This window comes from Lysinibacillus sp. NPDC056185 (assembly GCF_047737915.1).
GTDB lineage: Bacteria > Bacillota > Bacilli > Bacillales_A > Planococcaceae > Lysinibacillus.
Map to the genome: position 1 here is coordinate 1 of NZ_JBLLLQ010000036.1, position 41,370 is coordinate 41,370.

Below are 41,370 nucleotides of genomic sequence, written 5' to 3' on the forward strand. Positions count from 1 at the left end.
TGATGTCCAAAATTTTGTTTCGTTCACCAACTCAAGGTTAGCTACTAAAAACTTTATTGATTACGTTTTGCTTGTTCAGTTTTCAAGGTTCATTTGTTTGTCACATTTAAGTGACTTTCTATACTTTAACATGTCGTTAACTCTATGTCAACTATTTGTGTTAGTATTTTTTAGTTGTTGTTGTTTCTTTCGTAACAACGTTTATAAATATATCACCTTAATATTAAGTTTGCAAGTGAATTATTAAAGTAAAACTATTTTAAATAAATCAATTACACCTCGGCATAATTGCGTCCGGAATCGGTCGGAGGCTTTAGGCCAACGTGATGTTGGTTACTCAGTCGCGTGTTGTTGTTGTTGTCGCTTCGCTTTCGCACAGTTAAATTGCCTCAGTACGCGGCATTCTTAGACCGAGTTCCTCTATTTCAGCGGGTGTACAAACACCCACTGAAAGGAGCTAAAGGGAGTTTCTTCTATAGTATATAAATCTACTACACATGAATGTTATAAGTTCTAAATTAACACTATAAACGCTTATTTAAATTCCTCCTGATTTCTCATATTAGCGACTTCCCTTTTCTACTGCAGAAATTGATGAAGATTTTTTATCAATAAAATTGTTTTATATTTTTATAGTTTTTATAAGAAAAGCACCTACAATTGTTAGTTTCATTTCTAACAATTGTAGGTGCTTTTTATATTTCTATTGTGTATTTATACTTAGCGTACCCATATAAAGTATGCAAGGAAGACAAAGAATAATCCGTACATCATAGGGTGAATTTCTTTTTTGCGACCCGCTAAAAGCATTGTTATTGGATAGAAGACAAAGCCTATTGCGATACCTGTAGCAATTGAGTAACCAAGAGGCATCATGATTACTGTAAAGAAAGCTGGTACAGCAATCTCGAATTTATCCCAATCAATTAAACGTAATGAAGATACCATCAGAACACCTACAATAACTAGAGCTGGTGCTGTTACTGCTGGAGTTACCACAGCAAGTAACGGTGAGAAGAATAATGCTACTAGGAATAGTATTGCCGTTACTACAGCAGAGAAACCTGAACGAGCACCTGCTGCTACACCTGAAGTTGACTCTACATACGCTGTAGTTGTTGATGTACCAAATAGAGAACCAATTGTTGTCGCAAGAGCATCAGCCATCAATGCACGACTTGCACGTGGTAATTTATTATCTTTTACTAATCCTGCTTGTGTTGCAACTGCCATTAAAGTACCTGCTGTATCAAAGAAATCTACAAACAAGAATGTTAAGACAACTACTAAAAATTTAACGTTTAATAAAGAACTAAAGTCATGACGAATTGGATCTAGAGCTACCATAAATGTAGAATCTACACTCGGAATTGCTGAAACAAATGCTGTAGGAGGCTCAATGACACCTGTAATCATACCAACAATTGCTGTTATAACCATCCCTAAGAAAATACCAATACTACGTAGTTTAATAATAAGAATAATTGAAAGAACAATCCCGAATACAGCTAGTAAAGTTGGACCAGTGAATGTTCCTAAAGTCACCAATGTAGCTTTGCTATCTGTTATAATGCCCGCTCCTTGTAAGCCAACAAATGTTATAAATAAACCAATACCTGCTGAAACTGCATATTTAAGTTGTACTGGAATTGCATTAATTACTGTTTCACGAATACCTGTTAACGAAAGAATGATAAAGATAACACCTGAGAAGAAAACACCTGTTAAACCAGTCTGCCATGGAATACCATACGCTCCAACTACAGTGAAAGCGAAGAATGCGTTTAAGCCCATACCAGGAGCAAGTGAAATTGGGAATTTAGCAAAAATACCCATAATTAGAGAACCGACTGCAGCTGCTAATGCTGTAGCTACGAATACAGCACCTTTATCCATTCCTGCATTTTCTAACATACCAGGGTTAACGGCTAAAATGTAAGCCATAGCAAGGAATGTAGTAATACCACCTATTATTTCGCGGCGATAATTAGTTCCTAATTCATCGAACATGAAATACTTTTTCATTTTAAAGAAATCCTCCGTATGGTCGTCTTCAATATCGAAAACAAAAAAAACACGCTGACTACTCTACTAGTCGCATGTCTACGATACATTTCATCACCATTACTATAGCGTGAAATCAATTAGTGTCTATACATTGGTATATATAACTAAAATCGTAGTCAAGTTATTTACGGTAACTTGGTAGAAACTCACGGGCCTTATCCCCGACATTATACGACGACATATTTAATTTACAATCGTAATATATCATTTCACTTTTCAGATTTCAACCCTATTTCCGAACATTTTTTATAAAAAATACACGAAAGTTCGTGTAAAATCCTTATTTAATGTTCACATTTTAAAAAATCGTTGCATAAACAGGTCAGTACTGAACGTTTTAAATAAAAAAATCCCCTAGGATCCATTCAAATTCTAGAGGATTTTAACTTCTTTCAGCAATTATTTTCTGTAGCGAAAGCGAAGCGTCAGCTACAAATGTTTTTTGTAGCGAAAGCGAAGCGTCAGCTACAATTACTTTCTGTAGCGTCAGTAACAACACACGACTGAGTGACCAACTTCGTGTTGCTGTCGCTACGTTAACACTGCGCTTTCGCACAAAAAACATATGCAGGCCTAAACACAAAGCTGATTCCGCACGCAATTATGCCGAGGCATAATTGATTACATCAATTACAAGAAAGCTCCCTTGATCTACATATATTTAATTCATCACTTTACTTTGCAAAAGCTGAATTCTTTTTGCTAATTTTTGTTTCCAATCTTCCGCTAATGCATCAACTGCTTGTATACGTTTCATCGCAAGTGCATCTTTGTTTTTAAAATACACTTCGTTGCAATGTAAAATTGAAATTCGTTCAGGGTGCTTTTCCACTAATTCAATTTTTGAATCTGCACAGATTGTCCCTTCTTTCAGTACACGAGCAAGGAAGCCTGTATAACCTGTTTCAATTAAACGTTTGAGTAATATGTTCGCCTCAGTATATTTATCAATCGTACTACAAGGTACACGTCCTTGGGTAACTTGGATGACAGCATCACCTATTTTATAAATATCACCAATGCAAATTTCTGCTTCCAACATATTCGTTACTGTTAAGTTTTCACCGAATGCTGCTGTCGGCAACGGTTTACCAAGTTCCTGTTCCCATTGTATGTAATGCTCCGCAGGATATAAACAAACGGCACGGTCAGGACCGCCATGATGTTTTTTATCTGCTACATCGTCCCCCTCAAATCCACGAACGGACAAATATACTTCTTGTACTTTTCGTTTTTCAATCCCTGTAATCATTGAGCGCCCATTACTATAATGCAACTCTTTCGGCATACCAATAGCAAGTGTGTGAATCATCGCTATATTTTTTTCCATTTCTGTCCCCCCTAAACTAAACAACGACATAGAGTCCTATTTATATTCATTAGTTTACTATACCTAACGCTTCGAAAGTATTATCCTTAAAGAAAGAATTTCAAGGTCTGTAATATATTGCAGCTTAACATCCTCTACTTTCCCAATCCCTAATTCCATAAAAACATACACTCATATACAAAAAAGAGTGGAATTTTCGGATACTTGAAGCACCACAAACCTTTCGGCACTCCATATCCGACCTCACACTCATCCCACACCTGAAGGATTGGGCTTTCCTGTTTGGAAAATCTGTAACAAAGCCTATTTTTTTTGCAACAAAACGAAAAATCATCGTAAGTTCTGAGAAGTGTTGCTACGATTAAAACAGAAAGGAGATCCACATGAAATTCAACTACATTTGGAAAAACAATCAATCATCTTCTGAAATTGAGATTATCAGTAATCCATCGAATAAAGAATTACTTTCTACAATCGAACAGCATTTTTTTCAATCTATAACATTAAGCGCAACAGATTTCAAAACAAATCGGCAGGTTATGATTGAACTCAATGACATCGAAGCAATTGAAGCATCTGGTCATTTTACCAAAGTCTTTTTAATAGATGGTACAGAGCTATTGCTGAATAAGATTTTAAAAGAATTATCTTACTTGGAATCTTTCGGATTGGTTAGAATCAATAATTCAATGATTTTGAATTTGAAGCAAATACGCTCATTTGCTTCGGGAAGTCACGCTAGATTGGAAGTTATTACAAAACAGCAAAATAAATATATTGTCAGTAGACATTATGCAAAATCTATTAAGGAGAAATTGATATGATAAAAGACTTAAAAAATAGCTTTTTATACGTTTCATTTTTGGGATTAATTTGGATTGTTTTCTTAATTACTGTTTTTAATCTTCACGAAGAAACAGTCAACTTTCTTTACATTTGGAATTTAATTGGTATTAGTGTTCTGATGGGGATTGTTTTTGGTATAGCTTATCCATATTTGTGGAATTACTCAACATTAAAAGTAACATCTAAAATTACTATTAGTACTTTTTTGAATTTCTTCTGTTGCTTAGGAAGTGTATATCTTTTTTCACTGAAAGCATTTGCAATTATCAAACCTTATTTATTGCTAATTTTAGTGATAACGTTGATTGGTCATATCATCGGATTTTATTTTTTCTCAAAATATGAAAATAAAAAAATAGCGGATAGTTTGAATAGATCGCTTGAAAATTAAGGAGACTGAAATGAACCTCAATACTAGCTTACAAGTACTATTAAACGATATTGCACAGAAACAAAAGAAGGGGCTGCCTTTTATAATGGCCTCAATATTTATTTGGGGAGTTATCACAATAATCGCGTTGCTGCCTTTAGATTTAATGATAAAAAATATTGGTATTTTATCTTGTGGTGCATTGCTGTTTCCTGTTTCAATTCTTTGTGCCAAAATATTAAATGTTGATTTATTTTATAAAGAAAATCCATTGATTAATGGACTATTGATTGCAACAAACAATCAAATTTTATATTTAATTATTTGTATTCTTCTATTACTTAAAGCACCTATCTGGGTCTTACCTGTATATGCAATTATTTACGGTGCACATTTATTACCGTATTCATTCTTTTATCAATCAAAAAATTATCGATATAGTTCAATATTTATTTGTATAGCTATTTTGATAAGTATAATTTTCTTCCATTTAAATGTTATTTTTGTCTCGTTAATCGTAGAAATTGGTGTGCTTTTCTTATTTTTAATGCTAAAAAAAGAAATTAAAAGCTAGTCTGAAAAAATCAGACTAGCTTTTTATTCGAAATCAAATAAGGGGATTATTCCCACTCGATAGTTGCAGGTGGCTTAGATGTAATATCGTACAGCACGCGGTTAACGTGTTTTACTTCGTTTACTAGGCGAACAGAGATTTTCTCTAATACATCCCAAGGAATGCGTGCCCAATCAGAAGTCATACCGTCGATAGATGTTACCGCACGGATACCGATTGCGTAGTCATACGTACGCGCATCGCCCATTACGCCAACTGAACGGATGTCAGGTAATACCGTGAAGTATTGCCAGATGTCGCGATCAAGACCAGCTTTTGCGATTTCTTCACGTAAGATGAAATCAGATTCACGTACGATTTCTAGTTTTTCTTCTGTTACTTCACCAAGTACACGGATACCTAGACCTGGACCTGGGAATGGTTGACGCCAAACGATTTTTTCGTCAAGGCCAAGCTCTAATCCTAGTGCGCGCACTTCGTCTTTAAATAATGTGTTAAGTGGCTCAATTAATTTGAATTGCATGTCTTCTGGAAGACCACCAACATTATGGTGAGATTTAATAGTTTGTGCAGTTGATGTTCCAGATTCAATGATATCTGTGTAAAGCGTACCTTGTGCTAGGAAGTCCATTCCTTCAAGTTTAGCTGCTTCTTCATCGAATACGTAAATAAATTCGTTACCGATAATTTTACGTTTTTGTTCTGGGTCAGAAACGCCTGCAAGTTTATCCATGAAACGTTGACGTGCATCAATTTTAATAAGATTCATGTCGAAGTCTTCTGTGAATGTTTTCATAACTTGCTCAACTTCACCTTTACGGTTTAAGTTGTGGTCAACGAACATACAAGTTAGTTGGTCGCCAATTGCTTTATGAATTAGAACAGCAACAACTGATGAGTCTACACCGCCAGAAAGTGCACATAATACTTTTTTGTCGCCTACTATTTCGCGGATTTTTGCGATTTCAAGTTCAATGAAGTTTGCCATTGACCAATCGCCTTTTGCTCCACAAATGTCGAAGACGAACTGACGTAATAAGTCGTTACCGTATACAGAGTGACGTACTTCCGGGTGGAATTGTACTGCATATAGTTTACGTTCAACATTTGCCATTGCAGAGATCGGGCAAGCAGCACTTGTTGCGATTACTTCAAAACCAGCAGGAACTTCAGTTACATGGTCACCGTGGCTCATCCAAACGATTTGTTCAGTTGGTAAGTTACCGAATAACTTGTTTGAAGCTGTTACTTTAATTTCCGCTTTACCATATTCACGTGTTTCAGCACCTTCAACTTTACCACCTTGCGTATGTGCCATTAATTGCATACCATAGCAAATACCTAGGATTGGTAAGCCTAATTCGAAAATAGCTGGGTCTACATGGAAGGCATTTTCGTCATAAACTGAGTTTGGACCACCTGAAAAAATAATACCTGTTGCGTTCATACCTTTAATTTCTTCTGCTGTAATCGTATGAGGATGTAACTCACTGAAAACACCAAACTCACGGATACGACGCGTAATCAATTGGTTAAATTGGCTACCGAAATCAAGAACGACGATTTTTTCTTGCTCTAATAAAGGGTTTGCTGACAATATTTCCACCTCTTCTACTATTTTTAAAGGACTTTTCATATGTTCAAAGAAAAACGCGTATGAAAGTAAAAACTTCCTACGCGTTCATAAGCTCTAATTTATAAAGGCGAATGCGTAGCAAAGAAAAGTGATTTACTAACCTTCTCACCTAACCAAAACATTCACCTTCATAGAGAAATCATTTACGGTGATTTCGTAGAAACATCCGAACCTTATTATCGAACTTATATGAAAGCAATCCTCATCATATATAATTTTTTTCATTTTACTCTTTGTACCCATCAAAATCAACTGATAGTGCGATTGATTAAATTTTCCCAACTTTCTTTCAGTTTCATAAAATCAACCTCTTGTTTATCTTTGCCATAAATATGTTGTTCATATACAGCAGTCAGTTTTTGCATCTCTTCCGTCTCTAGCGACTCATCTACTCTTGTAGCAAATGCACGTAATGTTTCGCCATCTTTTCGGCGTAATCCAATACGAGATAATTGCTTCGTTAAAACATGATATGAAGCATCAAAATTTGTCCAGTCCGCTTCTTTATTACGAAATGCTCGTACTTGCATTTTAGGTATCCACGTTTTACGTTGCATAAACAAAGCAATGCCACCGATGATCATCAAAATGCCTAGAGCAATCCATACATAAGTAAGCTTTTTCATCCATGTCCAAACAGAATCAAAACTAAACGACGTTGAGCTAGCTTTTTCTTTCTTCGGCTCTTGCTCTTCCTTCTTTGGTTGCTCTTGTTTTTTTTCTGGTTGCAGTACTTGCTCCTGCTGAGGAGTGTCTTGCTCAATATCATAATTGATATTGATATTTCTAGAAAATCCAATTGTCGGTTCAAACTCCATCCAGCCTATTCCAGGTACATATGCTTCGACCCATGAGTGTGCATTATCATTTGTAATTTGATACTCCTGTAAACCATCTGTTATTCGACCAGGCTTGCCTGGTGCAAAGCCTTTCACCCAACGTGCGGGTATCCCCGCCGAACGTAGGAGGACAACCATTGATGTTGAGAAATTATCACAGTAGCCAATTTTAGTATCAAATAAAAACTGATCAACATAATCTTGACCTTCAGCCGGAATTGCTACTTCTTTTTTATCGTATCTAAAGCCATGAGATGAAAAATAACTTTCAACTGCTTTTATTTGATCATATACTGAAGCCTTATCGTGTGTGATTTCTTTCGCTAAATTCACGACACGTGGCGGAAGTGTATTTGGCAATTGTAAAAAACGGTTAAAGGAAGGATCTAATGTTTCTACCGTGGATGCTTTAGACATTTGAAGCTGCTTCATGCTATATTCTGGCTCACTATAAGAAATCGTATAGTTAGATAACAATTTCGATTCACCATTCTGTTGTTCTATTGCTATTTTTTCAGTGTGTTCATCCTGAATAAACAGCGGTGAATCTTGGGCAGAAACAGATATCATGCCATACGTTTGCAATAAAAATGGCATTGGAGTAGCAATGTCTATTTGAATTTGACGTTCTTTTTCTCGAGATCCAACTTGTAACGAAGTTTGGATAGGGCTATTGGTTTGGTAAACATTTTTGCCAAAGTTCCCCTCCGAAAGAATCCAGCCCTTCGAAGTATAAGTATCCTTTGTATCTATACGCCAATAATGGCGATCACGAGAAGTTGCAGTAAAAATTAGTGTATTATCACCTTGAAACGGTCCTCCTAATCGGCTATCATCCTCGCTGTAACCAACTGTTTTTGCACCTGTTCCATAGCCCCCTTGCCCTGCAACCCCTTTAATAAAAGGCACTGGATCAGCCCAGGTCGGTCCTGTCTTAGGTAAAAAGAATGCCACTGAACTAACAAGCATTACCGAAACGATCATCGGAATAACCAGTTTCCACTTTCCTATTACATTGCTCGGTGCATCTGTTTGAAGCCATAAGCTTTTAACAAAAAGCAAGCCTGTCATTATTAATCCAAGTACAAGTACTTTAACAATTGCTACCTTTCCATCATAGTCACTAAACGTATCTAGTGTGGCAATAAAGAATACCGTTAACGCGAAGAAATAGAATATATTTTTCCGCACAGTTATCCAGTGATGAATTAGGTATATTAACATCCAAATAAGCGCAAGGAATAGCACCGTTCTAAATGTATCCGATACTTGTCCAAAATCGCCCGAAAGAATGGTCGTCATATTCCATTTCCATTCATGCATTAGAAATGGTATTGTCTGTCCTGAAAAAAAGGGACTTTCACTATAAACAAACACTATAAACCAAGTAATATAACTAAATTTCACTAATCCCGATAATAATGGATGTATTTGAAATAAGCTGAGTATCAATGCTAGACCGATAAACACTAAAAACAAATGAACCAAGCCTGTATTTGTCAGCTGCATTACAGGAATAAGCCATTCACGTAAAATCAGAAAAATTATTACGTATGCTATTGCTAATTCTATAAAATTTCCTAGTGATTTTTTCACGGCTTCATCACCTCCGTGAACAGATGGTAATAATCTGTTGGATTTACATGTACAACTTTAATTTGCCTATAACGCTTCGCCAACTCTGATTGCATAGGTGGCTGCTCTGCTACTACAAAACAAATACAGCTTTTCACCATATTGGCTAGAGAATAAAGTAATTCATCTGATACTTCACTCGTAACATATAGTAATGTTGCAACATGCTTAAACACTTGCTGCTCTCGTAATTGAAATTTGACCGTTTCAGCAGGTTTTATAGCAGCTAAATGATGCATTACTTGATCTAGCTGCTTATTACCTTGGATAATCGGAAACACCTTCGTTTTCGAACCAGCTGAAACAAATGAAATATCTCCACGTTCTCCGACAATTGTTTGTAGCATCGAAGCTACAAGCTCAATTTTTTCTTCAAATAACGGAGATTTTCCAGCATGAAGTACCAACATTAACTCCTGCGATTGACGATCTTCAAATTCCTTAGATTGCAATGTTTGTGTTTTCGCAAATGATTTCCAGTGAATCCACGAAAAACGGTCACCTGGAACATACTCACGTAAGCCAACAGCCATGGATGTATCCTTAACAATTGAATAAGGTGACATCATTGTACCAACATCAAATTTTGTTTGAAGCGCGGCATACTTCATCTCACGTACTCTCGGGTAAACTAAAATGACTTGTTCCTTTTCTGCCGCAACTTTCTTTTTTGCCCAGCCAAAAAAATCACAGAAAACAATATTAACACCTAAGTAACGATGCTCGCCACGGGACATATTTTCCAACACGTAATCCCAGCTAAATTTTTTCCCGAAGCCAACGAACTTAATGCTATTCGTTCCTTGCACCCTTGATTGAACAAGGGCTTCACTGTTCACAAGTTCCTCCATCATCATATAAGCAAACGGAAAGCGTGTTTTTCGTTCCACCGTAATGGTAACCTTAGCAGATTGTCCACTCTCTACATGGGATGGCTCAATTTTGCGTTCCACTAGTAAAATATCTTCTTTCACCAGTAAGAAAATAAATGCGTATAACAAAAACGGACTAACTGTAAAAAACACAAACCAGCTGACAAACCCACCTTGGAACATGGCATAACAAAACGTTATGATCATTAACAAAGATACTAATAAGAAATGTTTACTTTTTTCTATTAAAGCTCGCCATTTCTTCATTGCTCAGCAAACCTCTTTGTCGGCACAGGTGTTTTCGCAATAATTCGCTCAATAATTTCCTCTGCCGTAACGTTATCGTAACGGGCATCTGGTTTTAATACTAGACGATGGCTAAAAACAAATGGTACTAAATATTGAACATCATCAGGTGTAACATAGCTTCGCCCTTTTATAAATGCATAAGCTTGTGAAGCTTTCATTAAAGCAATCGTTGCGCGAGGACTTACGCCTAAATATATATAGCTATTTTCCCTTGTTTGAGTCGCTAGTTCGACCATATAGTTTTTGACCGAATCTTCAACATACACACCCTGTACAAGCTCCTGCAATTCATTTAATTGCGCAGCTGTTAGCACCGCTTCAATTTTTTCAATTGGTTTACCATGTTCAGCACGACGAAGTATTTCTACTTCTTGTCCTCTTGAAGGATAGCCCATTTTTATTTTCAGTAAGAAACGATCCAGCTGTGCTTCTGGTAACGGATATGTTCCTTCATGCTCAATTGGGTTTTGAGTGGCCATAACGAAAAATGGTTGATTGATTGTTAAGGTTTTACCATCAATCGTGACAGATGCTTCCTCCATCCCCTCAAGTAAAGCAGATTGTGTTTTTGGAGACGTACGGTTAATTTCATCAGCTAAAATGACATCCCCCATAATCGGACCAGGTCGAAACTCAAATTCCAACGTTTTTGGATTATAAATAGATACTCCTACAACATCAGACGGTAATAAATCAGGTGTAAATTGAATCCTTTTAAACTGTGCATCAAAGGATTTTGCCAGCGCTCGCACCATCATCGTTTTACCGACACCTGGTACGTCCTCAAGCAAGACATGCCCCCTTGCCAGCAAAGCTACTATGCTGAGCTCTGCAACCTCTCTTTTGCCTATCATTACTTTTTCTATATTTTCTAATACACCTTGTATTTGTGAATTCATAAATCAAAAAACCTCCTATTTCAATTCCAGCAATTATTCGAATTGCATGACAACTTCTTTAAGAATAACGAAATATGTTTAGTAACACAATTAGTATGAAACATTCATCTATTGCCTCATCCCTATAGCTCGAGCACTTAGCGAAAAAAATAATAATACTTCAGCATGAAAAAGAAGGCTTGTCTGAATACAATTCAAACAAACCTATCTTTTAGTATAACGTCATTACCTATCAAAATGTTACAGATTTAATTTTTTTAACCATAAATTCTCTAACGAAGATGAATTTTCTTGTAAAAGTATTTCCTCTAATTCACCAGAAAAAAGGATATTTCCTTCATGTAAAACTAACACATCGTCCGCTACTTCCTCCGCAAAAGCAAGCAAATGCGTAGAAAAAATTACAGTACAGCCCCTTGCTTTTTCCTCTAGCATCATTTTTTTCAGCTCCGCAATCCAAAAAGGATCAAGACCATTCGTAGGCTCATCTAAAATAAGCAAAGAACCCTCACCAAGTAAACTTTGAGCGAGATTAAGCCGTTGACGCATCCCCTTTGAGAAATGCTTCACTTTTTGTTTTCGAACATCCCATAAAGCTACGCGTCTCAGTACATCTTCCTGTTCCTTTTTGCTAATTTTCTTTAAAGAGGCAAGTAGCTGCAAAATTTCTGCCGCTGTTAACATAGACGGAAAGTCCACATCATCAGGCATATATCGAATAGCTTGTGGTTTATGCCATATTATTTCCCCAGATTTTTGCTTTTCTTGCCCAGTTAGGAGGCGAATTAAAGTACTCTTTCCAGCACCATTTCCTCCTACAAGCGCTAGAATACGCCCCGCCTGTAAAGAAAAGGAGGCTTCATGAAGACCTCTATTATTATCATAGATATTCGATAACTTCTTTGTTTCTAATAACATCATCTTCTTTCCCCTTTCTTTAAAAGCAAGCTAGTGTAAGCTAGCGGACATACTATCCAAAGCAATGTCACAGCTACGTATACTGCGTAACCTAGTGGTGATGAATAAAACTGCGTTACTGTATAAAATGCAGGTCCGAGCACACTAGCCTGATCTGTAAAAATAAAGTAACCAAAGCGCAGCCACTCCACAGGATTAATATGTATCGCTATAATCGTCAGTTTTTGAAGAATATGCCCCGCCACGATCGTTCCAATAGCCATTAAAGCGTAAGAGATTAGCAATAAAAAAATAGACCAAAAGACAAGTGATAACGATAATGCAAATAATCTTGTTTTTGCAAAAGCTCCCACAGCAATGGCCAATGACACAAAAATGAAGATACATAGCAAAGTTAGAATAATGAAAATAACTGGCAAACGAACTCCGCCAAGAAATCCACCAAGCGCTAAAATTACGCCAAACGCCACGACAACGACTAATAAAAAGGCAAACACAGAGGCAATATACTTTCCTGCAATATATTGCGTACGCGTCATCGGATATGTCTTTAATAATGAAAACCAGCCTGATTCCACATCACCTGCGATACTCATACTACCAATCGTTAAAATAAACAGAGGCAATAAAAACAACAATACATTTAAAAACGAGGCTGTCTGTCTTGTAAAACCCTCTACATCTGGTAATGCCATTTGCTGTATAACAATGATAGCTGTAAAAACGAATGTGAAAAGTATGCCTACAAGTTGCATCCAACGACTTCTAAGCATTTGCTTTAATTCTAGTTTAATAAACATACTATACATCACTTATGGATCCCCCATTTAAAGTCATGTAAATCCTTATAGGCTAGCAGCTGACCTTCTCCCTCTTTAGTCATCCACTCCTGTGCCGCTTCCTTCGAATCAAGCGCAACTACCCCATAATTCATCGGAGTCCAATAATCCTTGTTGTATACATACACAGCGTTAAAAACGTCAATCCATTCATTTTTTGCTGCATCTTTAATAAAGGCTGCTCCAATCTCAGCTTCCCCATTTGCTTCTATATATTCCATTAGACAGCCGATATCATCAAAAATTTCATAATCACCATTCTTCAACGCAATCTGACCAGCATATGCACTGTGAACTATACTCATATTGCAAATTTTACAAACATCGGTTTCACTAACTATTTCACGAGGCTCATATGTTTTTTCACTACAGCCCATCAAAGCACCGCAACATAGCATTACAATCATCATCCATTTTTTCATTCTGTTATTCCTCTTTTCCATAGCCATAAACTACTTAATGTCAAGAATAAACCTACTAGCATTTGCACCACATTCATCTTGGCCTTCTCGTTCACATGCTTCATCGCCAATTTGGGAGTATTATCAACAAGCATATTCTTTTCAGTTTTATTAATTTGCTGATCCAGCGATGTCAATAAAATGACGCTCGGAGATGCCACGAAATATTGGTAAACAGGCTGGCGTACCATCCATTGACCAAAGCTCGACACAGCCACATATGGAATATCACCGATACCATTGTCTTTTAAGTCAATCCCTGAGTAATCATCATAATAATTATTTACTAGTCGAAAGCCTTGCTTATCGGAGCGCGCAGTTAAAATGTTACCTGTAAAGTTATTACTACTAGCCATTGTGTCGTCACTTACCTTTGTACCTTCAATGGCTGTTTGGTTCATCTGAAAATCATTTGTTTCAATTCGGATATTTGAACTTTTCTGCATTGCCACACCAGTTCGGTTATTTTTAATCGTGTTATGTTTAATTTTGGCTTGCTGTACATCATACAGCAGCATACCGTAGCCATTAAAATCAAAATGATTAGCTACTATATTATTCTCAAGGAATATATCTGTTGTCATCATAATCATAAGGCCAGTCACATTCTGAGCATATGTATTGAAAAGTGCTTCAACATCACTCGTATACATAAAGTGTGTACCGTAACGACTGCTCGTCACCTTATTACGTTGAACAACAATATGCTTTACCTCTTCTACATAAATTCCGTCCTGCACTTGCTCAACAGTATTGCCTTCGATGGTAATGTCCTCACTCTTATAAATAGCCACCCCATTACCTTTTTTGGAATAATGACCTTCGATACCAGTCACATTGATATCATGTATGTGTACATTTTTGGAAAGTTGTATATGGACACCTGTATGAACATCTTTAATTTGTAACTTACGTAACTCAAGTCCATCTACAGTACTGGCTACAATCGCTTTATTTTTCCCTGATAACGTTATATTTTCCACAGTGACATTAGCAGTGTTTTCAATTCGGAGTGTAGGGTTGCCTCTTTCGCCGATAAGTTCCGTTCCCTCTTCACCTTGTAGTGTTATCGGTTTTGTCACAATAAAATTACCTTGGTAACGACCAGCAGGAATATGAACGACCTCCCCAGGCTTTGCTACATTAATGGCTTCCTGTACATCAAAATCGGCGTGCACTGTCTGACTCATAAATAGAAAAAATAATAAGGCAAACCCTATTTTTTTCACCAATCCTTACCTCCCAGTTCAGCACGAAAAGACTAGAGGAATTTCCCCTAGTCCATTCGATTAATGACCATGACCATCAGGTTTCTTTTCTTCCATATGCATAGAATCAGATTCACCTTTGGCTTCTTTTTCAGCTTTTTCTTTCATTTTCTTATTACGACGCTCTAATGCATCGTCTTTAATTTTTTGTAATTCCTCTACATGTGCAGTTGGATTGTCAGCGATATATTTGTCTGCATCAGCTTTATCTTTGAAATAAATATATCCCCAATTCATCGGAGATTTTAGGTCGGTTTTAACGATCGTTGCATCTTCAACCTTTACCCAATCTTTTGTGATATGATCACGTACAAATTTTTCGTTCTTTTCATTATTTGCAACCTCGGCATTTACTAAACAACCTATGTCATCATAAAAGGCAATTGTCCCATCCTCTTTTATTGCTTGAGTAGAGAATTCACCCATATCTTCGTCTTTCAAATACACTTTCATATTACACATTTCACACATTGTACCTTCTTTTGGTTCTTGTAAACGCGGATCCACTAAAGAAGCGACTTGTGTAGTTTTATCCTTTGCTTCTGCTTCACTTGTTGTAACATCTTGCTTAGACTCTTCTTTCTTAACTTGATCTTTTTCTGTACCACACGCCGCGAGTAAAAGTAATGCTGCAAATGCAGGTAACCATATTTTTTTCACAATTGCTTCCCCCATTATTTCGTTTTTTCTGTTTCTATTACATACTTTACAGGTAAGTTGTGAAATAAGTTAAAAATCGCTGTGAAGTATTGGAAAAATTACCTTGAATATTCATTGAACATCTTGACTTCGAATATTTCGAATAAAAAATATATTATTTCCATTTTCTACAACTTACATTCAGGATTATTGAAATTAAGTTCCTATTAATAGCTCTTCGCTAAGGCATGTATCTTCAGCAAGATGTTTTTTGTGCGAAAGCGAAGCGACAGCCACAGGATGTTTTTTGTGCGAAGCGTAGTGCTAACGTAGCGAAGCAACAAAAGATTTCTTGGTCTACAGGAAAAGGTATAGCTTGAAACGGAAATCATACTCATTTAAAGTCCAAAAAAACTCCCTACATCCCGAATGACGTAGAGAGTTCGAATTTATGATGTTATATAGAAGAACGGTAACTATTGAGAAGCTTCTTTTGCTTGCTGACAAGACTTAGCTTAACGGCAGTTTCATTTAATTCATTGCGTATTTGTAAATTGTAAGCACTGTCCACATAACTAGCTGCTATGTTATTAGGACGTTGCTGCTGAATTTGTCTAGTTTTACCGATATTCTTTTTATCTTTATTTTTTTGCAGACTATTTTTAAACTGTCGTTTCGGATTTTGTCCAAAATTATGACTTAAATCCCCAGCATGTAAATACTGTTGTTCGTTACGAAAGATACTACTAGTCGTCGAACTTACTCTAGAAGTCCTCATATATAATTACCCTCCTTTACTTTTTATCAACTTTGTAGGTATATATATCGACATTATATGCTTGAACTTAATAATACAGAACCAAATTGCTTAAAAAAATAGAAAAGAGCTATAAGAAAAAATATTTTCCACTTTTTCTCATAACTCTTTTCCTAAATATTACTCATAGCGTGGGGTTGATTTCCGTTCCGGCTGGGCGCTTTGTTGCTGACGCTTCGCTTTCGCACAGAGCAAAGCTTCCTGGGGGCGTACGATGAGCCGCTTGGGCCAACACGATGTTGGTCACGAAGGCGTTATCACAGGATGTGATGCTTTTAGCCTTCGTTCCTCTATCTGCTCGCTCCAGGGTCTCGGGCCAGCACGATGCTGGTCACGAAGGCGTTATCACAGGACGTGATGGTTTTAGCCTTCGTTCCTCTATTGCTGATCCCCAAGGAGTCGCCCAGCCTCCACTCCAATCAACTTATATACAATGGGATATTTTTCAATAATTATCATTTATCTTTAAGTGATGAACCTTATAAATATTACTTCCAAAAATCATCAAATATTGTAATTGGCATATGACGTTTGTGCTGAGAACGTAAATAATGCCCTTCTAATGTTTTACGAGCATCTTCAGGGATTTCCTTCCCCTCCAAATAATCATCAATTTGGTCATACGTTAAACCAAGAGCTACTTCATCTGGTAATGAAGGACGATCTTCCTCTAAATCCGCAGTTGGTACCTTTAAATATAAATGCTCCGGGCAATCAAGCGCAGCTAGTAACTGCTTACCCTGACGCTTGTTGAGACGGAAGATTGGCATTAAATCCGCACCACCATCCCCAAATTTTGTGTAAAAACCTGTAATTGCCTCCGCAGCATGATCGGTCCCTAGCACAACAGCATTATTCATAGCAGCAATAGAATACTGCACCTTCATTCGCTCACGTGCCTTTTCGTTCCCTTTGGCAAAATCGCTTAGTTCAATACCTGCATTCGTTAATGCTCTAACACTTGCATCGACTGCATCTTTAATGTTGACCGTATAAGCCTTCGTAGGTTTTATATAGTCAATCGCATCCTGACAATCCTTTTCATCCGCTTGCACACCATATGGTAAACGAACAGCCCAAAATGAGTACTTCGCTTCTCCCACCTCGGCATTTAATTCATCCACCGCAAGCTGCGTTAATTTTCCAGTTAACGTGGAGTCTTGGCCACCTGATATCCCAAGAACAAATCCCTTTACAAAGCTATAGCGACGCGCATATTCCTTTAAAAAATCAATGGATTTGCGAATCTCTTCCTGTTCATTAATAGTAGGTAACACACGTAATTCCTTAATGATTTCTTGCTGTAATGTCATTTTGTCCTTCACTCCTTATGCTTCACAATCGATTGACCATTTCACTTACTTCTTCAATATTACGCATTTTATTATTCCAGCATTTTTGGCTTAAATCGACTGGGTATTCCTCAGGATTCATGGCACGTTTATATTCATCCCATAACAATTCTAAATTATTAGCTGCATAATCACGCATTTCTTCCAAAGTAGGATTTTGATAATGTATTTCTCCATTTTTAATCACATGATGATGTAAATCCTTAGCTTCAAAGTTTGTTACAAATTTTGATACGAATGTATGAACAGGGTGGAACATTTTAATTTTTTTCTCTGATTGAGGATTTTCATCTTGCATCGTAATGTAATCTCCCTCGGCCTTACCATTCTTTCTATCAATAATGCGATATACATTTTTAAGACCTGGCGTCGTTACCTTTTCAGCATTCGCTGAAATTTTTATCGTATCTTCTAATTGCCCATCGTTATTTTCAATAGCGACCATTTTATAAACAGCCCCTAAAGCTGGTTGGTCATATGCAGTAATGAGCTTTGTACCAATTCCCCACGCATCAACTTTTGCACCTTGAGCTTTTAAGTTTAAGATCGTGTATTCATCTAAGTCATTTGATACGATAATTTTAGCGTTCTGGAAGCCTGCCTCATCTAACATACGACGCGCTTCTTTTGACAAGAAAGCTATATCCCCACTGTCTAAACGAATTCCAATAAAATTAATTTTGCCACCCAGCTCTTTAGCCACTTGAATCGCTGTTGGCACACCCGATTTTAACGTATTGTAAGTATCTACAAGGAATACGCAATCACGATGACGTTTTGCATAGGAGTGAAATGCATCATAATCATTTTTATAGGCCTGTACAAGTGCATGTGCATGTGTACCTGATACCGGTATATTAAAGAGTTTACCTGCTCGAACATTACTAGTTGAAGCAAAACCACCAATAAACGCCGCACGCGTTCCCCAAATTGCTGCGTCCATCTCCTGAGCACGTCGTGTGCCGAACTCCATCGCCACTTCATTTTTTATAATTTGTTTAATACGACTCGCCTTTGTTGCAATCAAAGTTTGGTAGTTCACAATGTTAAGTAATGCGGTTTCAATTAGTTGCGCCTCCACTAAAGGCGCTTCAATGCGAATAATTGGTTCATTAGCGAAAACAGTTTCTCCTTCCACCATCGAATACATATCCCCTGTAAAGCAAATATTTTTTAAATACTCGATAAAATCCTCTTTATAACCAACCTCTTCACGTAAATACGTTATGTCCGAATCAGTAAAACGAAAATCACGTAAATATTCAAGAATTCTCTCTAACCCAGCAAAAATTGCATAACCATTGCCAAAAGGTAATTTTCTAAAATATAGTTCGAAGACTGCTTTTCTATTATGTATACCATCAGCCCAATACGATTCTGCCATATTGATTTGGTACAAGTCCGTGTGTAGCGCTAAGCTATCATCTGCATAGTTTGATCTCACAAGAAACCCCTTCTTCCGCTTTGATAATTAGTCCTAGTATACACTATATACCCAAATTCTTGCGTTTTTCATCCTTCTGTTTTAATGTTGATTTTCTTGTATGGATCAATCAGTTTCAGTACTACACGTGAATAGCATTTATTTAGCTTTAGTTTCTTTAATACAAAAAACAAGAATCTGCAATCCCTTTGGCGAGCTGTTTCCCAACAGGTTATGCAGATTCTTGTTTTAAGCTCTTTCTAGCTCCAGTAAAAATTCTTTCATAGCTAGTCCACTACGAAAGCCTGTTAGCTTACCATCTTTTCCAATTACACGATGACAAGGAATAATTGCTAATATCGGGTTGGCACCGATTGCACTGCCTACAGCTCTTACTGCTTTCGGATTACCAATTCGGTGTGCAATGTCTGAGTACGTTGTCGTTGTACCATATGGTAGCTCCTTCAATGCATTCCATACTGCTAGTTGAAATTGTGTTCCTTTGACATGTACTGGCACATCAAATTCTGTAAGCTCTTTATTAAAATAAGCCGTTAATTGCTTAACATATCGCTGTAACTTTTCTTTATTCTCTTCAAAGCGATAGCCTTTAAATGGCTTTTTTGCCCACACTTCTACCTCTTCAAATGATGCATTCGGTGTCCCTATATACACAAGACCTTCATCTGAAGCAACGATATACATATCACCTTGTGCATATGTTAATGTATCTACATATAATACATCCATTCTCTATCCCCCTTAACTTAATTACTACACACTGCCTGTAAATGACTTTAGCTTCCCTTTGTTTCATGCTACAGTTATTTTACCTATTAGTATAAAGGAGTTTTAACTTTATGAATACTTCATATGAGCCTGCCATTCACTTTAAACAGGTCACCTTTTCATCGAATGACAAAATGATATTAAAATCGCTTACTGGTTCATTCCCAAAAGGAAAAATCACCACATTAGTCGGCCCTTCAGGTGCTGGCAAAACAACTCTACTCAAATTGTGCAATGGACTATTATCTCCTACAGATGGTCAAATATTAATTGATAATCAAAACATTTCTACTTACGAGCCAACCGCTTTAAGAAGGTATGTGAGTATGGCTCTTCAAGCGGCCCCTATGATAGAAGGAACTGTATTTGACAATCTTGCACTCCCTCGTTCGTTACAAGGAGCAAAGCTTACAGAGCAAGAAGCTATCCAATATTTACAAGACGTTGGACTAGATCAAAGCTTTTTACAACGCCCTACGAATAAATTATCAGGTGGACAACGACAAAAAGTCTCTATTGCAAGAACACTTATTAATCAGTCCTCCATTTTATTGCTAGATGAAATCACATCTGCACTAGACCGTCAATCCGTGAAGGAAATTGAGACACTTATTACTACAATTAATAAAAAGTTTAACGTCACAATCATTTGGATCACTCATAATTTACAGCAAGCGCTGACAATCGGACACTATACTTGGGTCATGATGGACGGAGAACTAATTGAAACAGGAAAAAGCTCCTTACTTAACGCACCTAAAAATCCACGTGTCGCTGAATTTGTACAGGGGGTGAATGTATGACGTATACTTCTCTTTCCTTAACGTTAATTTTTGTTTTAATTCCTCTTCTATTGTCAAAAACTTTAAAGCTAGGACTCGAAAAAGATACACTCATCGCTACTATTCGTTCTATTATTCAACTACTTGCTGTCGGTTACATTTTAAAATTTGTCTTTGATGCTCAAAGCTATATTTATATTTTCCTTATGGTTTCTTTAATGGTTATAGTAGCAACACTAAATGCTCGTAAAAAAGGGAAAGGTATTAAAGGTATTACATGGAAAATAGCGCTAACTCTTATTGTAGTAGAATTTGTTACGCAAGGAGTATTGCTTGGTTTTGATATTGTACCTGCAACAGCACAGTATATTATTCCAATTAGCGGCATGATGATTGGTAATTCAATGGTATTATCGGTTCTATTTTTAAACCGTTTTACATCGGAAATTGCAAGTCATCAGAACGAAATTGAGTTAATGTTATCGCTTGGCGGCACACCAAAACAGGCTATTCATCGACAGCTAATGAATGCGATAAAGGCCAGTATGATTCCTACAATAGAAAGCCAAAAAACAATTGGTCTTGTTCAATTACCAGGTATGATGAGTGGCCAAATAATCGGCGGAGCAGATCCTATTCAAGCGGTGCAATTCCAACTATTAATCATTTTCGCCCTGCTAACAGCAGCGACATTATCAAGCATTATGATAGGTTTTTTAAGCTATCCTGCACTTTTTAATGAGCGCATGCAACTACTTGAAGTGAAATAATTGTTATAGTAAAAACAATATTTATTTTCTAAATTGTGCTATAATATAGAAAAAAAAGAAATGCAGTGAGGAGAATGACCATGTTATTACGCGATTTTTTCATCCATTTATCTGAAAACCAACTATTAAATAGTGCTGCAAAAAAATACGGACTAAAATTAGGAGCACAAAGTGTAGTAGCTGGTACAAATATTGAAGAAACGATTGCGAGCATCAAAGAGCTTAACGCACATAAAATCTCTTGCACAGTAGATAATTTAGGGGAATTTGTTTCAACTGAAGAAGAAGCAACAAAAGCTAAAGAGCAAATCCTTGCTGTTATTGAGGCTATTCATGAAAACGGCGTTGATGCACATATTTCGTTAAAGCCATCTCAATTAGGTTTAGATATTGATGTTGATTTTTGCTACGATAATTTATATGAGATTGTAGAAAAAGCAGCAGCATATGATATATTCGTTAACTTTGACATGGAAGACTATGGTCGTTTACAAACATCCTTTGATATGGTCCAAGAGCTATCCAAAACATTTAATAATGTAGGTACTGTTATCCAATCTTACTTTTACCGTGCTAAGGACGATATCGAAAAATTCAACGACTATCGCCTTCGTATCGTAAAAGGTGCTTATAAAGAGCCTGCAGAGGTTGCTTTCCAAGATAAATTAGATATTGATTTAAATTTCATCGAGTTAATCGAATATCATTTACTACATGGTAAGTTTACGTCTATCGCAACACATGACCATAATGTTATTGCGCACGTAAAACGTTTTGTAGCTGACAATAATATTCCACTTGATAAATTCGAATTCCAAATGCTTTACGGCTTCCGTACAGATATGCAAAAAGAGCTTGCAAAAGAAGGCTATAACTTCTGTGTATATGTACCATTCGGCGAAGATTGGTACGGCTACTTTATGCGCCGTTTAGCGGAGCGTCCTCAAAATCTTAATCTTGTTACTAAACAAGTATTTACGAAAAAAACGAACACAGTCCTTGCTGTAGCAGCAGGTGCATTCGTTCTTGGACGTTTAACAAAACGCAAAAAATAAGGTCACATAAAGAAGCCAGAAGCTTAATTAAATATGCTTCTGGCTTTAGTTGTGGATTTTCAAACTCTGCGTGTCATAAAAATAATCAGCGGGGATGAAAAAAGCCCCCCACTGATTAAAGTTTTATATTATTCAACATGTAAAGCAATAGTTGAAACAATTGCTTCTGCTGCATATTCCCATTTACCATCAATAAAACTACCTAATTTTTGCCCAAGTTCTTGTATCATTTCAAGCGTAACCGGGATATCATTCTTCTCTGCTAATGTAGCAAGAAATGGAGCAGATAAACTTGTCCAACCTCCACGGTCAATTTTAATCTCTACTTGCTTTACTTCTCCATTTTCTATATCAATACGGTAGTACAATTGATCATCCGGACGCCAGCTTAAGTGATGGGATATTTGCCCATTTACAACTGTTAGATCATTCTTTTTCGAAATAGAAGCTGGTTTTACATTAAATTCATGACCTAGTACATTTAATTTTTTAATTTCAGGACCGACTAATGCCGCCTGAACAGCTAGATCCATATTACTTTGTAATGGGATAGATGTCTCTGTCTCAACTACTGGATCAACCATATCGTTGCTTGCAGCAAAAACGGCTGAAGGATATGCGCTAGTAACGACAAATGTTGTTGCTAATAATGCTGTTGAAGTTACTTTCATAATTTTGTTCATAATTATTTCCATCCTTCCCATTAAAATGATTACTGTTTTCTAAATTTTATCATTAGTAGTCTAAATATACAATATGCTAATATATTTTTTAAATGACAAAAGGCACTGAATTTAAATAATTCAATGCCTTTTGTCTATTTTTATTCCAAACACTTTCTTAGGTATAAGGATATTCATGATAGGTTCTTAAGCTATTTATTTATTCCATCCTTTTTCTTTAAAGCGTGCAATGGCTTCTATACGATTCCCAACATTTAATTTTTCTAAAATAGTGGAAATGTAGTTGCGGACAGTCCCTGCCGATAAAAATAATTCTGCAGCAATTTCTTTTGTCGTCTTTCCTTCTGCAACAAGTGTCAGTACTTGGCTCTCTCGGTCAGTTAAAGGATTTTCACTATCATCCTCATAGACAAAATCAACGAGTTCAGGCGCATATATTCTTTTGCCGTCCATAATTGTACGAATGGCACTGACCAATTCTTCTATCGGACTATCCTTTAGTAAATAGCCACGAACGCTAGATTTTCTTGCACGTTCAAAATAACCCGGCCTTGCAAATGTCGTTAATATAATCACTTTACAATCAGAACCTGTGCAATGCAGTTCCTCGGCAGCATCCAATCCTGTTTTCACAGGCATTTCAATATCCATAATACAAATATCAGGCTGATGCTCTTCAACAAGCGCCAATGCTTCTTCACCATTTTTTGCTAATCCAACGACCTCCATATCATCCTCCATACTAAGTAATGAACGCAGTGCGCCTAGTAGCATACCCTGATCTTCAGCAATTACAATTCGTATCATGTCGCAATCCTCTTTTCTATATGTTCTTCAGATTTCCTTTGACCTTCTGATGCGTAATCGCCACTGGAATCGACACTGTTAATGTAGTGCCTACTTCACTCTCGATTTTAAAAGAACCGTTTATAAACTCTAACCGTTCTCGCATTCCCTTTAAACCGTTACCCGTTTTCCAAGCTTGCTTTTTGGTGATTCCTTGCCCATTATCACGAACAACTAAATATACTTCCTTAAAATTTTGATGGAAAGCAATTTCACATTTTGTAGCACCACTATGCTTAACAACATTATTAACTGCCTCTTTTAAGCACATGGATAATACATTCTCCACAAGTGGCGGAACTTGTAAAGTATCTTTATCACCTTCAAATACAAACTCCATTTCAGCAGCCTTTAATATTTGAGAAATACGCATAAGCTCGTCCTCAAACCTAGCTGTTCGCATATCCGATACTAATTCACGTACCTCTTTTAATGCGATACTTGCCGTTTGACGAATATCCTTAATCTCTGTTAGAGCTTGTTGTGGATCACGTTCAATTAATCTTGAAGCTAAGTCGCTTTTTAAGCCTATCATCGATAACTTTTGGCCGAGAGTATCATGTAAATCCCGTGCAATACGTTGGCGTTCCTCAAAAACAATTAACTCAGCTATTCGTTCATTAGCAGTCTCAAGCTGCCCCTCTAAATTTTCGCGTTTATTTTTTGCATAAATCGTTAGTGGAAGTAGCACAATCGCTAGAATCGTTAAAACAACAAATGGTAATTGTGATAAAAACAAGTGTAGCTCAACGAAAAAGCCAATACCCGTAGAGATAACCGTAAAGCCAATATGTAGTCCATACATAATATAGAAGCCAACAGGTTTACGAATATTTCCAATGAAGAAAGCTGTGAAAATCGATAAATACACATAGCCATATAATATGGTCATGACGATATTAATGACCATTTCAAAGCTAATCCACATATAAACAAGACCGTTTTTCGAATTCATGGAAAACCGATAGAAAATAAAATATAGCATTAAAAATGTAATACCTACTGATATTTCTATATACGATGATTTTCTAAAAATGAAGAAAAACGGTAGGAAACAGAAAATAATCCATAAATATATACTGAGCATTGGACTATTCGGAATAATACTGTGCCATTTCCTCATTATAATCTCACGCTCTTTCCTACTTTTCCCTTATTATAACAAGAAAATTAATTTTATGCCTTGCACATGGTTATTAATGCATTATCCACATAATAACATTCCCCGTAGTAATGGGCTCATTATCATAACGTGATGTTGGATTTCCGTTCCGGCTAGGCGCTTTCCTGGGGGCGTCCGATGAGCCGCTTCACTCGCGTTGGTCACGAAGGCGTTATCACAGGACGTGATGGTTTTAGCCTTCGTTCCTCTATCCGCTAATCCATAAGGAGTCGCCTAGCCTCCACTCCAATCAACTGATATACAAGCTACGTATTAAAAATGTAATCCACAACTTTTGATAATGAGCACAGTAATTGCTTCATCCTCAATATATGTTTTATTTACGTAAAACAGCCATCCCTTCGAAGAGATGGCTGAAAAAATTCTACTAAGCAGCAATACTGCTTCTTGCTTTTCGTTTGATTATTTCATTAACTTCTTTAAAGGTTACAAACTTGCCTTGATCTTCATCGTATAACTTATAGCGTAATGATTCTAGGCTTGTACGTAACGTAATAGTCGTTGCAGTGTGTAATGGCGGTATGTCATTATGCGCCTTTTCAAGATTATAGTTCGGTACACGTGGTGCTAAATGATGTACATGGTGGAAGCCAATATTGCCTGTAACCCATTGTAATAGCTTTGGTAATTTATAATACGAGCTACCTTCAACAGCGGCCTTTACATAATCCCACTCTGAGTCATGCTCAAAATAAGAATCTTCATACGTATGTTGGATAAAAAATAACCAAATGCCAAGAGAAGCAGCAACAAACAATGTTACTACATGCACTAATAAAAATGCTTGCCACCCCATAAAGTAAATTAAGGCAACACAGATTCCCGTGATGACTACATTTGTTAGATAAGTGTTAAAACGTTCTTTCTGTTTAGCGTCATTTCGATTACGACGGTTTAAAATTAACACCATAAATAGCGGACCTAAGCCAAACATTACGAATGGATTACGGTAAAAACGATACCATAAACGTCGCCCTTTAGATGCTTGTAAAAATTCTTCCACTGTCATCATATCAATATCACCGATACCACGCTTATCTAAGTTCGAGCTAGTTGCGTGGTGAATTGTATGCTCACGTTTCCATTTTTCATATGGGAATGATGTTAACACCCCAGTTACAAAACCAACCCAGTCGTTTGCTTTTTTACTTTTGAAAAATGAACCGTGTGTACAATCATGGAAAATAATAAAAGTTCGTACGACAAATGCAGCAGAAATTACACTTAAGCCAGCTGTCAACCATGGTGAAACATCTACTAACATATAACCAGCTACCCATAGGGCGATTAAAGGTACAATTGTATTTACCATTTGAAAGATACTTTTAGCTGTGTCAGACTTCGCAAATGGCGCTACGTCCTGGCGCAGTTTTTTTGTTTTTTCTCGATCTGTTGCCATTGTTTTTACTCCCTCGTTTCATTTTTTCTTATGACCTCATCATAAAACAAGAGTATAATCATGCAACAGAAGCAAACATCATAAAAAGGATATGACATTTGTCATACCCTTTTATCTTTTCGTCAAAAGAATAAACATTAAATAATTTGTATCAATAAACTAAGGTTGATTTTCACTCCGAGTTGGGGCTTTCCGCGGGCTTGGCTTCAATCTCCTCGTCACTTCGTTCCTGCGGGGCTTTCAGCGCAAGCTAATCCCGCAGGAGTCGCCACTCTCCGTGAAAAATCAACAACTCCTCATCATTAACATAAGTAGACAAGCTAATCCAAAAGAATAAAACTATTTATTAAAATACCATAAAAATCCACTATAGAGGAAAATAATACTTTTCGATACTCCTCTCAAAATGCTGAATGTCGGGGTCAATTATTATTCAGCTTTATGCAAATAAACTAGAGTTGCCCTCAGTATGAAAGAATATGACATGTCATACCCTTCTATACTTTTGGTCCGGTTAACTGTAGCTGATAAAATACAAGATCTAGCCACTGTCCAAATTTATAGCCTGCATTCTTTATTGTACCCGCGTATTCAAAGCCTAGTTTTTCATGTATTTTAATACTTCCGATGTTTTCACCATCAATGCCCGCTACGAGCGTCTTTACACCTTGCTCTTTGGCAGTTCGAATTAGCTCTTGCATTAATTGTGACGCTATCCCCTTTTGATAATGATCCTTATGCACATATACAGAGTGCTCCATTGTGTACTTATAACCTGGATATGGACGGAACTGACTATATGTTGCAAAGCCGGCTACTGTGCCATTTACATCAAACACTAGCAGTGGATTTCCGAATGTTTGCTGCTCCGTGAACCATCGTCTTTTTTCTTCTAACGATTGTGTTTCATATCGATAAACGGCTTTGCTCGTTAAAATAATGTCATTGTAAATATCTAAAACACCAGGTAAATCTTTCTCTTCCATCAATCGAATCATCATGCTCACGTCCTACTTCAATTATGCCGAGGCTTTAACCTCATTACATAAAGTTATACCACTTTTTTCTAGCATTACACATTAAAATATCGAGCATCTGGATGTGCAAAGACAATTGCTGAAACAGAAGCTTCCGGCTCCATCATAAAGCCTTCCGTTAAGTGAACACCAATGTCCTCTGGTTTTAATAAGCCAAACAATTTCTCTTGATCCTCCAAGTTCGGACATGCTGGATAGCCGAATGAGAAGCGCTGTCCTTGATATTTTGCCGCGAAACGATCACGCATTGTAAAATCTGTTGCATCTGGGAAGCCCCATTGATCACGAATTTCTTGGTGCATACGCTCTGCAAAGCCTTCCGCAAGCTCAAGGGCTGTAGATTGTAATGCATGACTTTCAAGGAATTTCCCTTCCTCTTTTAGCTGACGAGCCTTCGTCATAACCCCTTGGCCAGCTGTTACCACCATTAAGGCAATATAGTCCATTTCACCGCTTTCAACTGTTTTCAGGAAATCTGCAAGACATAAAAACGGTTCAACTTGTTGACGTGGGAAGGTAAATCGTTCAATTTCTGTTTTGCTATCTGCTGGATCATAAACGACTACATCATCCCCATCGGCTTGTGCAGGGAAAAACTGATACATACCTGATGGTTTCAATAGGTCCCTTTGTAAATAATCGTCGACTAACTCTTTTAACTCCGTTGCTCTTGCATCGCCAGCATCAAGTAATTGCTGTACTTGACCTTTTAAGCCTAGGTGATGTCCTAGTAATGTCCGCATATTAACATATGGATATAAATGCGAAACAGCATATTCTCTCTTTACATGGCGTCGCACATCTGCTGGTAGAAAGACAGACGCTTCCTTTATTGTACGTACAGGCTTTACTGTTACTTCTTTCGCAGGGCGAGCCGCTCTTTTTTCGTCTGCCTCTAAGCGTTTTTCACGAGATTCCTTAATTTCAGCTAAGAAATCTGCACGTGTATCTGTCCCCATTAGCCGATTTGCCTGCTCTAATCCTTGCATCGCATCCTTTGAATAAATGACAGGTCCATTATATTCGCCAGCAATTTTTGTTTCAGTAAAGCGACGGGATAATGCCGCTCCCCCTACTAAAATAGGTACGTCAATTCCCGCTTCTTTAAAATCCTGAGCTGTAATAACCATTTGCTGTGCTGATTTTACAAGTAAGCCTGAAAGCCCGATGAAATCTGGCTTCTCCTTGCGAATCGCTTCTATTAATTGGGAAGGTGTTACTTTGATACCCAGATCAATGACCTTAAAGCCATTATTACTTAAAATTATATCGACAAGGTTTTTCCCAATATCATGCACATCGCCTTTTACAGTTGCAAGAACCATCTTCCCCTTGCCAGCACTCTCTTCATCTTTCTCCATAAATTGCTCTAAATGTGCTACTGCTGCTTTCATAACCCCTGCTGATTGTAATACCTCTGCTACGATGAGCTGATTATCGTTAAATAAGCGGCCAACCTCTGCCATTCCATCCATTAAAGGTCCATTAATAATAGCAAGCGGCGTTTCGAAAATTTCACGAGCAGCCTCTAAATCCTCAATAAGCCCTTCCTTTGTACCTTCTAAAATATAGTAAGCTAAGCGACCTTCTACTGTTTTAGGGATATCTTCCTCTGTTTTTTCCTTCTTTTTATCGCGATAGAAATCCGTGAAGACGGCTAATGTCTCATCATTTGTATGAAACAGTAAATCATTTGCTAGCTTAATCTCTGCCTCAGGAATAGATGCATAACGTTCTAGCTTCTCCGTATTCACAATTGCATAATCTAAACCAGCCTGTGTACAGTGATATAAATACACGGCATTCAATACTTCACGACCTACTGGTGGTAATCCGAATGAAATATTACTTACACCAAGCACCGTTAATGTACGTGGCATTTTCTCCTTAATAAGGCGAATTCCTTCTACTGTTTCAAGCGCCGAGCCAATATACTGCTCATCTCCTGTACCTACTGGGAACATTAATGGGTCAAAAATAATATCTTCAGGAGCAATACCCCATTTTTCTGTTAACAATTTATAGGAACGTTCAGCAATCTCTAGCTTGCGATGTCGATCAACCGCCATGCCTTGCTCATCAATTGTCCCCACTACTAAAGAGGCCCCATATTTTTTCACTAGCGGTAAAACTGCGTCAAAACGCTCCTCACCATCCTCTAAGTTAATAGAATTAATGATAGCTTTCCCTTGAGAAAACTTAAGTGCTTCCTCAATTACTTTTTCATCTGTCGAGTCAATCACAAGAGGTACTTTTACTTTTTTTACAACCTCCTGCATAAAGCCACGAATATCCGCTAGTTCATCGCGGTCAGGATTTGCTAAACAAATATCGATAACATGTGCTCCATTTTTCACCTGAGCACGCGCGATTTCTGCCGCTTCCTCAAACTTCCCATCAATAATTAAATTTTTAAACTTACGAGAGCCGATGACATTTGTCCGTTCTCCAATAAATAATGGACGCATAGAGTCGTCATACACCAATGGCTCTATCCCTGATACTACATGACCATGGGTTGCATCTGGTAATTGGCGAGGCTTTTCGTCCTTTAGCACCTCTCGGATAGCCGCAATATGTGCTGGCGTTGTACCGCAGCAACCTCCGACAATATTTAGCCAGCCCTTTTCTGCAAAGCCTTTTAGCTTTTGTGACAATGAATCAGGTGACTCATGATAGCAGCCTTCCTCATCTGGTAAGCCCGCATTCGGGTAACAGCTAATATAGCCTGTTGAAAGCTCTGCTAATGAACGAATATGATCAGTCATAAACTCTGGTCCAGTCGCACAGTTTAAACCAACTGATAATGGTTTAATATGCTCGATGGAAATGTAAAAAGCATCAATTGTTTGACCAGCCAGTGTCGTTCCCATCGGTTCAATTGTTCCCGATATCATCACAGGTAGCTCTTTTCCCGTTGCTTCAAAGGCACGAGATACCCCCAATGTTCCTGCCTTAACATTTAGCATATCCTGACTAGTTTCTAGCAACAGAACGTCCGCCCCGGCTTCGATTAATGCCTTTGCCTGAACATAGAAGTTTTCCTCTAACTCATCAAATGTAATACCACCTGTAACCGATAAGGTTTTTGTAGTTGGTCCCATAGCCCCCGCTACAAAACGTGGCCAGTCGGAAGTTGAAAACTCATCCACTACTTTGCGTGCAATTTCTACAGCGCGTTTATTAATCTCTTCTGCTTTCGCACCAAGATCATATTCATTTAATACAAGTGGAGTACTTCCAAATGTATTTGTACAAATAATATCTGCTCCAGCCTCTAAATATTTTCCATGAATTTTTTCAAGCACATCTGGTCTAGTTAGCACGAGATTTTCATTACAGCCATCATATTCCTCGCCGCCAAAATCCTCTGCTGATAAATTTTCATTTTGTAGCATTGTTCCCATTGCGCCATCAAGAATTAATATTCGTTTCTCTAGTTGCTCTTCAATCATGTGCTTAGCCATTTATACTTACCCCTTTTTTCTGTTCATCCAATTGCTCAATAAATTTCATTAATTCTAGCGTCATATCATAGCGTAAAAATGGTGTGATGAGGTAAATACCATTGAAATATTCCGCTGCTACTTCTACTAATTCTTTAGCAATTGCAATTCCTTCTAGTGTTGCGCGTTCCTTATCATCGCCACAAGCCCTCATACGTGCTAATGCATCATCAGATAGTTTGATGCCTGGCACTTCATGATGTAAGAACTCCGCACTTTTATAGCTCGTTACTGGCATAATGCCTATATAAATTGGTGTTTCTAAATGCTTTGTCGCCTCGTAAATTTCCACGATTTTTTCCTTTGTATAAACAGGCTGTGAAATAAAATAATCTGCCCCATGTTCAATTTTCTTTTCTAATCGAGAGACAGCGCGATCTAGTACACGTACATTAGGATTAAACGCAGCCGCTACAGAGAAATTTGCCTTTTTTCGAAGCGGTTTCCCTGAGAACGATACACCTTCATTTAATTGTTTTATTAATTGGATCAGCTCCATTGAAGATACGTCATAAACGCTAGTTGCTCCTGGGAAATCGCCTACCTTTGTCGGATCTCCAGTAACTGCTAAAATATCATGAATCCCTAGTGCATTTAATCCCATTAAATGTGATTGAAGACCAATTAAATTACGATCTCGGCATGTTATATGGGTTAACGGGCGTACCCCGTGTGTTTCTTTCAGTAAGGCTCCCATTGCGACATTACTAATCCTTGGAGAAGCAAGAGAGTTATCGGCCATCATGACTACATCTGCGCCCGCCTCATATATTTTTTTTGCACCTTCAATAAAGCCTTCAATTTCTAAATGTCTTGGTGTATCTAATTCCACAATAACCGAGCGTTCACGTTTTACTTTTTCATGTAATGGCTCATAATTTGCTGGCTCTGCCTCACGGACAATCTCTACTTTTTCCGGCTTTGCATACTTTTCCTCAACCGGAGATAGCTCCTCTAAGTACTTTTTCACTGCAGCAATATGCTTTGGTGTCGTTCCACAACAACCACCAATTAAACGTACCCCCTGATCACGAAGCTCTACAGCTGCTCGACCAAAATAATCTGCCTCCGACTCATAAACGACACGCCCATCCTCCAAATCAAGAAGAGAGGCGTTCGGATACGCTGACATAAATGCCTTCTCAGGAAGCTCTACTCCTTCAAATGCTTGTATAGTATGGTGAGGGCCTAAGCGACAGTTGACACCTACGATATCAGCACCTAACGCTTCAAGTTTATGTAAGGCATTATTTAAGCTCATTCCATTTTGTAATATTCCGGGTTCGTGCATAGAAACTTGAGCGATAATCGGTAATTTCGTTTTAGATCGTAGCATTGTTAAAGTCGCCGTTAGCTCTTCAAAATCATAATAAGTTTCAAGTAAAAGACCATCTGGATTTCCTGCCAGTAAAACTGTTGCCTGCTCATCAACGGTTGCTAAAATTTCCTCTAACGTTGCGTCACTTTTACGAATACCACGGATTCCCCCAATAGTACCTAAAACAAATTGTCCACCATCTGCCGCTGCTCGTTTTGCAATCGTTATAGCAGCTTCATTAAACTGTTGTACACGAGATTCTAACCCATAGCGGGCTAATTTTATGGCATTAGCTCCGTAAGTATTCGTCTGAATAATATCAGCACCAGCTGCAATATATTCTCTATGAATCTTTTCAATTAATTCAGGTCTCTGTACATTCATTTCCTCATGACAGTACTCCAAGCCGTAGCCGTATAAAACTGTACCAATTGCACCATCTGCTGTTAGAACATGCGTTTTTAACCTTTCAAGCAATTCCATAAAACTAACCTCTCTTCCCTAATCTTTAAAATAAAAAAAAGCCTTCTTTCATAAAAAAAGAAGGCTTTTACGTCATTTCGTAATTGTTTTCCTTCTCATCTTCGACACACGGTCTTCTGGATTTAGCACCTGACATTAAGTTGGTTGCTGAAGCTTCATAGGGCCAGTCCCTCTGCTTCTCTTGATAAGAATTTAGTATGAATTTTTTAAATAATTAAAAGAATCATATCGTTTACGAACGATTGAGTCAAGACTATTTCACTGAACAAAGGATAATTTTTACGAAATTTATAATATTTTGATTTATATCAAACAATTACGATAGTTTTTCTACAAGTTCTTCACCAATTTTTTTACCGTTTTGAATACATGCACCTATGCCTACTCCAAAATATGAGCATCCCGCTATTGATAAATTTGGATAGTTTTTCTCGAGCTCTTGTAAGAGACCTTGCAACGCTTCACGATGTGCCAAGTCGTACTTCGGCATCTGGTCGATCCATTTTGTCACGTCAACAACAGTTGGTTTTTCCTCAATCCCCAAGCTTTTTCTTACATCCTCAAGAGCAACTGCTGCTAACTCTTCATCTGTCATCATACGCAATCTCTCATACTTAGGGTTAATGCTCTTATAAAAAAGTCGTACAAGTAATTTCCCTTCTGCAGAGGTATGTTTCCACTTGCGGCTTGTCCACGTTGCTGCATTACAAATAACATCCGAATTATGTGACACAATATAGCCTGTTCCATCTGCTGGCAATCTATTATCGGGAACATCAAATCCTAAATAAATCGTAATGGCGGATGCAGTATTAAATTGTTCAAAATAGCCGTTCAACGATTCATCCTGTAATAAGCTTTGTACCGCTTCATTTGGCAGTGCCAATACAACATGATTTGCTTCAATCATTTTACCGTTTGCTAACGTAACAGAGTATAGATTCTCCTGCTTTTTAACACTAGTAGTGGCAATTCCTTTTATAATTTCTACATCCGTTAATGTTTCTTCAAGTCGATCAATTAGTGACGATAAACCATTTTTAAATGAAATAAATTTTTTGTTGGAGGCTTTCACAAATTGTTTCCTGTTTGCATCAAAACCTTTAATAATACTACCGTAATCGTTTTTGTAATCGATTAAATACGGTAAAGTCGAAGCAATTGAAAGTTGATTTAAATCTCCAGAATATACACCTGCAAGTACCGGCGCTATTTGGTTTTGAACAAGCTCCTCACCTAAATAATACGTTAAAAATTCCCCAATCGAGCTTTCCTTTGTAAACCTTTCATTCGGCATTGTTAAATCCTTTAACGCTTCTTTTTTACCTTCCTCAGATACAAGCGTGCTTTCCTCGAGAGATTGTAGGCTCATAGGAATACCGAACGTTGAGTCTGCTGGGATAGCATGTAGCTCATTATTTGTGTAAATATACGAAATACCTGTTTCGTTGTACACAAGATTTTGTTCAAAGTTTAGTTCCTCTACTAACTCCATGACACCTTTATGACGCGCTACAATAGAATCTGCTCCAGTTTCCATGATGAAGCCTTGTTCATATGCAGAGTGAAGCTTGCCACCAAGGTATGTATTTTTTTCAACAAGTACAAGTTTTACATCTAAGTTTTTCTCCTGAACTTGGCGTTGTAAATAATGCATCGTACACAATCCCGTAATTCCGCCACCTAATACAACAACTGTTTTCATATTAACCGCCCCTATTTTTAGTTCTTTATTTAGTATAAACTTTTTTTATCAAAAATTACGTTAAACCCTTTACAAATTTAGCAAAAATGGAGCTATCCAGTACATTGGATAGCTCCATTTTTTTCATATTCAAATAGCATATATTCGCTAGAGGCTTTTATCTCCATAACGGAAATTATATATAAACAATTAATATAGTGTTATTTGTGCCTTAAAGTGTGTAGCAAAATAGGAAACAACAATTTTCTTTGCCTTTTGCTTTTCTCTAAATTAATTTAAATTTTGTGCAAAGCTAGCTAGTTTTCCAGCTGAGTTTTTCACTTCATTAAAGGCAATACCTAATTCACTTAGTACGTCTACTATTGCTTGTACTTCTTTTTCCATCTGACCATTCTGGTCTTTAGCCTCGGTCATTGCTTCTAATATGTTAGTAAATTGTCCTTCCGTTTGAACCATATTTTCCTCACCAGACGCTACCTCTTCTTGAATATTACTAAGCGAATGAACAAGTTTATCTGTCCGCTCATTCGTTTTATGTAGTAACGTCGCTACCGATGTGACAGATTCCTTTGTTTGAATCGATAGTTTTCTCACTTCATCTGCAACAACACTAAAGCCTTTGCCCGCTTCTCCAGCACGAGCCGCTTCTATTGCCGCATTTAAAGCCAACAAGTTCGTTTGATTAGCAATATTTGTCACAACATTCATAATCGATTCCATTTCCTTTGACATATCTGTCAACTGTGCAATATTTTCCGCTATATCATCAAGCGAATAAATAATATTACTCATATTTTGCGATTGACTCTTTAATCGTTCACGACCTTCTAATGCCTGACTCTCAGCCAAAGTCGACACTTGAAGTGATTTTTTCGCTAGTTGTTTAATTTCCTCTGATTGTCCACTTAAGCGATGAAATGAATTGTTCGTTTCATGAGATATTGTGGCAAGACCTTCCGAAGACTCTACGATTTCTTGCTCTATCGCTTCTTTTCTACGTTCCATTTTTTCATGAATTTGCTCAATTGTGTGCTCAAACGCCTCTAAAACCAATTGTTGCTCAAAATTAGAAATTTTTGAGATGGCTCGAATTGTATTAAGCTGATCCACTGGATGATTAACATGTTCTTCAACCAAGTCAATAAATGACGCTGTTAAATCTTGGAACGCACAAATATACCATTGTGTTTTAAGCCCAATATGGACATGCACTTTAGCAATTTTTATTCGTCTTTGATAAAATTCATCATCAATCGTACCATTAAACATTTCAATAATATGACGTCGTAATGTAATTTTCAGCTTCTCCACTGAACTATGTTTATTAATAATATCTACTAAACTACGTTCAGTTCCAATCATTTCATAAAATCGATTAACAATATTATCAATACTGCCTTCTACAAAAGGTTGAAAGGCTTTTAAATATTGTAAATCCCTCTTTGTCAATTTGAGCAAATCAATTTGCTTTTTTATTGAATGGCAATTCGCTAAATCCATTTTTACAATGTATTGCTTTAAATCTAACGCCGTTGTCTTTCTCTGTTTTTGAAAGATCACACATTTACCCTCTTTCATGCTGTGTACTTTTGAAAAGCTGAGAAAAATTTAATTTCGTCTACCAAAAATATAAAAGATTAGGAAGATTTCATCCCCAACTTTTAGTGATAAGCCATCACATCACTTATGACGCTGATTCCTGCTACGGGCTACAATCAGCTAAAAATTGCAATCTTATTACTAGCTATTGCTTCTAACTACTCTTTCAAAATCACTCATATACATTATACATTTTATAAATAGCTGTCAATTTTCGGGTATACATTTTTTTCCTTAAATTATATAAAAAGTCCCTGTTATCTAACCTATTATCTAAAGCAGTAAAAAAGCTACCACAATACTTTTGGGTAGCCAATTTACATCATCTCTATTTTTTTATCCTTATTTTTTCCTTGTTTTAGTTTGAAATAATTACCGCTTTGTTATATTAATATTTTTACAATCAGCCATTTGTAGTGATATACACCTACAAAACACCCTTAAATAAGAACCTAAGACCTGTATACAAAATGTTGATAATCAAATCTAAATACCTATTATTTTTTAATAAAAATACTTACTTTCCTTTCAATTCTTGCAGTAAAATTGCAGCCTCCTCACTTCCTGCTTCTGCTGCAAGTCCATACCACTTTATAGCCTCTTTAATATTTCTAGCTATTCCTTCTCCTTTATTGTAAATGTGCCCTAATTGTAATTTAGCTTCCGAATCTCCTTGAAGAGCAGCCTGTTTAAACCAATGAATACCCTTTTCAATATTGCGTATACCTGTTAACCCTTGGCTCCAAATGAAGCCTAAATCATAAAAGGTATCGACATGATATTGCTCTGCAGCTTTTTCATACCAATATAATCCACGGTTCACATCTTTCGTTTGCCCTAACCGTCCCTCTAAATAGATTCCTCCAAGCCTGTATTGCGCTTCAACATAGCCTGCTTCAGCAGATCCTCTATAGTAGCTACATGCTTGCTCCTCATTTTTGTCGATTCCTAATCCCTGCTCGTAAATAATTCCGAGGGTAAACATAGCCTCTGCCACACCTTGTTGTGCAGCGAAGTCGAACCACTTCTTCGCAAGTACCAAATTTTCTGGTACTCCCTCACCGTTAAAATACATATCTGCTAAATTATTCGCAGCATCTGGATGCCCTTGATTTGCTGCATCCTCATACAATATAAAAGCTCTATTATAGTCTTCTTGAACACCTAGACCTTCAAAATAAAAATTACCAAGTGCATACTGTGCATCGGCATTTCCTTGTGACGCTGCTAACTCAAACCACTTTATTGACTTTTCTGGTCGGAAATATTCGCCGTCAACTGCACTATAATATTCTCCAAGCTGAAATTGTGCATCAGCATCCTGTTCCTCAATGGCATCTTTGTATAAGTCAATGATTTCCTCATGATCTAGATCTTCTTCTTCAAACGCCTCAACCTGTTCATTTTGGTGAATAAAATACCATTCCAATATATCAAGTACATCATCTACAACTTCGTTGCAATTGGATAACCTCTCCAGTGAAGAAATTTGCCAAATAAAAATATAGATAGGGAGTGGAATTGCATCACGCAGTAAATCATCATATTCAGCTAAAAGCGTTAGCACATTCTCCTGTACTGACTTCGTCTGTTCTGGATGTATAATTTGTAAGTGTCGTTGTTGATTCTTTTTCAACAGTCCTTGCACAACTTGATATAGTATTTTGTGCAAGGTTGCTAATTGTACTTGTTCGACTGTTATTAAATTTATGTTTTGCGCAAACCATGTATCTTGTGTTTGCGTGAGCTTTTGCAGAGATACAATTCGCTCTTTATTTTTTTTTTCTAAAAATTGCCCATACATTCATTTCCCCCCTTGCACGCTATCTTGCCACTATTATATGGAAGACAGTTCTAAATTGGTTACACATATGCTCTCAAGATTAATCCAATGAACAATGTAATAAACAAAAATACAGTGACATTCATCCATTTATACATTTCTAATAATCCGATAAATTCGCGAGTAAATGCATTAGGTACATAATAAAAGGCAGTCTTCGAACCAACACCTTGTGCATCAAGCTTCGCCTTTTTTGCATAAATACTTGCACGAAAAACATGAAAATTATTCGTTACGAATATGGATCGATATTTCTTTCCTTGAGCATGCTTATCCATAATTTTTTTAGAGAATGCCATATTTTGTTCAGTATTTGTAGATTGATCTTCCATTAATACTTTTTTAGCTGGTATTTGATGTTCGTCAACTATATATTTTTTCATGGCATATGCTTCTGATACTTTTTCATCATGCCCCTGCCCACCTGAGACGATAATGGTAGGTCGTTCTCCATATTTTTGAAATTGCTTTACTGCCTCATCTAAACGGCTAGCTAAAAGTGGTGGCACTTTATCTCCAATTAGTCCTGATCCTAGCGCAATAATATAGTTAGGCTCATACAGGATCGGCGTAAAATGATATAGAGTCGCGTAGGCCATTATGCTTGTATATAAAAACATTGTATAGCCAAAAACCAAAAACGCATAGAAGAAAAGAATTTGCCAAATTTCATGTTCGATATTCATAAAAATTACAAATACATACCAAATCATCATAATAAAAAAGCTCAAGCCAAAAACAGCTAACAATAGATTACGGACTTTACGGCCTTCTTTTTCAAGTAAAACTTTACTATTAAAAAACGTAGCGATCGATAAAATAAACATCATACTCGGGAAACTTCCTAGTATAATAACTATACCCATCTTCGACACAATCCCCTGCTCATTCGGGAGAAATATAGGATGACTAATTATTGTACTTAAAATATACACTCCTAAAAGGCCAAGAACTACTGCATTGAGAAAACGTCTTTTTTCCGTTATATATAATAGTAAAAAAATCGAAATTAATAGTAATAATGTTGAAATCATCGTCTCACTCCTTTCTTTTTATATACAATTTTTAATGCTATCCTTATAACGCTGTATTGGTTTCCATTCCGACTGGGCTCAGCGCCCAACCTCCACTGCAATCAACAATATACAGCATACATTATAAGTAGTGCATGTCTAAAATTTGGTGATGAGCACTGACACTTCTTGTTCAAATTTGTTGATATCCCTAAATTGATCGAAGCGTTTATTTTATTTATCGAGAAAGTTCATGTAAAATTACTATTAAGAACTAGTTTAGACAAAACTAAAAATTATATTGGAGGAATACAAGTAATGAAAAAAATCCTTGCCGCTCTTTTTGCAGCGACACTTATGTTTGCATCTGTAGGTGCAACATTGTTCATCTCAGATACACCAACTGCAGAAGCTAAATCCTATAAGTCCGGTAAAAAAGGCTTCTCAAACAATAATAATAATAATAATAGCTCAAATTTCCAAAAATCTCAGGATAAATCTAAAGATCAAAATAATACAACAACAAATAAAAGCACAAACAAAACGGATTCAACAGCTAAGAAAGGCGGCTTCTTCTCAGGCGGCCTTATGAAAGGCTTAATGCTTGGTGGCTTAGCTGGTTTATTATTCGGAAGTCTTTTCAGTGGTATGGGTATGCTCGGTAATATTTTAGGCTTATTAATTAACGTTGCAGCCATCATGGTTATCATAATGCTAGTTGTAAAAATCGTTAATATGTTTAAAGATAAAAAACGTAAAGAGGAAGCACAATGGCACAAATAATTAATGAGCAAGATATTATAAATGCAATTTGCTTATCTCAGGCCTACTATAAAAACATTCGCCCTGAGGATGTACTTGTAGAACTAACATACGATGATGACACAGGCTTCGGTGCAGAAGTTGAAACTAATGGTCAAATCGAGATATTCGATACAGCAGCAATGATTGGCGCACTACGTGTATGGATTAAAGATGTCCTACATGGTGATCCATTTTCAACAGGCATCGAACTCGTTCTGGACGATGAGGAAGGTATTATTGCTAGACTATCGTAAATAAGTAAAGAATGAGGCTGGGACATAACTAGCTTCAAACAGTCAAATTGAGTGCGCTCAATTAATATGGTACCTGTAGTTAGGACACTTGAAAAAGAGTGTTTTATCTACAGGTATTTTTTATATACTTGGAATTCAAGATACAGGGATAAGTTGACAATATTAGTACGATAACATTTTCAACGAAAGAGATAAAAATACTTCAAAAGAATCCTAATGTACAACGTGTTAGCGAAAGAGCTATTACCTATACCTATACTGACGCCTTTAAAAATGAATTTATGGATGAGTATATGGCTGGTAAACTCCCTCTTCAATCAGTGTATAAAAAATCTGCTTTCTTTATGTCGAAATTTGCTTAGCGTATGTTTTTCGCTTTTTGTTGGTAGGACCCCCGATTATCAATGAATTCCTGAGTTCAGAGGAAATTCAAAGTAAAATTGATGGACAACGATCTAAAATTATCATTAGAGGCAGAGATAAACAAAAAATAAATTAGATTGTGTTATGTGTTAATTTTGAAGATGATTTAAAAAAAGCCTGTTTATTGCAAAATAAAAGTGCAGACTTGTGCAACGTATTTGTACAAAGTCTCGCACTTTTTTAATGCAAAAAAAAGACTTGCCTGCCACCCCAAGTCCCTCTACTGTAAGGGTGTCGAATCTTCAACAGTGGAGGAATGAAAGGATTCTAGCAATGTCTGAAGCCAATTGTATCAATGCCATCTGAAAATCAGGAATGCTTTTTAAGTGGCATAAAGCTGCTCTTTAAACAAGCTGAGGGTGTGCCACCTGTCATTAAAGACTTGAATGATTTAACAGAACAACTCGCGAATAAGATGGTAGAAGACCGAAACAGAATTCACTATCGAAGAAACAAACCAATTGAAGATCTTTTGGCAGCACGAGAAACAACAGCTATTAAAGTTACCAGGAAATGATTATCCCGTGTTTAAACAACTACCTATAAATACAATGAGAGTTTAAATTAGACAAACATTTGATTCATGTACCAAAAGCGAGGAATTATCACAGAATTGAGCTTCAGGAAGCCCACTTCTTCAAAGGTGGGAGGAATGAAGTGCTTTTTTCTTTATAGAACATATGTTTATGTTGTATATTGTGAATAATCAAAAAAAGAAAGGAGTGACGGGTAATGACGAAAGGGAAGAAAGATTGTTTTGTTATAGAACTCAAGTTACTTATAG

General features: G+C 37.0%; 35 protein-coding genes and 3 riboswitches. Of the genes, 9 read left to right on the forward strand and 26 right to left on the reverse strand.

The genetic code is table 11. The features are described 5' to 3' along the window. Window positions 1–720 precede the first annotated feature (720 nt). The gene (locus ACMZ42_RS23240; protein ID WP_370082932.1) at window positions 721–2,025 is read right to left on the reverse strand and encodes an NCS2 family permease; all 1,305 of its coding nucleotides are present in this window, start codon (window positions 2,023–2,025) and stop codon (window positions 721–723) included. Window positions 2,026–2,160: 135 nt separating this feature from the next. Then, a riboswitch (purine riboswitch) is annotated at window positions 2,161–2,262 on the reverse strand. Window positions 2,263–2,728: 466 nt separating this feature from the next. Beyond that, complete coding sequence (locus ACMZ42_RS23245) at window positions 2,729–3,397, reverse strand: MOSC domain-containing protein (protein WP_415732943.1); 669 nt, start codon at window positions 3,395–3,397, stop codon at window positions 2,729–2,731. Window positions 3,398–3,780: 383 nt separating this feature from the next. Between ACMZ42_RS23245 and ACMZ42_RS23250 the strand changes: the two genes are divergently transcribed. Genes ACMZ42_RS23250 through ACMZ42_RS23260 form a run of 3 tightly spaced genes read left to right on the forward strand, consistent with a single transcriptional unit; the run spans window position 3,781 to window position 5,187 of the window. Then, window positions 3,781–4,221 (forward strand): LytTR family DNA-binding domain-containing protein, encoded by a 441-nt coding sequence (locus tag ACMZ42_RS23250; RefSeq protein WP_415732944.1) that lies wholly within the window; start codon window positions 3,781–3,783, stop codon window positions 4,219–4,221. Next, complete coding sequence (locus ACMZ42_RS23255) at window positions 4,218–4,634, forward strand: hypothetical protein (RefSeq protein ID WP_415732945.1); 417 nt, start codon at window positions 4,218–4,220, stop codon at window positions 4,632–4,634. The genes ACMZ42_RS23250 and ACMZ42_RS23255 overlap by 4 nt, the downstream gene beginning before the upstream one ends. Window positions 4,635–4,644: 10 nt before the next feature. Further along, a complete protein-coding gene (locus ACMZ42_RS23260; protein WP_415732946.1) occupies window positions 4,645–5,187 on the forward strand; it encodes a DUF7010 family protein in 543 nt (180 codons plus the stop codon). 46 nt (window positions 5,188–5,233) lie between these two features. Here ACMZ42_RS23260 and guaA read toward each other — a convergent pair whose 3' ends face one another. From guaA to ACMZ42_RS23325, 13 genes are all read right to left on the reverse strand, one after another. Next, window positions 5,234–6,823, reverse strand: coding sequence for a glutamine-hydrolyzing GMP synthase (gene guaA, locus ACMZ42_RS23265; RefSeq protein WP_402874591.1), 1,590 nt, complete (start codon window positions 6,821–6,823; stop codon window positions 5,234–5,236). A gap of 111 nt (window positions 6,824–6,934) precedes the next feature. Next, window positions 6,935–7,036: riboswitch (purine riboswitch) on the reverse strand. Between the two features lie 35 nt (window positions 7,037–7,071). Further along, window positions 7,072–9,258 carry a transglutaminase TgpA family protein gene (locus ACMZ42_RS23270; RefSeq protein ID WP_415732947.1) on the reverse strand — a complete coding sequence of 729 codons (2,187 nt, stop codon included), beginning with the start codon at window positions 9,256–9,258 and terminating at the stop codon, window positions 7,072–7,074. Further along, window positions 9,255–10,436 carry a DUF58 domain-containing protein gene (locus ACMZ42_RS23275; RefSeq protein ID WP_402874586.1) on the reverse strand — a complete coding sequence of 394 codons (1,182 nt, stop codon included), beginning with the start codon at window positions 10,434–10,436 and terminating at the stop codon, window positions 9,255–9,257. Before ACMZ42_RS23275 ends, ACMZ42_RS23270 begins: the two co-directional genes overlap by 4 nt. Beyond that, window positions 10,433–11,377, reverse strand: a complete 945-nt coding sequence (locus tag ACMZ42_RS23280) for an AAA family ATPase (RefSeq protein ID WP_370082946.1) — start codon at window positions 11,375–11,377, stop codon at window positions 10,433–10,435. The genes ACMZ42_RS23275 and ACMZ42_RS23280 overlap by 4 nt, the downstream gene beginning before the upstream one ends. Before the next feature lie 240 nt (window positions 11,378–11,617). Beyond that, window positions 11,618–12,298, reverse strand: coding sequence for an ABC transporter ATP-binding protein (locus ACMZ42_RS23285; protein ID WP_370082948.1), 681 nt, complete (start codon window positions 12,296–12,298; stop codon window positions 11,618–11,620). Beyond that, window positions 12,295–13,104: an ABC transporter permease gene (locus ACMZ42_RS23290; RefSeq protein ID WP_415732960.1), complete on the reverse strand. Its 810-nt coding sequence runs from the start codon at window positions 13,102–13,104 to the stop codon at window positions 12,295–12,297. The genes ACMZ42_RS23285 and ACMZ42_RS23290 overlap by 4 nt, the downstream gene beginning before the upstream one ends. Further along, window positions 13,104–13,556 carry a nitrous oxide reductase accessory protein NosL gene (locus ACMZ42_RS23295; RefSeq protein ID WP_415732948.1) on the reverse strand — a complete coding sequence of 151 codons (453 nt, stop codon included), beginning with the start codon at window positions 13,554–13,556 and terminating at the stop codon, window positions 13,104–13,106. The genes ACMZ42_RS23290 and ACMZ42_RS23295 overlap by 1 nt, the downstream gene beginning before the upstream one ends. Next, window positions 13,553–14,824 (reverse strand): nitrous oxide reductase family maturation protein NosD, encoded by a 1,272-nt coding sequence (locus tag ACMZ42_RS23300; RefSeq protein ID WP_415732949.1) that lies wholly within the window; start codon window positions 14,822–14,824, stop codon window positions 13,553–13,555. Before ACMZ42_RS23300 ends, ACMZ42_RS23295 begins: the two co-directional genes overlap by 4 nt. Window positions 14,825–14,884: 60 nt before the next feature. Continuing rightward, window positions 14,885–15,523 carry a nitrous oxide reductase accessory protein NosL gene (locus ACMZ42_RS23305; protein WP_370082954.1) on the reverse strand — a complete coding sequence of 213 codons (639 nt, stop codon included), beginning with the start codon at window positions 15,521–15,523 and terminating at the stop codon, window positions 14,885–14,887. Window positions 15,524–15,959: 436 nt separating this feature from the next. Further along, window positions 15,960–16,280, reverse strand: coding sequence for an NAD synthetase (locus tag ACMZ42_RS23310; RefSeq protein ID WP_370082956.1), 321 nt, complete (start codon window positions 16,278–16,280; stop codon window positions 15,960–15,962). 527 nt (window positions 16,281–16,807) lie between these two features. After that, the gene (nadE, locus tag ACMZ42_RS23315; protein ID WP_415732950.1) at window positions 16,808–17,632 is read right to left on the reverse strand and encodes an ammonia-dependent NAD(+) synthetase; all 825 of its coding nucleotides are present in this window, start codon (window positions 17,630–17,632) and stop codon (window positions 16,808–16,810) included. A 22-nt stretch (window positions 17,633–17,654) separates the two neighbouring features. After that, complete coding sequence (locus ACMZ42_RS23320) at window positions 17,655–19,115, reverse strand: nicotinate phosphoribosyltransferase (RefSeq protein ID WP_415732951.1); 1,461 nt, start codon at window positions 19,113–19,115, stop codon at window positions 17,655–17,657. Window positions 19,116–19,343: 228 nt separating this feature from the next. After that, window positions 19,344–19,844: a methylated-DNA--[protein]-cysteine S-methyltransferase gene (locus ACMZ42_RS23325; RefSeq protein ID WP_415732952.1), complete on the reverse strand. Its 501-nt coding sequence runs from the start codon at window positions 19,842–19,844 to the stop codon at window positions 19,344–19,346. A 110-nt stretch (window positions 19,845–19,954) separates the two neighbouring features. Between ACMZ42_RS23325 and ACMZ42_RS23330 the strand changes: the two genes are divergently transcribed. The 3 genes from ACMZ42_RS23330 to ACMZ42_RS23340 all read left to right on the forward strand — a co-directional run bounded on the left by ACMZ42_RS23330 (window position 19,955) and on the right by ACMZ42_RS23340 (window position 22,490). Continuing rightward, window positions 19,955–20,686, forward strand: coding sequence for an ATP-binding cassette domain-containing protein (locus tag ACMZ42_RS23330; RefSeq protein WP_370082963.1), 732 nt, complete (start codon window positions 19,955–19,957; stop codon window positions 20,684–20,686). Beyond that, on the forward strand, window positions 20,683–21,435 hold the full coding sequence (locus tag ACMZ42_RS23335; RefSeq protein WP_370082964.1) for an ABC transporter permease: 753 nt from the start codon (window positions 20,683–20,685) through the stop codon (window positions 21,433–21,435). Before ACMZ42_RS23330 ends, ACMZ42_RS23335 begins: the two co-directional genes overlap by 4 nt. Window positions 21,436–21,515: 80 nt before the next feature. After that, window positions 21,516–22,490 (forward strand): proline dehydrogenase family protein, encoded by a 975-nt coding sequence (locus ACMZ42_RS23340; protein ID WP_370082966.1) that lies wholly within the window; start codon window positions 21,516–21,518, stop codon window positions 22,488–22,490. A gap of 128 nt (window positions 22,491–22,618) precedes the next feature. Here the strand turns inward: ACMZ42_RS23340 and ACMZ42_RS23345 are convergent, their stop codons facing one another. The 11 genes from ACMZ42_RS23345 to ACMZ42_RS23395 form a co-directional block, all read right to left on the reverse strand. Next, window positions 22,619–23,173: a methyltransferase gene (locus ACMZ42_RS23345; protein WP_370082968.1), complete on the reverse strand. Its 555-nt coding sequence runs from the start codon at window positions 23,171–23,173 to the stop codon at window positions 22,619–22,621. A gap of 195 nt (window positions 23,174–23,368) precedes the next feature. After that, a complete protein-coding gene (locus tag ACMZ42_RS23350) occupies window positions 23,369–23,980 on the reverse strand; it encodes a response regulator (protein ID WP_370082970.1) in 612 nt (203 codons plus the stop codon). Window positions 23,981–23,996: 16 nt separating this feature from the next. Further along, entirely contained in the window at window positions 23,997–25,004 is a 1,008-nt protein-coding gene (locus ACMZ42_RS23355; protein ID WP_415732961.1) for a sensor histidine kinase, read from the reverse strand. Between the two features lie 565 nt (window positions 25,005–25,569). Next, on the reverse strand, window positions 25,570–26,601 hold the full coding sequence (locus ACMZ42_RS23360; protein ID WP_415732953.1) for a fatty acid desaturase: 1,032 nt from the start codon (window positions 26,599–26,601) through the stop codon (window positions 25,570–25,572). Between the two features lie 497 nt (window positions 26,602–27,098). Continuing rightward, window positions 27,099–27,599 (reverse strand): GNAT family N-acetyltransferase, encoded by a 501-nt coding sequence (locus tag ACMZ42_RS23365; protein ID WP_415732962.1) that lies wholly within the window; start codon window positions 27,597–27,599, stop codon window positions 27,099–27,101. Window positions 27,600–27,673: 74 nt separating this feature from the next. Beyond that, a complete protein-coding gene (metH, locus tag ACMZ42_RS23370; RefSeq protein WP_415732954.1) occupies window positions 27,674–31,105 on the reverse strand; it encodes a methionine synthase in 3,432 nt (1,143 codons plus the stop codon). Next, complete coding sequence (locus ACMZ42_RS23375) at window positions 31,098–32,945, reverse strand: bifunctional homocysteine S-methyltransferase/methylenetetrahydrofolate reductase (RefSeq protein WP_415732955.1); 1,848 nt, start codon at window positions 32,943–32,945, stop codon at window positions 31,098–31,100. The genes metH and ACMZ42_RS23375 overlap by 8 nt, the downstream gene beginning before the upstream one ends. Before the next feature lie 92 nt (window positions 32,946–33,037). Then, window positions 33,038–33,136, reverse strand: a riboswitch (SAM riboswitch). A 125-nt stretch (window positions 33,137–33,261) separates the two neighbouring features. Further along, window positions 33,262–34,650: a protoporphyrinogen oxidase gene (locus tag ACMZ42_RS23380; RefSeq protein ID WP_415732956.1), complete on the reverse strand. Its 1,389-nt coding sequence runs from the start codon at window positions 34,648–34,650 to the stop codon at window positions 33,262–33,264. Window positions 34,651–34,920: 270 nt separating this feature from the next. Then, window positions 34,921–36,210, reverse strand: a complete 1,290-nt coding sequence (locus ACMZ42_RS23385) for a protoglobin domain-containing protein (protein WP_415732957.1) — start codon at window positions 36,208–36,210, stop codon at window positions 34,921–34,923. Between the two features lie 556 nt (window positions 36,211–36,766). Further along, window positions 36,767–38,053, reverse strand: a complete 1,287-nt coding sequence (locus tag ACMZ42_RS23390) for an SEL1-like repeat protein (protein ID WP_415732958.1) — start codon at window positions 38,051–38,053, stop codon at window positions 36,767–36,769. 59 nt (window positions 38,054–38,112) lie between these two features. Next, on the reverse strand, window positions 38,113–39,126 hold the full coding sequence (locus tag ACMZ42_RS23395; protein ID WP_415732959.1) for a YdcF family protein: 1,014 nt from the start codon (window positions 39,124–39,126) through the stop codon (window positions 38,113–38,115). A 297-nt stretch (window positions 39,127–39,423) separates the two neighbouring features. Here ACMZ42_RS23395 and ACMZ42_RS23400 point away from each other — a divergent pair, with 297 nt between their 5' ends. The 3 genes from ACMZ42_RS23400 (at window position 39,424) to ACMZ42_RS23410 (ending at window position 41,103) form a co-directional block, all read left to right on the forward strand. Continuing rightward, entirely contained in the window at window positions 39,424–39,888 is a 465-nt protein-coding gene (locus ACMZ42_RS23400; RefSeq protein ID WP_370082986.1) for a hypothetical protein, read from the forward strand. Beyond that, complete coding sequence (locus tag ACMZ42_RS23405) at window positions 39,876–40,163, forward strand: DUF2653 family protein (protein WP_370082988.1); 288 nt, start codon at window positions 39,876–39,878, stop codon at window positions 40,161–40,163. The genes ACMZ42_RS23400 and ACMZ42_RS23405 overlap by 13 nt, the downstream gene beginning before the upstream one ends. Before the next feature lie 718 nt (window positions 40,164–40,881). Beyond that, window positions 40,882–41,103, forward strand: coding sequence for a hypothetical protein (locus tag ACMZ42_RS23410; protein WP_370082989.1), 222 nt, complete (start codon window positions 40,882–40,884; stop codon window positions 41,101–41,103). Window positions 41,104–41,370: the final 267 nt, after the last annotated feature.

Excerpts from the sequence above, each read along its gene's own strand:
- ACMZ42_RS23240 (WP_370082932.1), bottom strand. The coding sequence starts at position 2,025 with ATGAAAAAGTATTTCATGTTCGATGAATTAGGAACTAATTATCGCCGC.
- ACMZ42_RS23245 (WP_415732943.1), bottom strand. The coding sequence starts at position 3,397 with ATGGAAAAAAATATAGCGATGATTCACACACTTGCTATTGGTATGCCG.
- ACMZ42_RS23250 (WP_415732944.1), top strand. The coding sequence starts at position 3,781 with ATGAAATTCAACTACATTTGGAAAAACAATCAATCATCTTCTGAAATT.
- ACMZ42_RS23255 (WP_415732945.1), top strand. The coding sequence starts at position 4,218 with ATGATAAAAGACTTAAAAAATAGCTTTTTATACGTTTCATTTTTGGGA.
- ACMZ42_RS23260 (WP_415732946.1), top strand. The coding sequence starts at position 4,645 with ATGAACCTCAATACTAGCTTACAAGTACTATTAAACGATATTGCACAG.
- guaA (WP_402874591.1), bottom strand. The coding sequence starts at position 6,823 with ATGAAAAGTCCTTTAAAAATAGTAGAAGAGGTGGAAATATTGTCAGCA.
- ACMZ42_RS23275 (WP_402874586.1), bottom strand. The coding sequence starts at position 10,436 with ATGAAGAAATGGCGAGCTTTAATAGAAAAAAGTAAACATTTCTTATTA.
- ACMZ42_RS23280 (WP_370082946.1), bottom strand. The coding sequence starts at position 11,377 with ATGAATTCACAAATACAAGGTGTATTAGAAAATATAGAAAAAGTAATG.
- ACMZ42_RS23285 (WP_370082948.1), bottom strand. The coding sequence starts at position 12,298 with ATGATGTTATTAGAAACAAAGAAGTTATCGAATATCTATGATAATAAT.
- ACMZ42_RS23290 (WP_415732960.1), bottom strand. The coding sequence starts at position 13,104 with ATGTATAGTATGTTTATTAAACTAGAATTAAAGCAAATGCTTAGAAGT.
- ACMZ42_RS23295 (WP_415732948.1), bottom strand. The coding sequence starts at position 13,556 with ATGAAAAAATGGATGATGATTGTAATGCTATGTTGCGGTGCTTTGATG.
- ACMZ42_RS23310 (WP_370082956.1), bottom strand. The coding sequence starts at position 16,280 with ATGAGGACTTCTAGAGTAAGTTCGACGACTAGTAGTATCTTTCGTAAC.
- nadE (WP_415732950.1), bottom strand. The coding sequence starts at position 17,632 with ATGACATTACAGCAAGAAATCATTAAGGAATTACGTGTGTTACCTACT.
- ACMZ42_RS23325 (WP_415732952.1), bottom strand. The coding sequence starts at position 19,844 with ATGGATGTATTATATGTAGATACATTAACATATGCACAAGGTGATATG.
- ACMZ42_RS23330 (WP_370082963.1), top strand. The coding sequence starts at position 19,955 with ATGAATACTTCATATGAGCCTGCCATTCACTTTAAACAGGTCACCTTT.
- ACMZ42_RS23335 (WP_370082964.1), top strand. The coding sequence starts at position 20,683 with ATGACGTATACTTCTCTTTCCTTAACGTTAATTTTTGTTTTAATTCCT.
- ACMZ42_RS23340 (WP_370082966.1), top strand. The coding sequence starts at position 21,516 with ATGTTATTACGCGATTTTTTCATCCATTTATCTGAAAACCAACTATTA.
- ACMZ42_RS23345 (WP_370082968.1), bottom strand. The coding sequence starts at position 23,173 with ATGAACAAAATTATGAAAGTAACTTCAACAGCATTATTAGCAACAACA.
- ACMZ42_RS23350 (WP_370082970.1), bottom strand. The coding sequence starts at position 23,980 with ATGATACGAATTGTAATTGCTGAAGATCAGGGTATGCTACTAGGCGCA.
- ACMZ42_RS23355 (WP_415732961.1), bottom strand. The coding sequence starts at position 25,004 with ATGCTATATTTTATTTTCTATCGGTTTTCCATGAATTCGAAAAACGGT.
- ACMZ42_RS23360 (WP_415732953.1), bottom strand. The coding sequence starts at position 26,601 with ATGGCAACAGATCGAGAAAAAACAAAAAAACTGCGCCAGGACGTAGCG.
- ACMZ42_RS23365 (WP_415732962.1), bottom strand. The coding sequence starts at position 27,599 with ATGATTCGATTGATGGAAGAGAAAGATTTACCTGGTGTTTTAGATATT.
- metH (WP_415732954.1), bottom strand. The coding sequence starts at position 31,105 with ATGGCTAAGCACATGATTGAAGAGCAACTAGAGAAACGAATATTAATT.
- ACMZ42_RS23375 (WP_415732955.1), bottom strand. The coding sequence starts at position 32,945 with ATGGAATTGCTTGAAAGGTTAAAAACGCATGTTCTAACAGCAGATGGT.
- ACMZ42_RS23380 (WP_415732956.1), bottom strand. The coding sequence starts at position 34,650 with ATGAAAACAGTTGTTGTATTAGGTGGCGGAATTACGGGATTGTGTACG.
- ACMZ42_RS23390 (WP_415732958.1), bottom strand. The coding sequence starts at position 38,053 with ATGTATGGGCAATTTTTAGAAAAAAAAAATAAAGAGCGAATTGTATCT.
- ACMZ42_RS23395 (WP_415732959.1), bottom strand. The coding sequence starts at position 39,126 with ATGATTTCAACATTATTACTATTAATTTCGATTTTTTTACTATTATAT.
- ACMZ42_RS23400 (WP_370082986.1), top strand. The coding sequence starts at position 39,424 with ATGAAAAAAATCCTTGCCGCTCTTTTTGCAGCGACACTTATGTTTGCA.
- ACMZ42_RS23405 (WP_370082988.1), top strand. The coding sequence starts at position 39,876 with ATGGCACAAATAATTAATGAGCAAGATATTATAAATGCAATTTGCTTA.
- ACMZ42_RS23410 (WP_370082989.1), top strand. The coding sequence starts at position 40,882 with ATGCCATCTGAAAATCAGGAATGCTTTTTAAGTGGCATAAAGCTGCTC.